This window comes from Streptococcus orisasini (assembly GCF_001431045.1).
In the GTDB taxonomy this organism is placed as follows: Bacteria; Bacillota; Bacilli; order Lactobacillales; family Streptococcaceae; genus Streptococcus; species Streptococcus orisasini.
In genome coordinates this window covers 1-57,611 of the sequence record NZ_BCLE01000035.1, presented here as the reverse complement: position 1 = coordinate 57,611, position 57,611 = coordinate 1, and the positions used below count along the sequence as shown (strand labels likewise).

The 57,611-nt window shown below is 40.7% G+C and carries 48 protein-coding genes and 3 pseudogenes; 42 read left to right on the top strand and 9 right to left on the bottom strand.

Annotated elements, in window-relative coordinates; translation table 11 throughout:
• The 6 genes and pseudogenes from SCSH_RS11385 to SCSH_RS07945 all read left to right on the top strand — a co-directional run.
• Positions 1 to 189 (top strand): annotated as a pseudogene (locus SCSH_RS11385) (hypothetical protein); the annotation flags it as partial.
• On the top strand, positions 101 to 718 hold the full coding sequence (locus tag SCSH_RS07965; protein ID WP_238581382.1) for a putative ABC transporter permease: 618 nt from the start codon (positions 101 to 103) through the stop codon (positions 716 to 718). The pseudogene SCSH_RS11385 and the gene SCSH_RS07965, both read left to right, overlap by 89 nt.
• Positions 719 to 1,004: 286 nt before the next feature.
• Complete coding sequence (locus SCSH_RS07960; protein WP_003089104.1) at positions 1,005 to 1,268, top strand: phosphocarrier protein HPr; 264 nt, start codon at positions 1,005 to 1,007, stop codon at positions 1,266 to 1,268.
• Between the two features lie 4 nt (positions 1,269 to 1,272).
• Positions 1,273 to 3,006 (top strand): phosphoenolpyruvate--protein phosphotransferase, encoded by a 1,734-nt coding sequence (ptsP, locus tag SCSH_RS07955; RefSeq protein WP_057491354.1) that lies wholly within the window; start codon positions 1,273 to 1,275, stop codon positions 3,004 to 3,006.
• A gap of 182 nt (positions 3,007 to 3,188) precedes the next feature.
• Positions 3,189 to 4,616, top strand: a complete 1,428-nt coding sequence (locus tag SCSH_RS07950; protein ID WP_057491353.1) for an NADP-dependent glyceraldehyde-3-phosphate dehydrogenase — start codon at positions 3,189 to 3,191, stop codon at positions 4,614 to 4,616.
• A 113-nt stretch (positions 4,617 to 4,729) separates the two neighbouring features.
• Positions 4,730 to 6,370, top strand: coding sequence for a phosphoenolpyruvate carboxykinase (ATP) (locus SCSH_RS07945; protein WP_057491352.1), 1,641 nt, complete (start codon positions 4,730 to 4,732; stop codon positions 6,368 to 6,370).
• A 216-nt stretch (positions 6,371 to 6,586) separates the two neighbouring features.
• Here the strand turns inward: SCSH_RS07945 and SCSH_RS07940 are convergent, their stop codons facing one another.
• A complete protein-coding gene (locus tag SCSH_RS07940; protein WP_057491351.1) occupies positions 6,587 to 7,669 on the bottom strand; it encodes a DEAD/DEAH box helicase in 1,083 nt (360 codons plus the stop codon).
• Entirely contained in the window at positions 7,669 to 8,646 is a 978-nt protein-coding gene (locus SCSH_RS07935) for a Gfo/Idh/MocA family protein (protein WP_057491350.1), read from the bottom strand. The genes SCSH_RS07940 and SCSH_RS07935 overlap by 1 nt, the downstream gene beginning before the upstream one ends.
• Before the next feature lie 223 nt (positions 8,647 to 8,869).
• On the opposite strand from SCSH_RS07935, the gene udk reads away from it, so the two are divergent.
• The 13 genes and pseudogenes from udk to SCSH_RS07875 all read left to right on the top strand — a co-directional run bounded on the left by udk (position 8,870) and on the right by SCSH_RS07875 (position 19,938).
• Positions 8,870 to 9,499 (top strand): uridine kinase, encoded by a 630-nt coding sequence (gene udk / locus SCSH_RS07930; RefSeq protein ID WP_057491349.1) that lies wholly within the window; start codon positions 8,870 to 8,872, stop codon positions 9,497 to 9,499.
• A gap of 385 nt (positions 9,500 to 9,884) precedes the next feature.
• Positions 9,885 to 11,450, top strand: coding sequence for a 2-isopropylmalate synthase (locus SCSH_RS07925; protein ID WP_057491348.1), 1,566 nt, complete (start codon positions 9,885 to 9,887; stop codon positions 11,448 to 11,450).
• A gap of 15 nt (positions 11,451 to 11,465) precedes the next feature.
• Complete coding sequence (gene leuB, locus SCSH_RS07920; protein WP_057491347.1) at positions 11,466 to 12,500, top strand: 3-isopropylmalate dehydrogenase; 1,035 nt, start codon at positions 11,466 to 11,468, stop codon at positions 12,498 to 12,500.
• Positions 12,497 to 12,769 carry a DUF1294 domain-containing protein gene (locus SCSH_RS07915; RefSeq protein ID WP_057491346.1) on the top strand — a complete coding sequence of 91 codons (273 nt, stop codon included), beginning with the start codon at positions 12,497 to 12,499 and terminating at the stop codon, positions 12,767 to 12,769. Before leuB ends, SCSH_RS07915 begins: the two co-directional genes overlap by 4 nt.
• Before the next feature lies 1 nt (position 12,770).
• Positions 12,771 to 14,159, top strand: coding sequence for a 3-isopropylmalate dehydratase large subunit (gene leuC / locus SCSH_RS07910; RefSeq protein ID WP_057491345.1), 1,389 nt, complete (start codon positions 12,771 to 12,773; stop codon positions 14,157 to 14,159).
• A gap of 22 nt (positions 14,160 to 14,181) precedes the next feature.
• Positions 14,182 to 14,775, top strand: a complete 594-nt coding sequence (gene leuD / locus SCSH_RS07905; RefSeq protein ID WP_057491344.1) for a 3-isopropylmalate dehydratase small subunit — start codon at positions 14,182 to 14,184, stop codon at positions 14,773 to 14,775.
• Positions 14,776 to 14,875: 100 nt separating this feature from the next.
• Positions 14,876 to 15,661, top strand: a complete 786-nt coding sequence (locus SCSH_RS07900) for an L-threonylcarbamoyladenylate synthase (RefSeq protein ID WP_057491343.1) — start codon at positions 14,876 to 14,878, stop codon at positions 15,659 to 15,661.
• A 111-nt stretch (positions 15,662 to 15,772) separates the two neighbouring features.
• Positions 15,773 to 15,925, top strand: a pseudogene (locus SCSH_RS10940) (GrpB family protein); the annotation flags it as partial.
• Complete coding sequence (locus SCSH_RS07895; protein ID WP_057491342.1) at positions 15,925 to 16,551, top strand: class I SAM-dependent methyltransferase; 627 nt, start codon at positions 15,925 to 15,927, stop codon at positions 16,549 to 16,551. The pseudogene SCSH_RS10940 and the gene SCSH_RS07895, both read left to right, overlap by 1 nt.
• Positions 16,552 to 16,578: 27 nt before the next feature.
• Positions 16,579 to 17,199 carry a Type 1 glutamine amidotransferase-like domain-containing protein gene (locus SCSH_RS07890; RefSeq protein ID WP_057491341.1) on the top strand — a complete coding sequence of 207 codons (621 nt, stop codon included), beginning with the start codon at positions 16,579 to 16,581 and terminating at the stop codon, positions 17,197 to 17,199.
• Positions 17,200 to 17,400: 201 nt separating this feature from the next.
• Positions 17,401 to 17,898, top strand: coding sequence for a free L-methionine (R)-S-oxide reductase MsrC (gene msrC, locus SCSH_RS07885; protein WP_057491356.1), 498 nt, complete (start codon positions 17,401 to 17,403; stop codon positions 17,896 to 17,898).
• The gene (gene dnaX / locus SCSH_RS07880; RefSeq protein WP_057491340.1) at positions 17,898 to 19,571 is read left to right on the top strand and encodes a DNA polymerase III subunit gamma/tau; all 1,674 of its coding nucleotides are present in this window, start codon (positions 17,898 to 17,900) and stop codon (positions 19,569 to 19,571) included. Before msrC ends, dnaX begins: the two co-directional genes overlap by 1 nt.
• A 172-nt stretch (positions 19,572 to 19,743) precedes the next feature.
• Complete coding sequence (locus SCSH_RS07875; protein ID WP_057491339.1) at positions 19,744 to 19,938, top strand: DUF3272 family protein; 195 nt, start codon at positions 19,744 to 19,746, stop codon at positions 19,936 to 19,938.
• Here the strand turns inward: SCSH_RS07875 and birA are convergent.
• Positions 19,919 to 20,854: a bifunctional biotin--[acetyl-CoA-carboxylase] ligase/biotin operon repressor BirA gene (gene birA, locus SCSH_RS07870; RefSeq protein WP_057491338.1), complete on the bottom strand. Its 936-nt coding sequence runs from the start codon at positions 20,852 to 20,854 to the stop codon at positions 19,919 to 19,921. The two genes, SCSH_RS07875 and birA, sit on opposite strands and share 20 nt — an antisense overlap.
• A gap of 249 nt (positions 20,855 to 21,103) precedes the next feature.
• On the opposite strand from birA, the gene SCSH_RS07865 reads away from it, so the two are divergent.
• From SCSH_RS07865 to murA, 3 genes are all read left to right on the top strand, one after another.
• Positions 21,104 to 22,303, top strand: a complete 1,200-nt coding sequence (locus SCSH_RS07865; RefSeq protein ID WP_057491337.1) for an NADH-dependent flavin oxidoreductase — start codon at positions 21,104 to 21,106, stop codon at positions 22,301 to 22,303.
• A 566-nt stretch (positions 22,304 to 22,869) separates the two neighbouring features.
• On the top strand, positions 22,870 to 24,063 hold the full coding sequence (gene metK, locus SCSH_RS07860; RefSeq protein WP_057491336.1) for a methionine adenosyltransferase: 1,194 nt from the start codon (positions 22,870 to 22,872) through the stop codon (positions 24,061 to 24,063).
• A gap of 433 nt (positions 24,064 to 24,496) precedes the next feature.
• Positions 24,497 to 25,756 carry a UDP-N-acetylglucosamine 1-carboxyvinyltransferase gene (gene murA / locus SCSH_RS07855; RefSeq protein ID WP_057491335.1) on the top strand — a complete coding sequence of 420 codons (1,260 nt, stop codon included), beginning with the start codon at positions 24,497 to 24,499 and terminating at the stop codon, positions 25,754 to 25,756.
• Positions 25,757 to 26,076: 320 nt separating this feature from the next.
• Here murA and SCSH_RS07850 read toward each other — a convergent pair whose 3' ends face one another.
• The 4 genes and pseudogenes from SCSH_RS07850 to SCSH_RS07835 form a co-directional block, all read right to left on the bottom strand.
• Entirely contained in the window at positions 26,077 to 27,210 is a 1,134-nt protein-coding gene (locus SCSH_RS07850; RefSeq protein WP_057491334.1) for an ABC transporter ATP-binding protein, read from the bottom strand.
• A 26-nt stretch (positions 27,211 to 27,236) separates the two neighbouring features.
• Entirely contained in the window at positions 27,237 to 28,073 is an 837-nt protein-coding gene (locus tag SCSH_RS07845) for a sugar ABC transporter permease (protein WP_057491333.1), read from the bottom strand.
• A pseudogene (locus SCSH_RS07840) lies at positions 28,073 to 29,433 on the bottom strand (carbohydrate ABC transporter permease). The gene SCSH_RS07845 and the pseudogene SCSH_RS07840 overlap by 1 nt, the downstream one beginning before the upstream one ends.
• A gap of 64 nt (positions 29,434 to 29,497) precedes the next feature.
• Positions 29,498 to 30,745 (bottom strand): extracellular solute-binding protein, encoded by a 1,248-nt coding sequence (locus tag SCSH_RS07835; RefSeq protein ID WP_057491332.1) that lies wholly within the window; start codon positions 30,743 to 30,745, stop codon positions 29,498 to 29,500.
• Between the two features lie 320 nt (positions 30,746 to 31,065).
• Here SCSH_RS07835 and SCSH_RS07830 point away from each other — a divergent pair, with 320 nt between their 5' ends.
• The 7 genes from SCSH_RS07830 (at position 31,066) to SCSH_RS07800 (ending at position 41,006) form a co-directional block, all read left to right on the top strand.
• The gene (locus SCSH_RS07830; RefSeq protein WP_057491331.1) at positions 31,066 to 32,088 is read left to right on the top strand and encodes a LacI family DNA-binding transcriptional regulator; all 1,023 of its coding nucleotides are present in this window, start codon (positions 31,066 to 31,068) and stop codon (positions 32,086 to 32,088) included.
• 824 nt (positions 32,089 to 32,912) lie between these two features.
• Entirely contained in the window at positions 32,913 to 34,472 is a 1,560-nt protein-coding gene (gene malQ / locus SCSH_RS07825; protein ID WP_057491330.1) for a 4-alpha-glucanotransferase, read from the top strand.
• Positions 34,444 to 36,720 (top strand): glycogen/starch/alpha-glucan family phosphorylase, encoded by a 2,277-nt coding sequence (gene glgP, locus SCSH_RS07820; protein ID WP_057491355.1) that lies wholly within the window; start codon positions 34,444 to 34,446, stop codon positions 36,718 to 36,720. The genes malQ and glgP overlap by 29 nt, the downstream gene beginning before the upstream one ends.
• 141 nt (positions 36,721 to 36,861) lie before the next feature.
• On the top strand, positions 36,862 to 37,323 hold the full coding sequence (locus tag SCSH_RS07815; protein WP_057491329.1) for a flavodoxin: 462 nt from the start codon (positions 36,862 to 36,864) through the stop codon (positions 37,321 to 37,323).
• 18 nt (positions 37,324 to 37,341) lie between these two features.
• On the top strand, positions 37,342 to 38,139 hold the full coding sequence (locus SCSH_RS07810) for an aldo/keto reductase (RefSeq protein WP_057491328.1): 798 nt from the start codon (positions 37,342 to 37,344) through the stop codon (positions 38,137 to 38,139).
• A gap of 36 nt (positions 38,140 to 38,175) precedes the next feature.
• The gene (locus tag SCSH_RS07805; protein WP_057491327.1) at positions 38,176 to 39,162 is read left to right on the top strand and encodes an aldo/keto reductase; all 987 of its coding nucleotides are present in this window, start codon (positions 38,176 to 38,178) and stop codon (positions 39,160 to 39,162) included.
• Between the two features lie 83 nt (positions 39,163 to 39,245).
• Positions 39,246 to 41,006: a 1-deoxy-D-xylulose-5-phosphate synthase gene (locus tag SCSH_RS07800; protein WP_057491326.1), complete on the top strand. Its 1,761-nt coding sequence runs from the start codon at positions 39,246 to 39,248 to the stop codon at positions 41,004 to 41,006.
• A gap of 1,130 nt (positions 41,007 to 42,136) precedes the next feature.
• Here the strand turns inward: SCSH_RS07800 and SCSH_RS07795 are convergent.
• Both SCSH_RS07795 and SCSH_RS07790 read right to left on the bottom strand, forming a co-directional pair.
• Complete coding sequence (locus SCSH_RS07795; protein ID WP_082581964.1) at positions 42,137 to 43,984, bottom strand: beta-glucoside-specific PTS transporter subunit IIABC; 1,848 nt, start codon at positions 43,982 to 43,984, stop codon at positions 42,137 to 42,139.
• Positions 43,985 to 44,512: 528 nt separating this feature from the next.
• Complete coding sequence (locus tag SCSH_RS07790; protein WP_082581963.1) at positions 44,513 to 45,379, bottom strand: MurR/RpiR family transcriptional regulator; 867 nt, start codon at positions 45,377 to 45,379, stop codon at positions 44,513 to 44,515.
• A gap of 155 nt (positions 45,380 to 45,534) precedes the next feature.
• On the opposite strand from SCSH_RS07790, the gene SCSH_RS07785 reads away from it, so the two are divergent.
• The 13 genes from SCSH_RS07785 (at position 45,535) to SCSH_RS07725 (ending at position 57,560) form a co-directional block, all read left to right on the top strand.
• Complete coding sequence (locus tag SCSH_RS07785; RefSeq protein ID WP_057491325.1) at positions 45,535 to 46,956, top strand: 6-phospho-beta-glucosidase; 1,422 nt, start codon at positions 45,535 to 45,537, stop codon at positions 46,954 to 46,956.
• A gap of 34 nt (positions 46,957 to 46,990) precedes the next feature.
• Complete coding sequence (locus SCSH_RS07780) at positions 46,991 to 48,190, top strand: MFS transporter (RefSeq protein WP_057491324.1); 1,200 nt, start codon at positions 46,991 to 46,993, stop codon at positions 48,188 to 48,190.
• A gap of 49 nt (positions 48,191 to 48,239) precedes the next feature.
• Complete coding sequence (locus tag SCSH_RS07775; protein WP_057491323.1) at positions 48,240 to 49,064, top strand: MBL fold metallo-hydrolase; 825 nt, start codon at positions 48,240 to 48,242, stop codon at positions 49,062 to 49,064.
• Positions 49,065 to 49,297: 233 nt separating this feature from the next.
• Positions 49,298 to 49,852: a GNAT family N-acetyltransferase gene (locus tag SCSH_RS07770; protein WP_057491322.1), complete on the top strand. Its 555-nt coding sequence runs from the start codon at positions 49,298 to 49,300 to the stop codon at positions 49,850 to 49,852.
• A complete protein-coding gene (spxR, locus tag SCSH_RS07765; protein WP_057491321.1) occupies positions 49,845 to 51,128 on the top strand; it encodes a CBS-HotDog domain-containing transcription factor SpxR in 1,284 nt (427 codons plus the stop codon). Before SCSH_RS07770 ends, spxR begins: the two co-directional genes overlap by 8 nt.
• A 21-nt stretch (positions 51,129 to 51,149) precedes the next feature.
• Positions 51,150 to 52,010: a methionyl aminopeptidase gene (locus tag SCSH_RS07760; protein ID WP_057491320.1), complete on the top strand. Its 861-nt coding sequence runs from the start codon at positions 51,150 to 51,152 to the stop codon at positions 52,008 to 52,010.
• An 11-nt stretch (positions 52,011 to 52,021) separates the two neighbouring features.
• On the top strand, positions 52,022 to 52,954 hold the full coding sequence (locus SCSH_RS07755) for a YihY/virulence factor BrkB family protein (protein WP_057491319.1): 933 nt from the start codon (positions 52,022 to 52,024) through the stop codon (positions 52,952 to 52,954).
• A 361-nt stretch (positions 52,955 to 53,315) separates the two neighbouring features.
• Positions 53,316 to 53,513: a hypothetical protein gene (locus SCSH_RS07750; RefSeq protein WP_057491318.1), complete on the top strand. Its 198-nt coding sequence runs from the start codon at positions 53,316 to 53,318 to the stop codon at positions 53,511 to 53,513.
• A 51-nt stretch (positions 53,514 to 53,564) separates the two neighbouring features.
• Positions 53,565 to 53,930, top strand: coding sequence for an EXLDI protein (locus SCSH_RS07745; protein ID WP_057491317.1), 366 nt, complete (start codon positions 53,565 to 53,567; stop codon positions 53,928 to 53,930).
• Positions 53,931 to 54,234: 304 nt separating this feature from the next.
• Positions 54,235 to 55,131: an ABC transporter ATP-binding protein gene (locus SCSH_RS07740; protein WP_057491316.1), complete on the top strand. Its 897-nt coding sequence runs from the start codon at positions 54,235 to 54,237 to the stop codon at positions 55,129 to 55,131.
• Positions 55,118 to 55,864 (top strand): ABC transporter permease, encoded by a 747-nt coding sequence (locus SCSH_RS07735; RefSeq protein WP_057491315.1) that lies wholly within the window; start codon positions 55,118 to 55,120, stop codon positions 55,862 to 55,864. The genes SCSH_RS07740 and SCSH_RS07735 overlap by 14 nt, the downstream gene beginning before the upstream one ends.
• Entirely contained in the window at positions 55,864 to 56,964 is a 1,101-nt protein-coding gene (locus SCSH_RS07730; RefSeq protein ID WP_057491314.1) for a sensor histidine kinase, read from the top strand. Before SCSH_RS07735 ends, SCSH_RS07730 begins: the two co-directional genes overlap by 1 nt.
• On the top strand, positions 56,961 to 57,560 hold the full coding sequence (locus SCSH_RS07725; RefSeq protein ID WP_057491313.1) for a response regulator transcription factor: 600 nt from the start codon (positions 56,961 to 56,963) through the stop codon (positions 57,558 to 57,560). The genes SCSH_RS07730 and SCSH_RS07725 overlap by 4 nt, the downstream gene beginning before the upstream one ends.
• Positions 57,561 to 57,611 lie beyond the last annotated feature (51 nt).

The window sequence follows — 57,611 nt, the reverse complement described above, 5'->3', positions numbered from 1 at the left end:
CCTTACTGTCCGGTCTATGGTTTTGCAGTAACTACTGTTTTGATTTTTACCAAACCTTTTCAAAATCATCTGCTTGGTCTTTTTTTTGAGCGGCATCGTCATTGCGACAGCTTTCGAGTATTTTGCCGGCTGGTTTTTAGAGACTTTCTTTCACATGAAATTGTGGGATTACAGTCAGGAGTTTGGTAACTTGAAAGGAAGGATTGCTCCTGCGATTTCTCTTTTTTGGGGAGTTGAGATTTTAATTCTGGTTCGCCTGATTCAGCCGAGCGTCATGGCAATTGTGCTTAGAATCCATGCTTGGTGGGCTGCCTTGATTGTCTTTCTAATGCTACTTGATTTTATTTGGACAGTAGCAGATACTGTCCAATTTCATAAGGCTGCCCTTGTTTTAGAAGAACATCTTCGAAAAGAGCGTGAAAACTTAAAAGAATCTGTCAAGCAAGAAGTAGATGATTTAGCGCAGCAAGCAGAGCTGTTTAGCCAGCGTTTGGCAGCATTTCACCTACATCTGAATGACTTTTTGCACGCCAAGAATATTCGGCCTTTTCGTTTTAATCAGCGCCGTCTTTTGAAAAATTACAGCAAGTTTAAAGAAATTGATGCTCCGTTCGTCACTGAGATCCGTAAGCAGGCCGCGTCATTTAAAAACAAGATAAAGAAAAATAGCTTGCTAGAATTGAGTAAGAAAAATTTAGAATCCATTTCAATACATTAGAGGTAGCGGTTATCGTGACATTTGTCACCACTTTGGTTTCTTTCTTAATGGTGAGTCAGGCAAAATTCTTTCAAAAAAGCAGTGCAGATTCTTTTCTTAAGAGCTCTGATGGCAAGTAGTAACCCCTGCTAAAAAGTTCTGTAAATTATTGAAAATGATTTGCATTATTCTTCCAATTTGTAACTTTAGTTCTTGAAAATCGAATTTCAATATGCTATAATCTAGAATTGTAAGGGTTATCATTAGGATAATTCAAAAAAACACATATTAAAAGGAGAACCATACTATGGCTTCAAAAGATTTTCACATTGTTGCAGAAACAGGAATTCACGCACGCCCAGCTACTTTGCTTGTGCAAACAGCAAGTAAATTCGCTTCAGATATTACACTTGATTACAAAGGAAAAGCTGTAAACCTCAAATCAATCATGGGCGTTATGAGCCTTGGTGTTGGTCAAGGTGCAGATGTTACAATCACTGCTGAAGGTGCAGATGCAGACGATGCAATTGCAGCTATTGATGAAACAATGACTAAAGAAGGATTGGCATAAAGATATGACAGAAATGCTTAAAGGAATTGCAGCATCTGACGGTGTTGCCGTTGCTAAGGCATATCTACTTGTCCAGCCGGATTTGTCCTTTGAGACAGTTTCTGTCGACGATACAAAGGCAGAAGAAGCTCGTTTGGATGCAGCTCTAGAAGCTTCTCAAAACGAGCTTTCTCTTATCCGCGCAAAGGCAGTAGATACCCTTGGTGAAGAAGCCGCAGCTGTATTTGACGCTCATTTGATGGTTCTTGCAGATCCGGAAATGATTGGTCAAATCAAAGAAACTATCCGTGCAAAACAAGTTAACGCTGAAAGTGCTCTTAAAGAAGTGACAGACATGTTTGTTACCTTGTTTGAAAACATGGAAGATAATCCTTATATGCAGGAACGTGCGGCAGACATTCGTGACGTTGCTAAGCGGGTTTTGGCTCATCTTTTGGGAGTTGAGCTGCCAAATCCGGCAACTATCAGTGAAGAATCAATTGTGATTGCACATGACTTGACTCCGTCTGACACTGCTCAGCTGGATGCTAATTTTGTTAAAGCTTTCGTAACTAATATTGGCGGCCGTACCAGCCACTCAGCTATTATGGCAAGAACACTTGAAATTGCTGCTGTGCTTGGTACAAATGACATCACTGAACGTGTTAAAAACGGAGATACTGTTGCTGTCAACGGTATCACTGGTCAGGTTATTATCAATCCAACTGATGAACAAATTGCAGAATTTAAAGCAGCTGGCGAAGCTTATGCTAAACAAAAGGCTGAATGGGCTCTACTTAAAGATGCTGAAACAGTAACTGCTGATGGTAAACATTTTGAATTAGCTGCTAATATCGGTACTCCTAAAGATGTTGAAGGAGTTAACAACAACGGTGCTGAAGCCGTAGGTCTCTATCGTACAGAGTTCCTTTACATGGATTCTCAAGACTTCCCAACAGAAGATGAACAGTATGAAGCTTATAAAGCTGTTCTTGAAGGGATGAACGGTAAACCAGTTGTCGTTCGTACTATGGATATTGGCGGAGATAAGGAACTGCCTTATTTCGATTTACCAAAAGAAATGAATCCTTTCCTTGGATTCCGTGCGCTTCGTATTTCTATTTCAGAAACAGGCAATCAAATGTTCCGTACACAGTTGCGCGCTCTTCTTCGTGCATCAGTGCATGGTCAATTGCGCATCATGTTCCCAATGGTGGCTCTTTTGACAGAATTCCGCAAAGCCAAAGGTATTCTTGAAGAAGAAAAAGCTAAATTGCTTGCTGAGGGTGTTGAAGTTGCTGATAACATTGAAGTTGGTATCATGATTGAAATTCCAGCAGCAGCTATGCTGGCTGATCAATTTGCCAAAGAAGTTGATTTCTTCTCTATCGGTACAAACGACCTCATCCAATACACTATGGCAGCTGACCGTATGAACGAACAAGTTTCATACCTTTATCAGCCATATAACCCATCTATCCTTCGCCTGGTTGACCGTGTTGTTAAAGCGGCACATGCTGAAGGCAAATGGGCTGGTATGTGCGGTGAAATGGCTGGTGACCAAACTGCTGTTCCATTGCTTGTGGGTATCGGACTTGATGAGTTCTCAATGAGTGCCACTTCAGTTCTGCGCACCCGCAGTCTCATGAAGAGACTTGACACCAAGAAGATGGAAGAACTTGCACAGCGCGCTCTTACAGAATGTGCTACTATGGAAGAAGTTCTTGAACTTGAAAAAGAATATATTGATTTTGATTAATCAAGACAAAAGATCGGGAAATATAATTTCCGGTCTTTTTTGCTTCTTAGTCAATAAGTTTCTAGGTAGATAAGGGGGAAGGACAGTTTTGTCTTAATTTTCTGAATTTTATCGTAACAAAAGATTGAAAAAAATCAAAAAAATGATAAAATAAGGATATTATAGTAAAAAGGAGATATACTTTGACAAAACAATACAAGAATTATGTCAACGGTGAGTGGAAACTCTCCCAAGATGAGATTAAAATTTACGCTCCTGCTTCGGGTGAAGAACTTGGTTCTGTTCCTGCTATGAGCACTGATGAAGTAGACTATGTCTATGCTTCAGCTAAGGCTGCCTTCCCAGCTTGGCGTGCACTTTCTTATGTGGAGCGTGCTAACTATATCCGCAAAGCGGCTGATATTTTGCAAAGCAAAGCAGAAGCAATCGGTTCTGTCCTTTCCAAAGAAATTGCTAAAGGACTTAAATCATCTGTAGGTGAAGTTACACGTACAGTAGAAATCATGGAATTTGCGGCTGCTGAAGGAGTTCGTACACAAGGTGAAGTTCTTGAAGGCGGAAGTTTTGAAGCTGCCAGCAAGAGAAAAATTGCTGTGGTTCGCCGTGAGCCAGTGGGTCTTGTTTTAGCAATTTCACCTTTTAACTATCCAGTGAATCTTGCCGGCTCAAAAATTGCTCCGGCGCTGATCACAGGAAATGTTGTTGCCTTTAAACCACCAACGCAAGGTTCTATTTCAGGCCTTCTGTTGGCAGAAGCCTTTGCAGAAGCCGGACTTCCAGCTGGTGTCTTTAATACTATTACCGGCCGTGGTTCTGTTATCGGTGATTACATTGTTGAGCATAAAGCTGTTGATTTTATCAACTTTACGGGTTCAACACCGGTTGGTGAAAATATCGGCCGTTTGGCAGGTATGCGTCCAATTATGCTTGAACTTGGCGGTAAGGATGCAGCAATCGTGCTTGAAGACGCAGATCTCGAACTGACAGCTAAAAATATCGTTGATGGTGCTTTTGGCTACTCAGGCCAACGTTGTACAGCTGTTAAGCGTGTGCTTGTGATGGACAGTATTGCAGATAAATTGGCTGAGCTTATTGTTGAACGGGTTTCTAATTTAACTATCGGTTTACCGGAAGATAATACTGATATCACGCCATTGATTGATACAAAGGCTGCTGATTATGTGGAAGGTCTTATCCTTGATGCCAAAGAACAAGGAGCAACAGCTCTTACAGATATTAAGCGTGAGGGTAATACAATCTATCCAACAGTCTTTGACCATGTCACTACAGATATGCGTTTGGCTTGGGAAGAGCCATTTGGTCCAGTACTGCCGATTATTCGTGTCCATTCAGCTGAAGAAGCTGTTCACATTGCTAATCAATCTGAATTTGGTTTGCAAAGTGCTGTTTTCACCAATGATTATCCATTGGCTTTCAAAATTGCAGAACAGCTTGAAGTCGGTACGGTTCATATCAATAATAAGACGCAGCGCGGTACAGATAACTTCCCATTCTTGGGTGCTAAAAAATCAGGTGTCAATACCCAAGGCGTTAAGTACTCTATCGAAGCTATGACTAGAATTAAATCAGTTGTATTTGATATCAAATAGATACTTATGAAACTCAGTTTTTGCTGAGTTTCATTTAATTTTCAAAAAAATGATAACGTTTACATATAAATGTGGTATAATAGTAAAGGATAATATTTTGAGGAGGAATAGTAATGGTCACACGACAACATTTTTCAGAAGAATCCATGCGTAAAAATAATCCTTATTTTTCAGCATTAAAGACAACTATCGAAACTGCTTTTTATGAAAATCATGTAGTTTCTCTAAAAGGTTTGGCAGAGGCTTACCGCTTAGCTGCTAAAGCTCCTAACACCATCGTTTTAGATACGCCTGTTGCTCACGCCGAAGATTTGGGTCTGCCACGGGATGCTAAAATCTTGTTGGAAAATTCAGGAGGTATTGTTGGCCGGACTGCTAAAGCTCGTCGGATTTTTGGACGTGATAGTGCAGAAGATGCTAAAATTTTGCAAATTGTGCGTGAAGCGATTTTCCAAGCTAGACACCGCACTTTTTATCGGGCAGATACCATCGTAGGTCTTGATGAAGCTTTCATGCTCCGTGCTCATTTGATGGTTCCGCAGGATGATATTAATAATCTTTATTCATGGCTGACAAACTTTCAAATGCTAAACGATACCTACCGTGCGCGTTTGAAAAACTCCAAACGCTATGAAGAAACGGATATTTATATCTTCTCAGATCCGGAATGGAGCCATCCAGACTATCCGGATGGATTGGTTTACTTTGACACCAACCACAACTGTGCAGCTATTTTGGGTCTTCACTATTTTGGTGAATTGAAGAAAGCTACGCTGACCTTGGCTTGGGGTACTGCTAATCGGAACAAGTTTGTTGCCTGCCACGGCGGTCTGAAAATTTTTGAAAAAGAAGGACTGAAACCGCATGTAGCTTCATTCTTTGGCCTGTCTGGCTCTGGTAAATCAACATTGACGCATGCAAAGCATGATGGTAAATACAATATTAATGTGCTGCATGACGATGCTTTTGTCATTTCAGAAGAGGATGGCTCAACAATCGCTCTCGAACCATCTTATTTTGATAAGACCAGTGATTATCCGGCAGGACACAGAGAACAAAAATATTTTGTAACCGTTCAAAACTGCGGTGCTGCTTTAGATAAGGAAGGCCATCTTCGTCTGGTAACAGAAGACGTCCGCAATGGTAATGGTCGGACAATCAAATCGCGTTTCTCAACACCAAACCGTGTTGACCGCATTAATGATCCTATCCAATCGATCTTTTGGATTATGAAGGATGACTCTCTGCCACCGCTCATCAGAATTACTGACCCTGTCATGGCTTCAACGATGGGCTGTACTCTGATTACGACACGTTCAACGGCTGAAAATACTTCAGACAGTCTGGATACCTTGATTATCGAACCTTATGCCAACCCATTCCGTGTTTATCCGCTAGTGGAAGATTATCTGAAATTCCAGCATCTGTTTGAATCAGGCGTTCAGTGTTATATTATCAATACAGGTTCTTACTTAGGTCAAAAAATTCCTAAAGAAACTTCTTTAGGCGTGATTGAACAGGTTGTAGATGGTACGGCAGAATTTAAGCCATTCGGTGCTGTCAAAGGCTTTGAATATCTGGCTTCGTCTGACTACAAAGTTCCTAATTTTGATCAGGCTTATGTCAAAATTATTCGTCAGCGGATGAAAGTACGCCTACAGTATTTGGAATCATTCAATCAAAAGAATCCAAAATCTGCCTTACCTGCAGAAGCTATCTCTCATTTGCAGGATGTCATTGATAATTTGAGTTAAGCATTTTTCGGTGAATGAATGCACAGAAATAATAAGAATGTGGGACAAGCGGCAACGGCCGCTTGTTTCTTTTTAAGGTTTATCCGCTAAGTAAAGGCTGCAACCAGAATCGCCGGTCGATTCAATTTTCAATCACTGTATAAAAGAGAAGAATTGGCCAAACAACCATCGTGATTGTTTGGCCAATTCTCCTTACATGTATGATTATTATCTGCTTTATTTCACCTGCAAGATTTGATTTTTTAAGAAAATTTCTGAAACATCGGCAAATTTTTTCAATTTTTTCAGTTCTTCCTTATGACTGACAAAGGTGATAACTACACCTGTTTTTCCCATGCGACCTGTGCGTCCGGCACGGTGGGTATAGGATTCTTCGTCACGTGCCAGATCAAAATTAATAACATACTTTAGATCATCAATATCAATGCCGCGTGCAACTAGGTCAGTTGCTAAAAGCAAGGACAGTTCGTGCTCTTTAAATTTTTCAAGAATGACCTTGCGGAATTTTACATTGATGTCACTGGCCAGTGAGACAGCAGGGACATTTCTGTATTGCAGGCGTTCTTCGCTGGCTCCCAGATCAGATAGGTTGTTGAAAAAGACCAGTGCACGAAAATCAGGAATATTAGACAGCTTACGCAGGAGTTCTGCGCGCTCCCGTTTGTCAACAGTGATGTAATAGTGAGAAATGCTGTCCAATTTTTGATCGGATAGATCAACTGTAAGGGTGCCTTCTGCCAGAACTTCTTGATTGAGCTTGTTGGTAGCGCTCATGTAAATCATTTGGTGACTGCGTGGGACACGATTGATAATTTGTTTCACAAACTGGTATTGAGAATCCTTTAAAAGAGCATCAAATTCATCAAGAATGATGGTATTGACAGCCATCATTTTGATTTTTTTTAGTCTGACTAATTCAAAAATACGGCCAGGGGTTCCGATAAGAATCTCAGGCCCTTTTTTCAAACGCTCAATTTGCCGTTTCTGGCTGGAACCAGACAGAAAAAGCTGGGCAGTTAAGCCAAGAGGCTCAGCCCATGTTTTGCTAGTATCAAAGATTTGTCCTGCTAATTCGCTGTTGGGTGCTAAAATCAGCAGCTGCTGTGCTTTTTTTGCCTGAAGATTTAACAGACTAGGCCAAAGGTAAGCTAGTGTTTTTCCGGTTCCTGTAGGGCTGATGCCCAGAAAGTTTTGGCCATTTTTAATGGGCTCAAAGGCTTCCTCTTGAATCTGGGTAAAGTCTGTAAAATGGAGTTGCTGGAGTTTATCCTGCCAGCTTGTTGGAAAGTGTGTTTTCATTATTTGTCCGCCTCAAATACAATACCTGCGCTCTGGCGCATTTGGTAAAGAATCTGACTGGCAGATTTAGCATCTTCCAGCCAAGTTTGGTAAAGTGTTTCATCTGGATTAGTCATCATTTGGGCAAAATGGCTGGCTTCTTCCAGCATCAAATGATCAATCTCAGGAAGAGCTAGTTTTTCGCGGCTGCCATCGTGTTTTTGGAAAATAGCAGAGCTGATGCCTTGAATATGATTGAGCCGTAGAGTACCTTCTGCTGTATAGATTTCAGCATATTCCAAGGTGTTATAATTTTTTCCAGCTCTAATGGAAACATGGAAATTAGGATAAATCAGATTGCCATTGCCGTTTAAATCAACCGTGTTTTCCAGCTGGGTCGCAGTATAGTTGACACTCTTTGGTTTGCCGAACAGTTTCAAGGCAGCATAGATAGGGTAAATTCCCAAGTCAACAAGAGCACCGCCTGAAAATTTGGCTGAAAAGACATTGGGCGTTTTCCCATCAAGCAGATCCTTCATTCTGGAAGAGTATTTAGCATAGGAAAAATCTGCACCAATGACCTGTTTATGAGCCAGAAAACTTTTAATAATTTCTAAAGATTCTTCGTGATAATTTCTGGCCGCTTCAAAGAAAAAGCGCTGTTTGTCAGCTGCTAGCTGAATAATATCAGCTAATTCTTCCGGTCTTGAAAAGGCTGGCTTTTCAACGATAATATGTTTACCGGCTTCCAAGGCTGCTTTGGCGTGTTCAAAGTGGAGAGCATTTGGGCTGGCAATATAAAGGACATCAAAATCGTGTTTGAAAAAGTCAGCCATATTCTCATAACAGGAAACATCATGATAGCGGGCAGAAAAGTTTTGAGCTGTTTCCAGCCTGCGTGAGTAAACAGCAGTCAGCTGATAATTTTGCGACAGCTCAGCTGCTTCGATAAACTGATGGGAAATGAATCCAGTTCCAATAATACCAAGTTTAAGCATAGGATTGCCTCCAGCTCTGTAAATTTTTATTTCATTATATCATGATTTGGTGTAAAATAGATAGGAAAGATTATTCAAGAGAAGCAAAAGAAAGGAATGAAAAAGGACAAAATCTCATTGGTGATGGTCTGATGCAGCGGGCAAACGGCTTAGTGCTGTTTGCTGGGCTTTTCTAGACTGTTGCTGTTGAAATTGAGCTGTTTTAGCGTCCTTCTTGTTTGTTATGCGAAAGAAACCGATTATTATTGGTGTCACAGGTGGTTCTGGCGGTGGAAAGACCAGTGTTTCACGGGAAATTTTATCCCATTTTCCCAGTGCTAAGATTGCTATGATTGAACACGATTCTTATTATAAGGATCAAAGTCATCTGACCTTTGAAGAGCGTGTTACGACCAATTACGACCATCCTCTGGCTTTTGATACGGATTTGATGATTGAACACATCAAAGAGCTGCAGGCAGGGCGTCCGGTGGATATTCCTATTTACGATTATACTCAGCACACGCGCAGTGATAAAACTTATCGGCAGGAGCCGCAGGATGTTTTCATTGTTGAGGGGATTTTGGTTCTGGAAGATGAGCGCCTGCGCGATCTGATGGATATCAAACTTTTTGTGGACACTGATGATGATATTCGCATTATCCGGCGTATCAAACGCGATATGGAAGAGCGCGGCAGAAGTCTGGACAGTATTATTGAGCAGTATATAGAGGTCGTAAAACCCATGTACCATCAGTTCATCGAGCCGACCAAGCGCTACGCTGATATTGTTATCCCGGAAGGCGTATCCAATGTCGTAGCTATTGATCTGATCAATACCAAAATTGCCAGTATTCTAAAGGATTCTTATTAAAAGCACAAGGGGCAGTTTTTCGAGGAAGGAACTTAATGACCAGCTGTCTCAAGTAGCCATAAAATCGTTTTGAATTTTTTCCATATTGTCTGGCTAATTTCATTTTGGAACTTTCCCTTGAAAAGTCATTATTTGATTTTTCAGAAAATTCCTTAATTTATATTGACAATCATTCTAAAAAAAGGTATGATATTAACAAGTTACATCTGAAAGGAAAAAAGTCAAATGTTTACACGAAATGACGCTTTGTTGTTGAGGTGTGAGGGCTAGTGCAAAAGCATTAGTCCTGTTTGGCTTACCAAGCGGGATAAAAAAACATCTCGCTTGGGTTTTCCGAGTGAGATGTTTTTTTATTTTAATTTTCCAAATTAGAAGGTGGTATCTTATGCATAAGGTTGAATTTCTTGACACGACCCTGCGCGATGGGGAACAAACGCCTGGCGTTAATTTTTCGGTAAAAGAAAAGGTTGCTATTGCTAAACAGCTGGAAAAATGGGGTGTTTCTTCCATTGAAGCAGGCTTTCCGGCAGCCAGTCCAGATTCATTTGAAGCCGTTAAGCAAATTGCAGCAGCAATGACAAGGACAGCAGTATCTGGTTTGGCTCGTTCAGTTAAATCTGATATTGATGCCTGCTACGAAGCGCTCAAGGATGCCAAATTTCCTCAGTGTCATGTCTTTATTGCAACCAGCCCTATTCACCGTGAATTTAAGCTCAAAAAATCCAAGGAAGAAATTTTAGAGGCGATTAAAGAACATGTAACCTATGCTCGCTCTAAATTTGATGTTGTAGAATTTTCACCGGAAGATGCAACACGGACAGAGCTTGATTTCCTGCTTGAAGTGGTTCAAACGGCTGTGGATGCAGGAGCGACTTACATTAATATTCCTGATACTGTCGGCTTTACAACACCAGCAGAATTTGGTCATATTTTTGGATACTTGATTGAAAATGTTACATCTGACCGCGAAATTATCTTTAGTCCTCACTGCCATGATGATCTGGGTATGGCTACAGCTAATACTTTGGCAGCCATCAAAGCAGGTGCCGGGCGTATTGAGGGAACTGTTAACGGCATTGGCGAACGTGCCGGAAATGTAGCTCTTGAAGAGGTAGCAGTAGCACTCAACATTCGTGAAGATTATTATGAAGCTACTTCAGATATTGTGCTCAATGAAACGGTTAACACTTCTGAATTAGTATCACGTTTTTCAGGTATTCCTATTCCTAAAAATAAGGCTGTTGTCGGTGGCAATGCCTTCTCACATGAGTCTGGCATTCATCAGGACGGTGTTCTTAAGAATCCTCTAACTTACGAAATTATCACGCCTGAATTGGTCGGTGTTAAGAAAAATTCACTGCCGCTTGGAAAATTATCTGGCCGCCATGCTTTCGTTGAAAAATTAAAAGAGCTGGCTCTGGACTTTGAAGAGTCTGAAATCGCGGCTCTTTTTGCCAAATTTAAATCCTTGGCTGATAAAAAACACGATATCACTGATGCCGATATCAGAGCCTTGGTAGCAGGAACCAGCGTTGAAAATCCTGAAGGCTTCCACTTCAAGGATTTGAGGTTGACTTCAAATGAAGATGATACCATCACAGCACAGGTTATCATGATTAATGGAGATGAGGAAGAAGTCGAAATTATTGCTAATGGTAAGGGTTCTGTTGAAGCGATCTTCAATGCCATTGACAAATTCTTCAATCAAACAGTTAAGCTGGACAGTTACAATATCGAGGCTGTTACAGACGGTATCGATGCTCAGGCACGTGTTCTGGTTTCCGTCGAAAATGTTGATACGGATACAATTTTCAATGCTTCTGGTCTTGACTTCGATGTCCTGAAGGCCAGTGCCATTGCCTATATTAATGCCAATACTTTCGTTCAAAAGGAAAACGCTGGTGAAATTGGTCATAGAGTTTCAGAACGTGATTACCCAAGTAACAACTAGGAGAAGTTTGAAAGAATGAAAAAAATTGTAACACTGGCAGGAGACGGAATCGGTCCAGAAATTATGGCGGCAGGTCTAGAAGTTCTCGACGCTGTTGCTCAAAAGATTGGTTTTGATTATGAAACGACAGCTAAGGCTTTCGGCGGTGCAGGAATTGATGAAGCTGGTCATCCACTGCCCGAGGACACCTTGGATGCTGCAAAATCCGCAGATGCTATTTTGCTGGCAGCTATTGGCAGTCCTCAGTATGATAAGGCGCCTGTTCGTCCCGAACAAGGTCTCTTGGCTATTCGTAAGGAACTTAACCTTTTTGCCAATATCCGTCCCGTACGCATCTTTGATGCCCTCAAACATTTGTCACCTTTGAAATCTGAGCGTATTGCAGATGTTGACTTTGTGGTTGTGCGTGAGTTGACTGGCGGTATCTATTTTGGAGAACATACTTTGAATGACGATTCAGCCCGCGATGTCAATGATTATTCTGCTGATGAAATTCGCCGTATTATGCGCAAGGCCTTTGAAATTGCGCGTGGACGCGGTAAGAAAGTAACCAGCATTGACAAGCAAAATGTCTTGGCAACGTCAAAACTCTGGCGTAAAGTAGCAGATGAAGTAGCCGAAGAATATCCAGATGTCACTTTGGAACATCAGTTGGTGGACAGCGCAGCCATGATTATGATTACTAATCCAGCGCGCTTTGATGTGGTTGTGACTGAAAATCTTTTCGGTGATATCCTGTCAGATGAGTCTTCTGTTCTGCCTGGTACGCTTGGTGTTATGCCATCTGCCAGCCACTCTGAAGGCGGTCCAAGTCTTTATGAACCGATTCATGGCTCAGCTCCAGACATTGCTGGGCAAGGAATTGCCAATCCGATTTCCATGATTTTGTCGGTTGCCATGATGCTGCGTGATTCTTTTGGAGAAATTACTGGCGCTGAAATGATTGAAAATGCTGTTGATAAGACGCTGACGCAGGGTGTTCTAACACGCGACTTGGGCGGCTCAGCTAATACCGCTGAAATGACAGCAGCCATTATTGCTAATCTATGAGCATTAAAACAGTCATTTATTTGGCTTTGCTTGTTTGGAATTTATCAGTTTTGATTACTTACGGTATAGACAAAAGCAAGGCCAAGCGCGGTGCTTGGAGAATTCCAGAGAAAATCTTGTTGCTGGAAAGCTTCTTCTTAGGTGGGTTTGGAGCTCTCTTGGCAGGGCAACTTTTTCACCATAAAACCAGAAAATGGTATTTTCACTTGGTTTGGTACTTGGGAGTTGTTATTGCTTGCAGCGTGATTTATTTAGTTTGGAGAATGTAATATGAGTGGAAAATCAATATTTGATAAAGTGTGGGAGCGCCACGTTATTACAGGGCATGAAGGTGAGCCACAGCTCATGTATGTGGATCAGCATTATATTCATGAAGTAACTAGCCCTCAGGCCTTTGATGGTTTACGTGAGTCTGGCCGTCAAGTACGTCGGCCAGACTTGACCTTCGGTACTTTTGATCATAATGTTCCAACGGTTAATATCTACGATATTCGTGATGTTATTTCTAAGGCTCAGATGGACGCTTTAGCTCGAAATGTTAAAGAATTCGGAGTAGCTCATGCTTCTCACGGATCTGAAAATCAAGGAATTGTGCATATGGTTGGCCCTGAAACAGGTCGAACACAGCCAGGGAAATTTATTGTCTGCGGCGACAGCCATACGGCCACTCACGGCGCTTTTGGAGCTATCGGTTTTGGTATCGGAACGACAGAAGTGGAGCATGTTTTTGCAACTCAGACTATCTGGCAAGTAAAGCCTAAGAAACTCTTGGTACGCTTTATCGGAAAGCCGCAAAAGGGTGTTTATTCAAAAGATTATGTCCTAGCCCTCATTGCCCAATATGGAGTATCTGTTGGTGTTGGTCATGTCGTTGAGTATGTTGGAGAAGCCGTAGAAGCTTTGAGCATGGAAGAGCGTATGACTATCTGCAATATGTCTATTGAATTTGGCTCTAAAATGGGAATCATGAACCCAGATCAAACCACTTTTGATTATGTCAAAGGCCGCCCAGAAGCGCCTCAAGGCGAAGATTTTGAAGCGGCGGTAGCGGATTGGAAGACCTTGGTGTCAGATCCTGATGCTGAGTATGACAAGATTATTGAGATAGATGTCTCAGACCTTGCTCCTATGGTAACCTGGGGAACCAATCCATCCATGGGTGTGGCTTATGATAAACCTTTCCCAGAAATCCGTGACATGAATGATGAGCGTGCCTATAACTATATGGATCTTAAGCCTGGTGAAAAAGTTGAAGATATTGAAATTGGTTATGTTTTCTTAGGATCTTGTACCAATGCACGGCTCAGCGATCTCAAGGTAGCAGCAGCTTTTGTTAAGGGGAAACATATTGCTCCGAACCTGACAGCTATTGTTGTTCCAGGATCAAGGCCGGTTAAGCGAGCAGCAGAAGCTTTGGGATTGGATAAAATTTTTATGGATGCTGGTTTTGAATGGCGCGATCCAGGTTGCTCTATGTGTTTGGGAATGAACCCTGATAAGGTTCCGCCTGGTGTTCATGCGGCTTCTACAAGCAATCGTAACTTTGAGGATCGCCAAGGCGTCGGAGCCAGAACTCATCTCTGCAGTCCGGCTATGGCTGCGGCTGCAGCAATCGCTGGTCATTTCGTTGATGTCCGTCAATTACCTGAAGCACAGTAAACATAGACGAGAATAGTAACTTATGGAAAAATTTACAGTATATACAGGAACAACAGTTCCTTTAATGAACGACAATATTGATACGGATCAAATCCTGCCCAAACAGTTTCTTAAGCTGATTGATAAGAAAGGATTTGGCAAGTACCTGATGTACGAGTGGCGCTATCTTGACGATGATTATACAGAAAACCCTGATTTTGTCTTTAACACAGCCCCTTATCGCAAGGCAACTATTTTGATTACAGGTGATAACTTTGGTGCTGGATCATCGCGTGAACACGCAGCCTGGGCCTTGGCGGACTATGGTTTTAAGGTTATCATTGCAGGCTCATTTGGAGATATTCACTATAATAATGATCTCAATAATGGAATTTTACCGATTGTCCAACCCTCGGAAGTCCGACAGAAGCTAGCAGCTCTTGATCCAAGGGATGAAATAACGGTTGACCTCTATGAGCAAAAGATCATCTCACCGGTTGGTGAGTTTGGCTTTGAAATTGATGGGGATTGGAAGCATAAACTCTTGAATGGCCTGGATGATATCGGCATCACTCTTCAGTATGAAGACTTAATTGCTGAGTATGAAAAAAATCGTCCAAGTTATTGGCAAAAGTAAAATTTGCTTGAGTTTGAAAATTCAGAAAATTACTTGAAAAACTGCTTATTTCATGCTAAAATAAGCAGGTCAACAATTGATTAGATGGAGAAATTATTTTATGACTAAACACGTTCAATGGGATGGAAAACTTAATCAAGAAGGGCTTGAAATTCTTAAAGGTGATGGTGGCTGTATCGTCACTCCGACCAAGGTTGGCTACATCATTATGACCAGTGATAAGGCTGGTTTGGAGCGCAAGTTTGAAGCTAAGAACCGTAACCGTAATAAGCCAGGGGTTGTCCTTTGCGGCAGCATGGACGAGCTTCGTGCCCTCGCTCAGCTGACACCAGAAATTGAAGCTTTCTATCAAAAACATTGGGATGAAGATATCCTTCTTGGCTGTATCCTTCCATGGCGAGAAGATGCTTACGCTAAGCTCCAAGCCTTTGGTGATGGGCGTGAAGAGTTAATGACTGATGGCCGTAAAACTTCATGTTTCGTTATTAAGTTTGGTGTTGCCGGTGAGCAAATTGCCAAAGAAATGTGGGAAAAAGAAGGTAAGATGGTTTACGCCTCATCTGCTAACCCATCAGGTAAGGGTAACCGTGGTAAAGTTGAAGGAATTGGTGAGCGGATCGAGTCTGCAGTGGACCTTGTTATTGAAGCTGATGATTATGTAGCGTCTATCCAACCTGATAAGACGATTGAAACACGCTATGAACAAGGTGTCATGGTTTCTATGGTTGATAAAGACGGAAAACTTATTCCTGAACAAGGTGAAGGCAGCCGCTCAATCGACAACTGTCCAGTTGTCATCCGCAAAGGATTAGACATTGACAAGATTATGATGAACCTCTCAGATGTCTTCAATTCATGGAATTACCGTCAGGGTGAATATTATTAAGATCAAAAAATAGCTATCACAGTGTCTGATTACTCCCAACATAGTGGATAATGAAAAACAAAAATTTTACTAGAAACTATGAGGGGAGTTTTTTTATGACGACACAAAGCAGAACACTCGAAAATTGTTAAAGCATATGAAAGCTTAAAATTGTCCTTATGGAAAGCGTATGAGCATGATCGTGATGCCTACACGGATGCTAAAGCGGACTTTATTAGAAAATGCACGCAGCAAGCCAAGAAAGACTATAAGGAGAGCTACTGATGCTAAAAATGATTCTTATTCTTTTTGTTTTAGCAGTAGTAATTTATATTCTAATTAAGTATCTCATTAACCAATCTAAACATCCGTCGGGTTTTATTGGTAGAATCATGATGAGGATTTGGAATAAAGCATACTTACCGATGGCACAATGGGCTTTGTCTGTGCTTCCTAAAAAATCTTATGAGAATATTTTGGATATTGGGATTGGCAATGGAGCGTCGACTGCCTACCTTGGCCAACTTTTTCCAAATAGCCAAGTCAGGGGTCTGGACATTTCTACGGAGGCTATTTCTCAAGCTCAGCAGCGTTACCAGCAAGAAAATATTACTTTTGAGGTCATGGATGTCAGTCAGCTGGCTTATCCTGATAATTCCTTTGATCTTGTCTGTGCCTTTCAGACGCATTTTCATTGGCCAGATTTGGAGCAGGCAATGCTTGAAATCAAGCGCGTGCTGACAAATGATGGGCTCTTCATCATAGCTTGCGAGCAAAGCAAAATCAATTATTATTTGTCAGATTTGAAAGAAAGAGACGCTTTTGCCAATTATTTGAATAAAATAGGCCTGCGTTTGCTGGATTCTCAAAGACAGGCAGTCTGGGTTTACTATATGGTTGTCAAACAGTAGGTGCTAGTAGAAGAAGGGAGATAATTCATGAAGACATTATTCCTATGCTCTTATTTTGCAAAAGTGCAGCCTTTATTTGCAGATTTTGTCGTTCAGCACAAACTGGAAAAGAAAGTGCTTTTCATTCCCACGGCTGGAAATGTAGAAGAGTACACGGATTATATTGATGAAGGCAAGGCAGTTTTTGCAGATTTGCAATTTGACATTGACCTGCTGGATATAGCAGAAGCAACAGAGGCTGAGGTGCGGGAAAAGATTGCACAAACGCCCTGTCTTTATATTTCAGGTGGTAATACCTTTTATCTCTTGCAGGAATTAAAAAGAAAGAATTTACTGCCTCTGATTCGTGAACGAATTGACCGAGGGCTGGTTTATATCAGCGAATCAGCTGGTGCCATCATTGCTTCAAAAGATATTTTCTACAGTCATATCATGGATGATAAGGAGCTGGCACCTGATTTGACGGATTATGCTGCCTTGGGTCTAGTTGATTTTTCTGTTTTGCCGCATTGGGGTGAATTTCCTTTTGAAGAGGTCAGCAAGCAGACGGCAGAAATTTACGGCGGACAGTTAAACCTTCTTAAGTTGACCAACAGTCAAGTTGTGCTGGTGAAAAATGGGCAATATAGGATTGAAACTGCTGACTAAACGTGTTTTTTAATATAAATCAGGATTGGAGAAAAAGGCCAATCCTCTTTTTGTAGTTGTTTAAGCAGTTAAGACATCCTCAAAAGTTCATCTTCTGCTGGCTTTAACCTTACAGGACAGCTAGTGAAAAATGATTTCTTTTATCTAATCAAAGTTTTCTTAGTATTCGCCCTCAAAGCTGTTTTTTGTTATAATAGTTTTATGCAAAATCAAGAAAAACTTTCAAATTATCAAATTCTTTTAGCACAGGCAGAGGCTATGTTTGACAAAGAAAATAATGCACTTGCTAATTTGTCTAATGCTTCGGCTATGCTCAACATGGCTTTACCTCAGTCGGTTTTTACCGGTTTTTATCTGTTTGATGGGACTGAGCTGATTTTGGGGCCTTTTCAGGGTAACGTTTCCTGTGTCCGAATTGCTCTGGGTAAAGGCGTCTGTGGGGAATCTGCTCAGAAAAAGCAAACCCTGATTGTGGAAGATGTGAGCAGGCATGCTAATTACATTTCCTGTGATGCTGCTGCGAAATCTGAGATTGTAGTGCCTATGTATCAAGGAGAGCGTCTGCTTGGTGTGCTGGATTTAGACTCATCCTTGGTAGGAGACTACAATACTGTTGATCAAGAGTATCTGGAGAAGTTTGTGGCTGTTTTAGTAGAGAAAACCAAGTGGGATTTTGGAATGTTTGGAGTGACTAACTGATGTATCAAGCGCTTTATCGGAAATACCGAAGCCAAACCTTTGATGAAATGGTCGGTCAGGAAGTTGTTGCAACCACCTTAAAACAAGCGGTTGCTTCAGGCAAGATTAGCCATGCTTATCTTTTTTCAGGACCGCGCGGAACGGGAAAGACCAGTGCTGCCAAGATTTTTGCCAAAGCTATGAATTGTCCTAATCAAGTAAATGGTGAACCTTGCAATCACTGTGATATTTGCCGCGACATCACCAATGGCAGTCTTGAGGATGTCATCGAAATTGATGCGGCTTCAAACAACGGTGTGGACGAAATCCGGGAAATCCGCGATAAGTCAACCTATGCGCCTAGCCGAGCCACTTACAAAGTTTATATTATTGATGAAGTGCATATGCTTTCAACTGGAGCTTTCAATGCACTTTTGAAGACCTTGGAAGAGCCGACAGAGAATGTCGTGTTTATTCTGGCGACTACGGAATTGCACAAGATTCCTGCCACTATTTTGTCACGGGTACAGCGTTTTGAATTTAAGACCATTAAAACCAAGGCCATCCGAAACCATCTGGCAGAAATCCTTCAAAAAGAAGAAGTTACCTTTGATGAGGAGGCTCTGGCTTTAATTGCCAAGCGGGCTGAAGGTGGAATGCGGGATGCTCTTTCTATCTTGGATCAAGCCCTTAGCCTGACCAATGACAAGCATGTCTCACTAGAGATAGCTGAAGAAATTACCGGCAGCATTAGTCTAAGTGCTCTGGATCATTATGTGGCAGATCTTTTGGCTCATCAGACCAGTCAAGCTTTGAATGATTTGGAGATTATCTTTGACAGCGGCAAGAGCATGAGCCGTTTTGCGACAGATTTGCTCAATTATCTTAGAGATATTTTAGTGGTCCAGTCAGGCGGTGAAAACACGCATCAAGGTGAGGCTTTTCAGGAAAATTTATCTCTGCCTCAAGATGATGTTTTCCGGATGATTGATATCGTGACCAAGAGTCTGCCGGAAATAAAAAATGGGACTCATCCCAAGATTTATGCAGAAATGATGACCATCCGCCTGAGTGAAAAGGTGCAGAAATCTAGCCAAGCACAAGAACTGCCTGATAATGTCACGCAGGAAATTCAAGAATTGAAAACACAGATTCAGGAACTGCAGCAGGCTTTACAGTCTGTGAAAAAAGCAGACCTTGCCAAGGAACCCCAAGTACGAAAGACCAAGACCTTCCGCTACAAGGTGGATAAGGACAAGGTTATGACTATTATGCGGGAAACCGTGGCTGACAGTCAGAAGTCTCGTCAATATTTGGATGCTCTTAAGAGTTCCTGGAATGAGATTTTAAATAATATTTCAATACAAGACCGAGCTCTTTTGATGGGGTCTGAACCTGTCCTTGCTAACAGTGAAAATGCAATTTTGGCTTTTGATGCCGCTTTTAATGCCGAGCAGGTCATGAAGCGTTCCAATCTTAATGATATATTTGGTAATATTATGAGTCAGGCGTCTGGTTTTTCACCTAAGATTATGGCTGTCCCGCGGGCTGATTTCAATGCTATCCGTAGTGAATTTGCTAACAGCTTGAAAACAGGCAAGGATAATAGCCAGGAAGAAATTCAAGAGAAGCAGGATTTTATTCCCGAAGGTTTTGACTTCTTGGCGGATAAAATTACACTTGAAAAAGAATAAAAATGGCTTGAAATGCTTTCTTGGAAGCAGGATTTCAAGTTGTTGATGAATGAAAAAAGGAGTGGGACAGGCGGCATTATTGCTGTCTGTCCCACCCTCTTTATAAAATTTCAGAAACTGCTTATCCTAAAAAATTTAACAAGGATGTTTATTTTTTTGGTACAATAGAAATATGCTAAAACGAGATTTCATGATCATGCTGATAACGACCGTGATTGAAACAATTTTTTTGAATAATGCTGTTTTGGACGGTCAGTATTTCTGGGCTGGCTTTTGGGGGTTTTTACTGTTTCGCAGTTTACGTAAAACCTATCTTATCACCAAGTTCACCAAGGCAGTGCTGGCGGCTACCAAGAAGAAAGACTGATTTCTCCGCTGTTAAGGCTCTTTTCTTCTCCATTTTCCAGCTGGACAATAAGCTGTCCAGTATCAGTAATATCTACAGCTGTTCCTTTGTAAGCAATATTATTTTCGACAAAGCTCACTTGTCTGTCTAGGACAAGTGATTTTTCTTTGTAAACTTTAATTAGATCAGCCTTAGGAATATTGAAGAAAATATTCCAGATTTCAGAGATGAGTTCATTGCGCGTGATGGTGGGCTTTTCTGAAAAAAGACTAGCTGCCTTGCTTTGCAGCTCCTCAGGAAAATCAGTAACATGAAAATTGATGCCCATTCCGATGATGACATCGGTAATGAGCCCAGTTTCAATGGAAGAGACAGCTTCAGTCAAAATTCCGGCAATTTTTTTACCATTTAAATAAATGTCATTAACCCATTTAATTTCAGGATCAATGCCGGTCAGTCTTGAAATGGCCTTTACAAGGCTGGAAGCTACCATGAGCGTATAGGCAGGCAGTTGCTTAAAAGGTAATTCTGGATGCAGGTGTAGGGACATGTAGATTCCCCCCCTTTCTGGCGTAAAAAACTGCCGGCTAAAACGCCCTTTGGCTGCTTTTTGGCTGGGAGCCAGATAAAGAGCTGGCACAGGATCACCTTTTTCCATTCCAGCTTTAGCGTCTAACTGGGTAGAGGTGCTTTTTTCATTGAAAAAGACCTTAATGCCAGTTGCTTTTTCGATTTCATCCGGCAAAAAAAGATCACCCGAAAGCAGCCGATAGCCGCGGTTCTTAACAGATTCAATGACAAGTCCCTTGCCCTCTAAAGTCTGAATGGCCTTCCAAACAGCTGTCCGAGAAATATTAAGCTCCTTTCCCAAAGTCTCCCCTGTTACAAAGCTGTCTGTTTGCGCTAGTAATTGATAAATTTTTTCATATGTTTTCATAGTTCATCCTCTGTTAACAACCGTCTTTTATTATATTGTAGCATAAATAGACAGTTGTGGGGAAAGGTCATTATTTTTTGTTCTAATAAGATATAAAAAAACAGTTATTTTCATTGTATCACCTCCTTAGACCAACCTCTTTAACAGACCGAAATAATTTTGCTTTGCACTTGTTTTTACCCGTCTTTTTTCTTCTTTAGTGCTATAATGAAAGTGGTAAAACGTTTTCACAATAAGGAGGTGGAAAAAATGGTTCATAAACTTACAGATAAAGTGATTTTTCGTCATGGTGCAAAAGTACACAATCGTATCGTTCTGCCGCCCATGCTGACTTTCTCAGGCAAGGAAGGCGGTTTTGCGTCTGAGGATACGCTGGACTATTATGGTGCACGTTCGCAGGCCGGAGGGCTCTTGATTTCTGAGTATCACTATGTCAGCGAAACCGGCGGGCCATGTACGCCGGCTGGTGTTCCGGAGCAGCTGGGGATCTATGATGATGCACACTTTGAGTCTATCAAATCCATTGCGCAGGCCTTGAAGAAAGATGGCAATAAGGCTATATTGCAGATTCATCACGGCGGTCGTGAAGCTATGGGACGTGCTGCTAAGGGCAAAGAAGTTTTGGCACCGTCAGCCATGGACTTTTCATTCTTGTCCTATCCTGTTCGTGAAATGACAGGGGAAGAAATTGAAGAAATTATCAAAGATTTTGGCCGTGCTGCCAAGCGGGCTATTGATGCCGGTTTTGATGGTGTAGAAATCCATGGGGCTAACCACTATGGTATCCAGCAGTTCTTCTCAGCCTTTTCAAATCGCCGAACGGATAAGTGGGGCGGTTCTTTGGAAAAACGGATGGCTTTTCCGCTGGCGGTTGTTCACGAAGTTAAGCGCGTGGTTGCCCAGTATGCACCCGATGATTTCATCGTCGGTTATCGCATCAGCCCGGAAGAAATTCACGGGGATACCATCGGCTATACCTATAAGGATGCACTGGCTCTTATCAAGGAAGTCATCAAAAACGATCTTGACTACATTCATCTTTCCCTGTGGAATGGCTACGCTTCTAAGCCGCAAGGCGCTGAACGTTCTTTTGCGGAATACTTCAAGGAAATCTTGGATGATCAGACCAAGCTGATTGTTGTCGGCGGTGTTTTCTCAGAAGAAGCTGCCAGAGATGCTGTTGAGAATTACACAGATTTGATTGCAGTTGGCCGCGGTACGATTGTAGATCCTCTGTTTGGTAAGAAGATTGATGATGGTCAAGGTGACACCATTGCTCACGAAATATCTCCTGAGCAGCTGGAAAAAGCACATTGGACACCTGGTTTATTGCAGGCCTTTACAACAGAAGGATCCTTTGGTTTGCCGCCTATTCCGGGCAGTGATTCTATCAAGCACCTTAACAAGGGAACGCCGGAAGGTTTCAAAGGCTTCTCAAACGCTAATTAGACATTAAAAAGAGTGAGCAAAATTTAGAAAAATGATACTTCTGAGTTCTTGCCCCTCTTTTTTATTAGTCTTATTTATACCCTGCTATTGTGAAAAAATATAGGATTTTTCAAATTATTGCATCAAAACGTGGTACAATAGAAAAGTTAATAAGTCCCGAAAAGGTGATTTGTGCGGCATGTCAGATATTGAGGATAGCTAATCCGACCTCCTCAGGCATTTATCGGTGCCGCAAATCAGTGCTTTGTAACTTTTTAACTCGCTAAGTTTTATGGCAAGTCAACTTGCTCATAAAACTACGGAAAATCCTATGGAACTTTTCTTAAGCGACTTACTAGCCTCAAACCAACATTAAAATCGAATTTTGGCTTGTTTTGGTTTGTGACGTCGTAACTCATTGGGATCAACTAACATGGGTTTTCTTGCGATATCATTAAGAGAAATGAAAAAATCTTCTTTATTTCTCTGTAAAAGTAATGGAATCAAGAAGATAGCAGTTTTGTTTTTACAATTAAGTTATCAACATGATTCATTACAATTATTTTTATTAAAAGGGGGACATTTTTATGTCAGAACGTAAACTTTTCACGTCTGAATCAGTATCTGAGGGGCATCCCGATAAGATTGCCGATCAGATTTCAGACGCTATTTTAGATGCTACCTTAGCACAGGATCCCGATGCCCATGTGGCTGCTGAAACGGTTGTTTATACGGGTTCTGTCCATGTTTTTGGTGAAATTTCGACCAAAGCCTATGTGGACATTAATCGTATAGTACGTGATACCATTGCTGAGATTGGTTATACAGATACCGACTACGGTTTCTCAGCTGAAACGGTTGGGGTGCATCCGTCATTGGTAGAGCAGTCGCCAGATATTGCTCAGGGAGTCAATGAAGCGCTTGAGGTACGCGGCCATGATGAGCAAGATGCACTTGATTTGATTGGTGCTGGTGACCAAGGGCTTATGTTTGGTTTCGCTGTTGATGAGACACCGGAGCTTATGCCCTTGCCGATTTCTTTGGCTCACCGATTGGTTAGAAAATTGGCAGAGCTGAGAAAATCAGGAGAGATTGCTTATCTGCGGCCCGATGCCAAGAGTCAGGTGACGGTTGAATATGATGAAAATAACAAACCTGTCCGTGTGGACACTGTTGTTATTTCTACGCAGCATGATCCCGAAGCCAGCAATGAAGACATTCACAGAGATGTCATTGACAAGGTTATCAAGGCTGTTATTCCCGCTGAATATCTTGATGACAAAACCAAGTATCTCATCAATCCGACAGGCCGTTTTGTTATCGGGGGTCCTCAAGGAGATTCTGGTTTGACAGGTCGTAAGATTATTGTGGATACTTATGGCGGTTATGCTCGTCATGGCGGTGGAGCCTTTTCCGGCAAGGATGCCACGAAAGTTGACCGCTCAGCATCTTATGCGGCGCGCTACATCGCTAAAAATATTGTGGCAGCAGGTCTTGCAAAGAAGGCAGAAGTACAGTTGGCTTATGCTATTGGTGTTGCCCAGCCTGTTTCTGTTCGTGTCGATACTTTTGGAACTGGAACAGTTCCTGAAAGCCGGCTGGAAGAAGCTGTGCGTCAGATTTTTGACTTGCGTCCGGCGGGGATTATCAAAATGCTTGATCTCAAGCGGCCAATTTATCGTCAGACAGCAGCTTATGGACATGTTGGGCGAACGGATATTGATTTGCCTTGGGAAAGAGTAGATAAAGTAGATAAACTCAAGCAGGCCCTTCATAATTGAGATTGAAAAGCAGGACTCCCTGTTTCAGACTGTAGACAAATCTCTAATTGCCTACCTTAATCAGCAAAAAAGTCTGCAGACTACCATATAAGTTTCCACGAACGCAAACGAGTTAGATAAAGGATACTTCCGCCGTGATGAAAGTGTCAGAAATGATGAATTTTAGCCAATTCTGACACTCGGAAACTTTGAGACCGTGGCTCAAAGTTTAGGTATGGAATTCTCTAGGAAGTCGCTGCCGTCCGACATCACCTAAGGAAGTATCAAACTTTTTCTTTAAGCTAAAGCAGGAGTCCCTGCTTTTTTATCTGTGAAAAAGTTTTCATTTATTTTTAATCGTTTTTAATTATTCAGTTAGTTTGAAATGTGACTTAAGATGTGATAAAATGGTTTAGTTGAATTCTAGTTGAAGATTAAAGAAAGTTTTGATTGTATGCGGAAAATTATTATTAATGGCGGTAATCCTTTGAGAGGAGAAGTGGCTGTATCTGGAGCAAAAAACAGCGTTGTTGCTTTGATCCCAGCCATTATTTTAGCAGATGATATTGTAACTTTGGACGGGGTTCCAGCCATCAGTGATGTTGACAGTTTGATTGACATCATGACTTTAATGGGAGCAAGTATTGAGCGTGAGGGAGACAGTCTTAGGATTGACCCTCGCGGGGTCAAGGACATTCCTATGCCTTATGGGAAGATTAATAGTTTGCGGGCCTCTTATTATTTTTATGGGGGCTTGTTGGGCCGTTTTGGTCAGGCTGTTGTCGGTCTGCCAGGAGGCTGTGATTTGGGACCTCGGCCTATTGATTTGCATTTGAAAGCCTTTGAAGCCATGGGAGCAACGGTTTCCTATGAAGGAGAAGCTATGCGGCTTTCCACCGAAGGCAAGGCGCTTACCGGAGCTCATATTTATATGGATACGGTTAGTGTTGGAGCAACCATTAATACTATGATTGCGGCCAGTAAAGCAAAAGGTCGTACAGTTATTGAAAATGCTGCACGAGAACCAGAAATTATTGATATTGCGACTCTTTTAAACAATATGGGAGCCCATATTCGTGGTGCGGGAACTGATATTATTACCATTGAAGGCGTTGAAAGACTGCACGGCACCCGTCATCAGGTTATTCCTGATCGGATTGAAGCAGGAACTTATATTGCTATGGCGGCTGCCATTGGAGAAGGTGTCAGAATCACCAATGTCTTGTACGAACACTTGGAGAGTTTTATTTCAAAGCTGGAAGAAATGGGCGTACATATGACCATTGAAGAAGACAGTATTTTTGTTGAAAAGCAAGGAAATCTAAAAGCTGTTTCTCTTAAAACGTCTCCTTATCCTGGTTTTGCAACAGATTTGCAGCAGCCTATTACGCCGCTCTTATTAAAGACTCACGGTCGCGGCAAAATTCGTGATACCATCTATGAAAAACGTGTCAATCATGTTGCTGAATTAGCACGAATGGGAGCTCATATTTCTGTCTTGGGCGGCCAGATTGTCTATGAAGGCCCTAATGAGCTGACAGGTGCTCCGGTTAAGGCGACTGATCTGCGTGCAGGTGCTGCTTTGGTGACAGCCGGTCTTATTGCCAAGGGACAGACAGTGATTTCCAATATTGAATTTATTCTGAGGGGCTATTCTGATATTATTGAAAAATTAACCAATCTGGGAGCAGACATTAAAATTATAGAAGATTAAAATATCAACTTTATTGGTGGCAGCGCTAAGAGTATATAATAAAAATAAGGATTAGATGCAAAGTTAATAGCCAAAGAAAATCAAAATCAGACTAGGTGACAAGCTGCAGACAGTACTAAAGTAGGACAAGGCGGAGTCAACAAGGTTTGGTTTTGATTTTTAAAGCGTGTAAGATATCTATTCCTTGTTTTTTAATACCCTGAATGGGGTCAAGTTAAGTGTATCAAAAAAGCAGGACTAAGCTCCGACTGTAAGGTTAGGGAGGCTTATCCTGCTTTTTATATTAAGGTTTTATTAGAATATGTGATGGTATCTTTTAATCAATGGATACGCTTAGTCGTTTCTGTATCAAAGAAGTGTCCTTTAGCGACATTAAAGGTCAAGGTCACCTTGTCCCCGGGATTATGGTAATCACGAGCATCAACACGGGAAGTAAACTCAGTATTGCCAAACTTAACGTAAAGCATGGTTTCACTTCCTAGGAGCTCTGATACCAGAACTTCAGCTGTTACCTGAGCATTTGGGAAGGTTTCGTGTACAATCTGATTGCTGGAGATGTCTTCTGGCCGAATACCAAAAATGACCTTCTTGCCAAGATAGCCCTGACTTTCAAGAATTTTTTCCTGACCTTGCGGAAGTGCCAGACTGAGGCCGTCTTGACTGACCAGCCGATCTTTTTCAACAGTTACTTCAAAGAAATTCATGGCTGGACTGCCAATGAAGCCAGCAACAAATTTATTGGCAGGTTCGTTGTAGAGTTCCTGCGGGGTTCCGATTTGTTCGATTCGGCCAATAGAGCCGCTCTTATCGGGATTAGGAGTGGCGCTCATGATGACGATGCGATCTGCCAGAGTCATAGCTTCGGTCTGGTCATGGGTTACGTAGATGGTTGTAGCGCCGATACGTTGGTGAATTTTAGCAATTTCTGCTCTCATAGAAACCCGCAGTTTAGCATCGAGGTTGCTGAGCGGTTCATCCATCAAAAAAACTTTGGCATCGCGAACAATTGCCCGCCCCATGGCTACCCGCTGACGCTGCCCGCCCGAGAGATCGGCAGGTTTGCGGTCAAGAAATTCACTTAGTCCAAGAATTTGAGCAGCTTCGCGCACGCGCTTATCAATCTCATCTTTTTTGTATTTGCGCAATTTCAGTCCAAAGGCCATATTTTCATAAACTGTCATATGAGGATAAAGGGCATAATTTTGGAAAACCATGGCAATATCACGGTCTTTAGGCGCCTCATCATTCATGAGTTTATCATCAATATAGAACTTTCCTTCTGTGATGTCTTCAAGACCTGCAATCATACGGAGGGTTGTTGACTTACCGCAGCCCGAAGGACCGACAAAGACGATGAATTCCTTGTCTTTAATGTCAATACTGAAGTCTTCGACTGAATAATGACTGCTGTTGGGATACTTTTTATAAATCTTATCAAGTTTCAAAGTTGTCATAACAATATTTCCTTACCTTACTAATTCTATTTGACTGATCCGCCAGTGATACCTTCAACATAGTATTTTTGCATGAAGATAAAGAGCAGGGTGATTGGAATGGCGATTAAAACAGAGCCTGCCGCAAAGGTCATAAACCAGTTGTTGATAGTGTCTGCTTGCAGCATAGAGAAGAGTCCGATAGCTACCGTGTATTTGCTTGTAGCATCTCCTAAAATCACCTGAGCAAAGATAAAGTCAATCCAAGGACCAATGAAGGCCAGAAGTGCTGTATAGACGATGATTGGTTTAGAGAGTGGCAGGGTAATTTTGAAGAAAATATCCATGCGCGTTGCTCCGTCAATCATAGCAGATTCATCAAGTGAGTAGGGAATCGTATCAAAGAAACCTTTAGCAATATAAAAGGTCAAGGCAGCTCCGGCTGAATAGACAAGAACAAGAGAAGTCAAGGTTTGTGTCAGATTGAGAGCCTTTAGGATATAGTAAATGGCAATCATGCTCATAAAGCCAGGAAACATATTGAGAATGAGGGCTAACTTTAATAAGCCGTTGCGGTGTTTAAATTTAATGCGGCTGAGGGAATAAGCCATGGCGACCGTAATAAACGTTGACAAAATACAAGAAGCAACAGCTACGGCAAGTGTATTTAAAAACCAGCGGCCGTAAGGGAAGGAAGAATTGGTAAAGAGTTTAATATAATTATCAAGAGTCCATGTTTTTGGAATAAAGTAAGTTACATAGGCTGTTCCTTCACCGCGAAAACTGGTAAGAATCACCCAGGCAATGGGGAGAAGCCAGATGAACGATAATATGATGAGCAAAATATAGGTGAGTCCCAGTTGGAGTCGTCTTTTCCTTTTCATTATTTAATTGCTCCTTCCTTATAAGATGCTGAGTGTGTATAAGCCAAGAGGCTGAAGACCGCTGAGATGACAAAGATGACAATGCCAATAACAGAAGCCAAATTGTAATCTGCTGCGCTTACAGTCAGCTTATACAGCCAGGTAACCAGCAAATCGGTGCTGCCAGCCTGATAAAACTGAGAATTAGTAGGCCCGCCGCCGGTAAGCAGATAGATAACATTGAAATTATTAATATTACCGATAAACTGTTGAATTAAAGACGGCATCATGATAAGAAGAATCTGCGGGAAAGTAATTGATTTGAAAATCTGGAATTTACTTGCGCCATCAATTTCAGCGGCTTCAATCTGCTCACTAGGCAAATTCATAATGATACCAGTTGCAATTAGCATGGTAAAGGGAATACCAACCCACATATGACAAAGATAATAGATACTTTTGCCCACAAAGGATCTGATAAAAAGGGCAGAGGATGCGAAATCAATCCAATTTTTTCCAAAAGAGCGTTAAAAGGTCCTTGGTCATTGAGGAAATTCCGCATTAGCAGCAGTGAAATAAATTGCGGCACAGCAATAGTGATAACAAAAACTGTCCGCCACAGTTTCTTTAATCTAAGACCTTTGGCATTGATAATGAGGGCCAAAATAACACCGAAAATAAAGTTGGTCACTGTTGCAAAAACGGCCCAAATCAGTGTCCAAGATAAAACAGGGAAAAAGGTTCCTGCCATCCGACCGTTTAAAACATTGCCAAAGTTAGCTAGGCCTACCCAATCAAAGAGTGATTTAGGCGGTAAGTGATTGTGGTCATAGTTGGTAAAGGCCAGACAAATCATATAAACCAGCGGCAAAATAGTAAAGAGCAAAACTCCGATTAAAGGAACTGCCATCAAGGTCATATGGAAGCGTCCGTTTGCCAGGGTCATAAAATCTTCCTTGAAAGAAGGAACCTTGGCTCCAGTCTTTTTAATGACATAGAGATTTCGGGCGCTTTTTAAATTGCACCAATAAATATAGGCGAAAACCAAGCAAAAAATCAGTGATGCTAAGCCGAAAATCAGCATAAGCATGGAATTATCCCCTTCAACGGCGACTTGCAGCTTAACTCCGTCAACCACCTTTTCTTTCATCCCCTGTGTTTGGCTGCCCAGTGTTATTAAGCCCTGAAAGGATGGAATAACTTGGGTTACAAAAGCGATTAAAAAGGCAATTTCACTTATAAGAAAAAGGAAACCCTTGATAAACTGCTTATTGACTAGGTTGGCAAATCCCATAATGAAAAAGGATAATTTGATGTCTATACTGCCTTTTTTAAAGGCCTCTGGCACAGACACCTGATCATATAAAGATGAATTAGCCATGTATATCTCCTTTGTTTATCCGATTAACAAAAGTGAGGAGATGTGACTCCCCTCACTATGATATTTATTTAGCAGCTGCTAAATCTTTATCAAATTGTTTCAATTTAGCAAGGTAATTACTTTCTTTTATCTTACCATTATAAGTATCACTGAGAATAGCAGCACTTTCATTCCAGAATGTTGTCATTTGGCTTAGTTTAGGCATAACCATTGTGTAATCTGAAGATGAGCCCATTTTAATAACAGCCTGCGCTAATTCATTGTTTTGAACAGCTGCAGAATTTTGAACGGTCTTGTTAGACGGAATGATATTGCGTCCCTTATCCTTGAATTGATTTTCCTGACTTTCGGCACTGGTGAGATAAGATGCTAATTTATAGCTGGCAGCGATACGTTTTGTATTGCCTTTAGACGGTGCTTGATTGACAGCATAAAGTTTGACCCCTAAAAAGGCTTTTTGCTGAACAACTTTACCATCAATATTGATAGTTGGATAAACTGTAACAGCAAGATTTTCTTTGCCGATAGCTTTTTGTGCAGCTTCATAGTCCCAAGGTCCTGACTCAAAAGCAGCTACAGCGCCGTCACCAAATTTGGACATGACATTATTATCATCGAGGTTAACAAAGCCTTTGTTTGTTTTTTGGCTGGCAATCCATTTGAGAACAGACACACCGGCCTCATTGCCCCAATTTGTACCATCAACGTCTTCACCGTTTTCTCCGAAGATTTTATCACCGACGGATAAAAAGAGAGGTGCAGTAGCATAGGCATTAACTTGTTTTAGTTTTGCCCCGAAGGCTGCCTTGCTGGTAATGGTTTCATAGGATGTAACATCTTCAGCTGACAATTTAGATTTATTGTAGTAGAGGACTTGAGATTCAATACCAAATGGGAAGGCATAAGTTTTGCCCTTGTATTTGGCACCAGCACTAGCTTGCTCTGTTTCGTTTTTAGCGATTTCGTTAGTATACTTTTCTGGAATTTCCTGAATAACACCAGCCTCAACCAACTGACCTAATTGATCGTGCGGCAGAGAAAAGACGTCTGCTGCAGTACTAGGGTCCTTTTTAATCTTTTCTTGAGCTTTTGGATCCTCAGATTCGATGACTTTAACCTTGTAGTTGGAATCTTTTTCGAATTTTTTCACAATGTTTTCATAAGATTTTTTAGCTCCTGTTGGAACCCAAAGTTTAATGGTTTTGGGATCTGCTGAGCTGGATTTGGACTCCTTTGACCCGCAGGCAACAAGGATGCTGCTTGCAAGAGCAAGACTCGCACCGCCAATAAGTAATTTTTGCCATGTTTTCATAGCTTTGTTCCTCCTGAAAGTTTTTATCAAAAATACATCTTTTATTATGCAACCGTTTGCAAAAAAAGTCAAGTCTTTTTTAAAAAATATTTTAAAAAATAGATATTACCTGCTTTTAACGAATAACAAAGTCATGCAAACGCTTGTTTTAATAAGCTTTTAAGCGGATAAATAAAGTAAAAACTAATACGTCAAACTGCCATATCTTAAATAATTAAATGAGACAGAACTTTTTGGCCACTCTCTTAATTTTCTAATAATCTTGTAAGTCAGGAAAATCTGTTGTAAAATAGAATTCAGCAAAAACAAAGGAAAATGATATGGTTACCATTAAAGATGTAGCAAAAAAGGCTGGTGTCAATCCCTCCACTGTCAGCCGGGCTCTAAAAAACAGTTCATCAATTTCTCAGAAAACTAAAGACCGTGTCAAAAGAGCCATGAATGACTTGGGTTATGTTCCAAATCTGGCAGCCCAAATGCTAGCCAGTGGTCTAACTTATTGTGTAGGTGTGGTTTTACCTCCTCTGTCTGGTCCGGATCGGCTGAGTGAGCCCTTTTTTATGGAAATTTTAACAGCAATCAATGGTGAAGCAACCATCAATAATTTTACGGTTTCCATTGCTACCAGCGACACCCTGTCAGATTTGGAAAGTCAGGTTCAGCTCATGTATCGCCAAAAGCGAGTCGATGGATTTATTGTCCTTTATTCGGAAGAAAAGGATCCTGTCTGTCAGTTTCTTATGAAATACAAGATTCCTTTTGTTATTATAGGAGCGCCGGTAGACTACGAAAATGAAACCACATATGTTGACAATGATAACCAGCTGATGGCCAAAACAGCAGTTAACTATCTCAACCAAAGAGGGCATCAAAAGATTTTGTTTGTCACCAATGATCAAAAGAGTGAAATCTATCTTGAACGCTACATTGGTTACCAAAAAGGAATGATGAAATTAGGATTAAAGTCTTATAACAGTGCTTTGTTTGATTCCAAACGGCCGGAGCTGCTAGAAGCTTTTATTGAGACAATTCAAAGGGAAAAAATAAGTGCTTTGATGATTATTGGGGATGTTTTGTCTATTAAAATCATACAGTTTCTGTCTTATTACGGCTTTACTGTGCCAGATGACATATCAATTGTTTCTTTTAACAATTCCAGTTATGCAACTATTTTGCATCCTTATTTGACTACCTTTGATATTAATGTCAGTAGTCTAGGAAGACTGAGTCTGCATAGATTGATAGAGAAGATTAAAGACAGTCAAACACAAAATGAAAAAGTGATTGTTCCTTTTACCTTAGAGGAACGCGAGAGTGTTCGCAATCTCAAAAAGAGAAACTAAATTTTTTACTAAAAAGAGCGGAAGAAGTGAGCTTTGATATGATTTCATGGCATTCTTACCGTTCTTTTTTATTTTTTTCTAAAAATTCTTGACTTACGCAAACGCTTGCGTTATAATTCTCTTATCTTAGCAAATAATAGAACACGGCTACGACACTGTGCAAAAAGATAGCTTCTCCCAGAGTCCTTTGACTCTTGGTTTTAAATTCGTCGTAGACGTCTGAACTCTCTGAGCCTTGCAGGCGTTGAGAGTTCTAGTCGTCCTGACGAGGGTGAGTCAACGAAATCTCAGATTTCTGACTTACCGCTTATTTTGCTTTGTGTCGCTCACGCCTTTTGCGACACTTCGTTTGGTTAGTCGATTTTACTAAGCAAACGAAGTTAATGGGAGAGGCAGCCAATTCACTATGGTGATTGGCGTTTGTTATCAAGTGCAGAGCACTTAGATAACAAGCCTCTGCCGTATCTTATGTAACTGAACACGAGCTGCGAGCTGTGTCAAAAAGATAGCTTCTCCTAGAGTCCCTTGACTCTTCGTCGAACCTCCTATTTTGACTTTGCTCGCTAACGCTCTTTGTATCTTGTTAATTGAACACGAGCTGCGAGCTGTGTCAAAAAGATAGCTTCTCCTAGAGTCCTGTGACTCTTCGTCGAACCTCCTATTTTGACTTTGCTCGCTAACGCTCTTTGTATCTTGTTAATTGAACACGGGCTAAAATCCTAGTAAAAAAATAAACGTCCTTGTGTCTTAGCGACACAGCGTCCGTTTCCTATTTTTATACGGATTTCTTAACGCCCTTAGTATCTTAATTAAAGGAGAAAAGTATGGAAACACGTGCAAGTGGTGTTTTGCTGCATATCAGCTCTCTTCCTGGAAAGTTTGGTATTGGCACCTTTGGTCAGGAAGCCTACCGTTTTGTTGATTTTCTTAAAGAAACCAATCAAACCTACTGGCAGCTATTGCCTTTGACATCAACAAGTTATGGAGACTCTCCTTATCAATCTTTTTCTGCAGTTGCCGGCAATGTTAATTTTATTGACTTTGATTTACTGCGAGAAAAAGGGCTGCTTCAGGAAGCAGATTATGCGACGGTCTCCTTTGGAGATGATGAAGAAGCTGTTGATTATGCCCTTTTGTTTAAAGTTCGCAGGCCAATTTTAGAAAAGGCTGTTGCCAACTTTTTGACAGCTGAAAAAAATCGTGAAAAATTAAAAGTTTTTGAAGAGCAAAATGAGACTTGGCTTGATGATTATGCTGAGTTTATGGCCATAAAAGAACATTTTGGCCACAAGGCCCTGCAGGAATGGGGAGATAAAAAGGCTATCCAACGTGATGAAGAGCGACTGGTTCATTATCGGCGTCTCCTAGCTGATGAGATTAATTATTACAAGGTTACTCAGTATTTCTTTTTTGAACAATGGCTGGCGCTTAAAGCATATGCCAATAAGAAGCATATCAAAATTATTGGCGATATGCCTATCTATGTTGCCAAGGACAGCGTTGAAGTCTGGACCATGCCTGAGCTCTTTAAAATGGATGAAAATTTGGAGCCTTTATCGGTTGCTGGCTGTCCACCAGATGAATTCAGTGACGAAGGACAGCTCTGGGGAAATCCTATCTATGACTGGAAAAAGCATAGGGAAACAGGTTTTGCCTGGTGGATTTACCGTATTCAAGAAAGCTTCAAAATTTATGATATTCTGCGGATCGATCATTTTAAAGGTTTTTCAGACTACTGGGAAATTGAAGGAGACTCAAAAACAGCTAGGAAAGGCTGCTGGCAGCCGGGCCCTGGCATAGCACTTTTTAGAGCTGTTCAAAATGTTTTGGGGGATCTACCGATTGTTGCTGAGGATCTGGGTTATGTTGATGACAGAGCAAGGCAGCTTTTAAAAGATACTGGCTTTCCTGGCATGAAAATTTTAGAATTTGGTTTTTATGATTTAACTGGACACAGTATTGATATTCCGCATCATTACACCCCCAATAGTGTTGCTTATATCGGAACTCATGATAATGAAGTTGTCAACGGTTGGTATGACAGCCTTAGCGTAGAACAAGAAGAATTTGTTGATGCCTATACCCACCGAAAACCGATTGAGCCGGTTAATCAGGCCATGCTGCGGCTGCTTTTCTCAACCGTCAGCAATACAGTGATTTTGACCATGCAGGATCTGCTCAATAAACCTGCCAGCTCACGCATGAACACACCATCTACCATTGGTGGTAACTGGCAGTGGCGCATGCGGGCCAAAGATCTGACTCAAGACAAAAAAGACTTTTTAATTGCATTAACTAAACTATATCAAAGAGGAAATGAAGAAAATGACATCAAAGAAAGAGGAAATGAAGAAAATGACACAAAACATAAAACAGTTCAGTAGTTATGTTCAGGAAAAAACTGGTCAAGACCTGTCACAATTAAACAATGCAGAGATTTACCTTCAACTGCTGCACTTTGTTAAAGAAGCTGCTGAAGGTATGCCAAAAAACACATCAAAACGTAAGGTTTACTACATTTCTGCTGAATTCCTCATTGGGAAGCTGCTGTCCAATAATTTGATCAATCTTGGTCTTTATAAGACTGTTAAAGACGAGCTAACTGCTGCTGGTAAGTCCATGGCTGAAGTTGAAGATATTGAATTGGAACCATCGCTTGGAAATGGTGGTTTGGGGCGCTTAGCTTCTTGTTTTATCGATTCTATGTCAACGCTGGGCATTAATGGTGAAGGTGTCGGTCTCAATTATCACTGCGGTCTGTTCAAGCAGGTTTTCCGTAACAATCAGCAGGAGGCCAAAGCTGATTACTGGATTGAAGATGATTCGTGGCTGGTTTCGACTGACATTTCCTACGATGTGCCTTTCCGTGACTTTACCCTTAAATCTGCATTAAAACGTATTGATATTTTGGGTTATCACAAGGACAGCAAGAATTATCTTAATTTGTTTGATATTGATGGGATTGATTACGGTCTGATCAAGGATGGTATTACCTTTGATAAGACAGAAATCAAGAAAAATCTAACTCTTTTCCTCTATCCGGATGATTCTGATAAAAATGGGGAATTGCTGCGTATTTATCAGCAGTACTTCATGGTTTCAAATGCGGCTCAGCTCTTAATTGACGAAGCTTTGGAACGCGGCTCAAACCTGCATGATTTAGCGGATTATGCCTACGTGCAAATCAATGACACGCATCCGTCCATGGTTATTCCAGAACTCATCCGTCTTTTGAACGAAAAACATGGTCTTGACTTTCATGAAGCAGTTGATATTGTCAAAAATATGGTCGGATACACTAACCATACTATCTTAGCAGAAGCCCTTGAAAAATGGCCTCTGGATTATTTGGAAGAGGTTGTACCGCATCTAGTTGTCATTATTAAAAAATTGGATGAGCTGATTCGTGCTGAATATGCCGATGAAACAGTACAAATTATCGATAAGTCTGATCGCGTTCATATGGCACACATGGATATTCACTTTTCAACCAGTGTCAACGGAGTAGCTGCTCTGCATACTGAGATTCTTAAAAATAGTGAGCTCAAGCCTTTCTATGATATTTATCCTGAAAAATTTAATAATAAAACCAACGGGATTACCTTCCGTCGCTGGCTGGAATTTGCCAACCAAGAATTGGCGGCTTATATCAAAGAATTGATTGGCGACGGTTATCTTGAAGATGCGACAGAGCTAGAAAAATTAGATGCTTTGGCAGCAGATGAAGCAGTCCATGAGAAACTGTCACAAATTAAATATGACAACAAGCTGGCTCTCAAACGTTACTTAAAAGCTAATAAAGGTATTGATTTGGATGAAAATTCGATCATTGATACACAAATCAAGCGTTTCCATGAATACAAACGTCAGCAGATGAATGTCCTCTACATTATCCATAAATATTTGGATATTAAAAAAGGGAATCTGCCAAAACGCAAGATTACACTGATCTTTGGCGGTAAGGCAGCTCCTGCTTATATCATTGCTCAGGATATTATTCACCTGATTCTCAGCCTTTCAGAATTGATTAATAAGGATCCTGATGTCAGCCCTTATCTGAATGTTTTCCTTGTTGAGAACTATAATGTCACTGTGGCTGAGCACTTGATTCCGGCTTCTGATATTTCAGAGCAAATCTCACTGGCATCTAAAGAAGCTTCCGGCACTGGTAACATGAAATTCATGTTAAATGGCGCTCTGACGCTAGGAACCATGGACGGTGCCAATGTTGAAATTGCTGAGCTTGTTGGTCAGGAAAATATCTATACCTTTGGTAAGGATTCAGATACCATTATCGATATGTATGACAAGGCTTCTTATGTGTCTCGTGATTATTATGAAGGCGATGAAGATATTAAAGAAGCGGTGGACTTCATTGTCAGTGATGAATTGCTTAAAGTCGGTAATAAAGAGCGTTTAGAACGCCTTTACAATGAACTGATTAACAAAGACTGGTTCATGACTCTCATTGATTTAAAAGAATACATTGCTAAGAAAGAAGAAGTTTACGCGGACTATGAAGACCGTAATGCTTGGAACACCAAAGTCGTTCATAACATTGCTAAAGCTGGTTTCTTCTCATCAGACAGGACCATTGAACAATACGACAAGGATATCTGGCATAGTTTGTAAAAAGATGTAAAATCTGGGATTGTTTCTGATTCCAGATTTTTTTCATATTTGTCTTGAAAGTTTAACTATTTATTTTTACTTGACTTGGAGTTGACTTTAAGGTTTATAATGAAAGCAGCTTAATTAAAGGAGGAAAAAGCTATGACAAAAACGCTTGTTCTCTATTTTTCAAATACTGGAAACACAAAAAGAGCTGCTGAAACTATAGCTCAGGAATTGGGTGCTGATCTCTATCGCATTCTGCCTGAAAATGCTTATACGACAGAAGATTTGACATGGACTAATGCAAGCTGTCGGGCGAATCAAGAACAAAATGATGAAGACAGCCGTCCTGCTTACCGCGGAACTCTGCCAGATTTGACTCCTTATAATCAGGTAATTATTGGCCATCCGATTTGGTGGGGAATCCCTCCTAAAATTATCCGTACAGTTCTTGAAAATCTTGATCTGACAGGGAAAAAAGTAGCTGCTTTTGCAACTTCAGGCGGCTCTACTTATCATGATGCGCAAAAGGTGATGGAGCAGTGGACTGGTCTTAATCTGCCGCAGGGCCGGATTTTATCAAGTCCATCCAGTATTAAAAACTGGCTAAAAACGATTTAGTCCAAGAAAGAAGTTTATATGGAATATGTTACTTTAAATACAGGCAATAAGATGCCAATCCTAGGACTGGGTGTTTATCAAATTCCTGAAAAAGACACGCAGCGAGCTGTCAGCGATGCTATTACTCTTGGTTATCGGCATTTTGATACTGCTCAGTACTACGGCAATGAAGCGGGAGTAGGGCAGGCAATGAAAAAATCAGGTTTTGCCCGAAAAGAGTTTTTCATCACCACAAAATTAGCTACCTCTGGTTATAAAAGGACTAAGAAGCAAATTGCGCATGCTCTTAAGGCATTGCAAACTGATTATATTGATCTTATGCTTATTCATTGGGTAGTAAGAGATTATCAAGGAACTTATCGTGCTCTTGAAGAAGCTTATCAGGAAGGAAGATTAAAAGCAATCGGACTTTCTAATTTTCAGCCTGATCTTATAGAGAATCTCTTAGAAACATGTGATGTCAAACCGGCGGTTTTGCAAAATGAGATGCATATTTTGCAGCAACAGGTGGTGACACGGCAGTTCACACAAAACAAAGGCATTCAGTTTGAATCTTGGGCTCCTTTTGGTGAGGGAAGACAGGACATATTCAAGCATCCGCTTCTGCAGGAAATTGCTCAGAAACATGCTAAAACAGTTGCTCAGGTGATTCTGCGTTTCATCACTCAGGAAGGGGTTGTGGCTATTCCTAAAACGATTCACAAGGAACGCATGGCAGAAAATATTGCTATCTTTGATTTTCAGCTATCAAATAATGAAATGGATGCAATCAGAAACCTTGATCAGAAAAAAAGCCTTTTTGGCTGGAACGGCTGAATCATAAAAATTACTATAACAACAAAGGAGACGATTATGGAATACACAAAATTAGGTAGAACAGGGCTTGAGGTATCTAAGATTTGCTTGGGCTGTATGAGCTTTGGCGATGCTAGTAAAGGATTTCACTCAGGGTGGCTTTTGGATGAGGAAAAAAGCAGAGTTATTATTAAAAAAGCATTGGACTTGGGAGTCAATTTCTTTGATACGGCTAATGTTTATGGTGCTGGCAGCAGTGAAGAGTACCTGGGCCGTGCCATTCGGGATTTTGCAGATCGTGAGGAAATTATTATTGCTACGAAACTTTTCTTTGGTGATGGTCAGCATGAAGGGCGCAATACAACCGGACTTTCACGCAAGGCGATTTTTAATCAGGTCAATGCCAGTCTCAAGCGTCTAGGAACGGATTATATTGATGTGCTTTACATTCATCGTTGGGACTATAATACGCCGATTGAAGAAACCATGTCAGCTCTTAATGATTTGGTCCGTTCTGGTAAAGTACATTATTTAGGAGCATCAGCCATGTATGCTTGGCAATTCCAGAAAGCTCAGTATACAGCTGAAAAGAATGGCTGGACCAAATTTTCTGTTATGCAAAATCATTACAATATGCTCTATCGTGAAGATGAACGCGAAATGATTCCATTTTGTAAAGATTCAGGTGTTGGCTTAGCACCTTACAGTCCCTTCGCAGCAGGCCGTGTTATCCGTGATTGGACAGCTGATACGGCTAGAAGCAGGACTGATGAAACAGCAAAATCCAAATATGACAGCACAGAAGAACAAGATATGGCTATCGTCAAGCGTGTCGCTGAACTGGCTGAAAAATATAATCATTCTCGTGCTCAGATTGCCCTTGCTTGGCTGTGGCAAAAGGGGATTGATGCTCCAATTATTGGTGTCACCAAGGAAAAATATCTAGACGATTTTATGGGTGCATTCGATCTAAAACTGACTGATGAAGATATAGCTTACCTAGATGAGAAATATCTGCCTCATAAGGTTGTAGGCGCTCTTTAATAAAAAACAGGAAAAGCCTTGACTTAGAGCGGACTTCAAGGTGTAGAATAATTACAATTGCTAATGGAGGGATTTTACACAATATGCTATTAGAAACGATTCAATCGCCGCAGGATTTAAAAGCTTTATCAATTGATGATTTGCATAAGGTTGCTGATGAAGCTAGGCAGGCTTTACTGGAAAAACTCAGTCATCATGGTGGGCACAATGGTCCCAATCTTGGTATGGTTGAAATGACTGTGGCTCTTCACTACGTTTTCAACTCACCAATTGATAAATTTATTTTTGATGTGTCTCATCAGTCTTACATTCATAAGATGCTAACTGGACGGGTGCAAGCATTTATCGATCCAGCCCATTATGATGATGTGTCAGGTTACACCAATCCTAAAGAAAGTGAACATGATTTATTCACTGTAGGTCATACGTCTACCTCTTTAGCCTTGGCTTCAGGAGTTGCCAAAGCGCGTGATTTGAAAGGGGAAATCTACAATGTGCTTGCTATCATTGGTGATGGTTCCCTTTCAGGCGGTCAAGCCTACGAAGGCCTCAATCAAATTGCTACAACAGGCAGCAATACGCTTGTTATTGTTAATGATAATGACCAGTCTATTGCGACCAATCCAAAGGGCGGTATTTACACAGCCTTGCGTAATTTACGTGAGAGCAAGGGTCAAGCAGCAGATAATTTTTTCAAAGCTTTAGGTTATGACTATCACTATCTTGATGAAGGTAACGATTTAAATAGTCTGATTGAGCTCTTCCAAGAAGTCAAAAATGCTAATCATCCTGTACTTTTGCACATTCATACCATCAAAGGTAAAGGATTTAAGCCTGCTGAAGCAAATCGCGAAGCATTTCACGCTGGCGGTCCCTTTAACCTTGAAACAGGTCAGTATCTTTCATCTGGTAATAGCGGAGCAACTTACAACAGCGTAACAGCAGATCTCATTATGGACAAGATGAAAAAAGATTCAACTGTGATTGCCATTAATGCTGGGACACCTATGCTTTTATTTAATCAAGAACAACGTCAAAAAGCTGGCAATCAATTTGTGGATGTGGGAATTGCTGAGCAGGAAGCTGCAACCATGACAACTGGTCTGGCTAAGAACGGTGCCAAGCCTGTTTGGGCTGTTTTCTCAACCTTTATGCAGCGTACTTATGATCAATTATCTCATGATATGGCTCTCAATAATCAAGCAGGAACTGTTCTTGTTTATGGGGCTTCTGTCAGCAGTATGAATGACGAGAGTCACTTAGGTTTCTTTGATATTCCTTTCTTATCACATATTCCCAATCTTGTTTATTTGGCGCCAACCAATAAAGAAGAACATTTGGCAATGCTTGACTGGGCGATTGAGCAAAAAGACCATCCGGTCGCTATCCGCGTTCCGGTTGGTCCACTGAGAGAAACAGGACTTGATGATGAGACAGATTATTCGATTCTCAATAAAAACCAAGTTACTCAAAAGGGTAGTCAGGTTGCACTCTTTGGCTTGGGCAATTTCTACGCTTTGGCTGAAAAGGTTGCTAAAGAATTAGCAGACAAGCATGGCATCACAGCAACAGTGGTTAATCCCAAATTTATTACCGGACTGGATACTGAATTGTTGGATTCACTGGCAGAAAATCATAAGGTGGTGGTGACCTTGGAAGACGGTATCCTAGAGGGCGGCTATGGTCAGACAGTTGCCAGCTACCTTGGCAACTCTAATCTGAAAGTACAAAACTACGGTATTGCTAAAGAGTTCCACGACCGCTACAATGCAGACGAACTTCTTGCTGAAAATGGTATCACTATAACTAATATCGTGAATCGTATTCTGGAAGAATTATCCTAAAACATCATTACTCATAGGCTTCTTACTCTTGATTAGGAAGCTCAGACTGAAGAAAAAGTCTATTTTCTCAAAAAATAATATTTTGTTATGATACTTTCCTTAGGTAGCACGGACGGCAAAACCAAACGCCAAGGCTATAGCTCTTGACTAGGTTTTGCATTAGATTGCCGTTAGAAATAATATCGATTTCTAGCGGCAATCGTCATAGCGACTTCCTTCGGAATTCCATATCTAAGTTCAAGATACAAAGGGCGTCTGCGGATAAAGGCAAAATAGGGAGTTCGACGCGGAATCATTAAGATTCTAGGCGGACTCATCTTTTTGCCACAATCCGCAGCCCGTGTTCAATTAAGATTTTGAGCCTAGGTCTCAAAATCTCCGAGAGGCGGAAACTCGATGTTTCTGCCTCTTTTGCTACATAGGAAAGTATCGGGTTAGGCTTTGATCATTTCTATATCATTTTATAAAAATGGAAAGTGATACTATTTTATAATGAAACTTTAGAGAGAATTTAGTTTTGGGAGTTTGTCTACACCTACTCTTGACTAGGAAGCTTTTTCTTGTTCATGCAAAGAACTTGATGATTTACCGCATGCAAATTAGTGCTAATTCAGAATTGGACTTGAGACTTTACTTAGTTTATTCTCCCTACACTGATATTTTCTTGCTTTTTTGGCTTTGCAACAACAATGAAGGTGATTTTTGTAAAATTTGATATCAAGCACCTTTGAATATAAAAAGAGAGTGGGACCAAAAATCGGTAAATCGTGATTTTATCACGATTTACCGATTTTACCGTCCCACCTCTGCATAATTGATTAGGGATTGACATGAACTAACGTTCATAGAATTGGATATCCTCCAACAGTTTTCCAAACTGTTGGAGCTATCACTTGCCTAGTACTTAAACAGTCCAGTGGACTGTTTAAGGCGGACACCTGAAAATTAAAAGGTGTCCAGACAAAGACCACCAATCAGCAGTGGTTCATTGGTGCTAAAGCACCTAATGAACTGTGCAGGGGTAAGACTTCTTGACCTAGCCAACAAGTCTTACTCCCAACCACTGCGTCAAAGACTTACTCCAAAAAATACTGAACGAGTTTCTGCCCATCCTCTTTTTGGCAATGATATTATTTATTCAGCTCTAAGATTAAATCACCTGCCTTGTTAAATTGGTTGTTTCTAGCATAAATTGCTGAGTAATTCTTGCTGTTTGTAACGATGACCATAACTTGACTTGAAAAACCAGCGTCTTCGATGACTTGCTTGTCAAAAGAAATTAATTTTTGTCCTTGATTAACATGTTCACCTTGTTTAACAAAGCTCTCAAAACCCTTACCAGCAAGATCAACAGTATTAATTCCGATATGAATAAGCAGCTCAGCTCCGTTGTCTGAAATTAAACCAATAGCATGTTTAGTTGGAAATAATGTTGCTACGGTTCCAGCGAAAGGAGCTAGAATATCGGTTGTTTGTGGAAGTATGACAACCCCTTCTCCCATAATTTTTGAGGCAAAAACCTCATCGTCAGATTTTTCAATTGGAAGAACTTCACCCGAAAGTGGGGCAACAACTTCTTGATTGGTAAAAATATCAGGTATTGTTTGTTCAGCAGGAGTATCTTTTTCAAAATGTTTGGCCAAGAAGAAAGTGATAATAGCAGTTGAAACAATTGAAATCAAGATAGCGATAATAATATTGTAAAAGAAGGTCATACTGTTATCTCCAATGTAGAGGAGAACAGCTGGAAGACCTGATGAACCGGTTGCAAAGCGATGCGTATGTGTTAAACCTGCATAGAGTCCGCCAAGTCCTCCACCAATCATAGAGGCAATTAGAGGATAGCGCTTAGGAAGATTGACTCCGTAAAGAAGAGGTTCAGTAATTCCCATGTAAGCCGTGATAAAACCTGGAATAGCAGTTTCTTTTGTTTTCTTATCTTTGATGACGAAAGCTACAACAGCACCAGCAGTGGCTTGTGCCATGTTAGAGCAGACACAGCCAGGTCCGAAGATAGAGTCATAACCTAACTGAGACATTTGCATGATGCCAAGAGGAGCAACACCATTGTGTATACCAAACATAACCATGATAGGTAAGAATGCTCCGATTAATAAGGCTGGTGCCCAGCTGGCATTATCAGCAAGAAATGTAAAGAATGTTGCAAGGTAACCACCAAGAATGGCTCCAATTGGACCGAGAACTGAGAAGGCTAGTGTTCCCATGATAAGGAAGGTCAGCATAGGAACAAAAACGAGATTGATAGACTTTGGAACATATTTATTAAGAAATCTTTCAACATAAGACTGAACAAAAATAATCAAAATAATTGGAATGACACTCGAACTATAATTTGCTAAAGTAAAGGGAATGATGTCAAAAAAGTGTACGGGTTTAGCTGCTGTTACCAGAGCAGTCCAATTAGGATGCAGCATCATAGCAGCGACACCGACTGCCAGAATTGGATTACATTTTAATTTTTGCGCTTCAGTAAAGGCAATGATGATAGGTAAGAAATAGAAGACACCATCTGAAAATAAGTTAAGCAGATAGTAGGTCTGTGAATCTGTGGTGAAAATATGGAAAACCACAAGGAGAGCCAGAACTGCTTTAACCATACCTGCACCAGAGAGGGCTGGAATAATCGGTTGGAAAGTACCTGCCACAAAATCAATAATGGTATTTAAAACACCTTTTTTCTCTTCTGTTGTCGAGGTGTCAGGTGAAATATCAACGAGTTTTTCAATCTCTTCAAAAACATCAGCAACATGAGTACCAATAACAATTTGATACTGACCGCCATTGATAATAACCTTGGTGACTCCATCAATATTCTCAACAGTTTCAGTGTTGGCTTTTAAGTTATCGGCCAGTGTGAAGCGCAATCGCGTCTGGCAGTGATAAACATTGATAACATTATTTTTGCCGCCAATTGCTTTAATGATTTGAGCTGCCAAATTTTGATATTCTTTTGTCATAGCACAAACTCCTGTCAAATTTTTATTTGCTGAGCTAATCTTAGCACAGCAAAAAAGCCCTTTCAAGGGCTTGAAAATGGGTTGGCATAAGGTTTCATTTTAGAAAATAGCAGAGCTAAAAAAATGATATTTTGTTTCAAAATAACTTTTATTCAAGACAGGTTGTAGACAAACTCTCAAACTGAATTCTCTCTAAAGTTTCATCATAGAATAGTATCACTTTTCGTTTTTGTAAGATGATATAGAAATAAGCGAAGCCTAATCTGATACTTTCTGATGTAGCAAAAGAGGCAGAAACATTGAGTTTCTGCCTCTCGGAGATTTTGAGACCTAGGCTCAAAATCTAGGTATGGAATTCCGGAGGAAGTCGCTATGACGACTGCCGTTAGAAATCGATACTATTTCTAACGGCAATCTAATGCAAAACCTAGTCAAGAGCTATAGCCTTGGCGTTTGGTTTTGCCGTCCGTGCTACCTAAGGAAAGTATCATAACAAAATGTTACTTTTTGAGAAAATAGACTTTTTCTTCAGTCTGATTCAAGACGTCCTTTTTCCAATAATTCAGCGGTTTTTTGCTTATAAGTCATATTTTTTTCATAATCTAAAGAAAAATAGGTAGCATATAGAATGTTTAGGAGGAAAATAATTGATTCCTCTGAAGCAAAACTGGAAATTTTTCCAACCACCTGCTCATGGGCAGATACCATCAAAACAATATCAGCAATTTCTGCTAGCGGAGAATGAGGATCGCTAGTGATAGCAAGTGTTGTGACAGCTTGCTTGTTTAAAATATCAACAAGGCCGGATGAAAATTGATGGAGATGCCCAGAATAAGAAATAATAAGTGCTAAGTCGTCTTCGGTAAGTTCTAAGGAAGCTAACCCCATTTCATCATGATGGGGAACGGTAATGATTTTACCAATAGCAGCCATCCGCCGCCTAAATACTTGAGCCAAAATATTATTGGGGCTGATTCCGAACACCACAACCCGCTTTGCCTTTTTCAAAGAGTAGGCGGCTTGTATCAAAACCTTTTCATCTAGAAAATTCAAGCTATCTTCAATGCTTGCAATCTGTAATTGAGCGATTTTGGCAGCGATGGTCAGATTGGAGTCTTCTTTGGTAAAGGGGATATCAGGATCAATGTGAGCAAATACGACATTTTCCCTGTGGATTTCTTCTACTAAGGGTACCAGAAATTCTTTCCAACCTGAAAAGCCTAAGGCTTTTGCAAAGCGGACCAGAGAAGATTTGGAAATAAAGGCTCGCTCTTGAATATCGTCTAAGGTCAGGTGAGCGATTTCTGTTTTGTTCTCTAAAATAAAATTGGCGATATCTTTTTTAGAGTCTTTTTTAGTAGCTGCTAAATGTTTAATATCTTTTAATAGTGCCATGGATAGCTTCCTTTCTTGAAATTTTATTTCAAATTTTTGTATGAATAATTTTTAAAATGGAACCTTTTGCCAAGTTGTTATGGAAATCTTGCGGGTTAGTGATGAGCATGCTAAAGTGTAATCAAGACCATTATAACACTGAAAGGACAATTCTTATGACTTTACCAGACAATTTTTTGTGGGGCGGAGCAACCGCTGCTAACCAAGTCGAGGGTGGCATTTTAGAGGGAGGCCGTGGCTTATCCAATATCGATCTCCTGCCAACAGGACCAGACCGCGCAGCTATTTCCAGCGGTATGATGGAACTTTTGGACTGGGATGAAAAACATTTTTATCCTGCTAAAGAAGCGATTGATATGTACCATCATTATAAAGATGATATCAAACTTTTTGCAGAGATGGGCTTCAAGGTTTATCGTATGTCCATCTCTTGGACAAGAATTTTCCCAAATGGAGATGACAAAGAGCCTAATCAGAAAGGACTAGACTTTTATCGAGATATTTTTGAGGAATTGCGGAGCTATCAAATTGAACCTCTAGTGACCTTAGCGCATTTTGATGTGCCAGTCTCAATGATCAAACGCTTTGGTGGCTGGCGTGATAGAAAATTAGTAGATGCCTATGTCCGCTATGCTGAAACTGTTATGACTGCTTTTAAGGGTTTGGTCAAATACTGGCTGACTTTTAATGAAATCAATATTCTCATTCACAGTCCCTTTGTCGGTGGTGGTTTGGTTTTTAAAGCTGGTGATAATAAACAGCAGTTGATATATCAAGCAGCCCACCATCAATTAGTTGCTTCAAGCCGTGTTACCAAACTAGCTCATGTTATTGACCCTGATAATAAGATTGGCTGTATGCTGGCTGGCGGTATGCATTACCCTTATACTTGCAGACCTGAAGATTACAAGCAAGCCATTGACAGTGACCGCGAAAATTATTTCTTCATTGATGTGCAGGCAAGAGGTTATTATCCTAATTATGCTAGGAAAATGTTTGAACGTGAGGGCATTAACCTAGTTATGGCAGATGGAGATTTGGAAATGCTCAAAAATACAGTTGATTTTGTTTCCTTCTCTTATTATTCTTCTCGGACAGTTTCAGGTTTTGAAGAAGATTATGAAACCACGACTGGAAATCTTTTTCGTTCCATTAAAAATCCTCATCTAAAATCAACTGAATGGGGATGGCAGATTGATCCGCTAGGTTTGCGAAATGCTCTCAATCAGCTTTACGATCGCTATCAGAAACCACTTTTTATCGTTGAAAATGGCCTTGGTGCCAAGGATATTCCAGATGAAAATGGTTATGTAGAAGATGACTATCGTATTGATTACATGCGTCAGCATATCGCAGCTTTTAAAGATGCTGTTGAGATTGATGGTGTTGATCTGCTGGGTTATACTAGCTGGGGATGTATTGATTTGATTTCTGCAAGTACCGGACAGATGAGCAAACGCTATGGATTTATCTACGTGGATCGTGATGATGATGGAGTTGGCAGCTTTAAACGCAGCAAGAAAAAATCCTTTGCTTGGTACAAGCAAGTCATTGCTTCAAATGGTGAGCAACTTTGATAGTTGGGGTTATCTATAATAAAAAGGAGGAATAATGGCAAACCTTCATAAGACTTGGAAAGTTCTAGCTGTCCTTTGCGGGCTGTCAGCTGCTGCCATAGGTATTTCCGTTAACACTTCTGGAGTGTTTTATACGGTTGTTTCTGAGGATTTGGGAATCTTGCGTGGATCTTTTTCTTTTCACATGACCATATTTTCCTTAGTGACAGCTGTCAGCGCTTTAGTTGCACCAAAGTTATTGCAAAAAATTCCTTTTAAAACTCTGCTTACAACAGCTGTTTTAGTTGCAACTGTTGGAACTGCTCTGATGGCAGCTTCTACCCAACTTTGGCAGTTTTATTTACTGGGAGCCATTCGTGGCTTTAGTACGGGGCTCTTCTCCATTGTAACCATTACCTTGATTATTAACCATTGGTTTATGACTAAAAATGGCTTGGCAACCAGTATTGCACTAGGTTTTTCAGGACTTATGGGAGCAGCATTCTCACCTATTTTCTCAAAAATAATCGCTTTGGTTAATTGGCAGGGTGCTTACATTGCTGAAGCTATCTTATTATTTATTTTATGCTTGCCAGCACTCTTATATCCTTTTGCTATTAGACCAGAAGATGATGGATTAAAGGCCTATGGAGAAGAAAAAGTTCAGCATCAGGGTCAGTCGTTTTCAGCATATAAAATTGCCTTACCTGCTTTTATTGCAATGATTGCTTTGGGGGTGATGGTTAGCTTTATTTCTAGTATCACACAACATTTACCTGGTTATGCAGCAACTCTGGGCTTATCAACAACTGTAGGTGCAAGTTTATTGTCCATGGGAATGGTGGGAAATATTATTTCTAAATTGGTTGTGGGTGCTCTTAGTGATAAGTTGGGTGCGATGAAAGCGACTTTGGTTCTTTTAATCGCTAATCTTGTTGGTGTTCTTTTGCTTTTGTTTGGTAGGCCAGCATTTCTGATGTTAGTAGCAGCGTTCCTTTTTGGCTCCTGCTACGGCTTAGGAGCAGTATCGGTGCCGCTCGTTGTACGTGAAGTTTTTGGAACTGCTAATTACGGAAAGGCTTTTCCTGTCATTTCTTTTGCGGGCAATATTGGCGCTGCTGTCGCCTTTTCAGCGGTGGGTTATATCTATGATTTCACAGGCAGTTATGTACCAGCTCTTCTTTTGGTAGTAGTTTTATTAGCTTTAAGTGCTGTGTCACTGTTTGTTGCCAAACGTTTTAAAAGGGTAAGCTAAGGGACATCTACAAAGAATACATAAATTAAAAATAGAAAGGCAAAATATCATGAAATTATCTTTTAGTAAAAATGGGCAGGCTATGCCTGAAAAAACAGTTGAACTTCCTCAATCTGCCTTTGAAAAGATTGAAGGAACGGAAGTTTATTGGCTTGGAAACGCCAGTATTCTTATCAACAGCCGCGGGACGATTATCCTGATTGATCCGATTTTGGATAGTTTTGACATGCCGCTTTTAATTGACATGCCAATTAAGTCAACAGAAATTCCTAAGGTGGATGCTCTGCTGATTTCTCATATTGATAATGACCACCTTAGCTTTGAAACACTTAACAACATCAAAGCTGTGACACAGGAATTTCATGCACCGGCTCATGTGGCTGATGTCATGATCGAAGAGGGATTTGATACTCAGGAACATGCCGTTGGAAACGTTTTTAAAGTGAACGATATTACCATTAAAACAACGCCTACCCGTCATAATTGGCAAAACCAAATGCCTAAGTACCAATACCGTGAGTGGAAGGAAGAAGAGTATGTAGGTTACTGGCTTGAGACACCTGATGGCAGCATTTGGCTACCGAGTGACAGTCAGCTTTTGCAGTCACACTTGGAAATGCCGCAGCCAGATATGATTCTCTTTGATTTTAGTGATAATGATTGGCATATTACTTACGAGGGTGCCATAAAAGAAGCAAACACTTATCCTGAGGCTGATTTGCTTTGTATTCATTGGGGATCAATTGATGCAGCTACTTGGAATACTTTTAATGGCAATCCAGCAGATCTTGTCAATGATGTAGTCAATCCGGAACGTGTGCATGCCCTTAACGTTGGCGGCAGTTTAACTTTAAAACGAAAGCAACAAAACTAAAAAATAGATTTCCATTTTTTCTTTGACTTATAAATAAAAAAGAGAATAAGAACGGTAGCTTGGGTTAAAAATCCGCCTACTTCTTATTCTTTTTTATTTTTCTCATTGGCTGTAAGTGTGTTAAGTTAAAGATAAAAGACCGCCTTTATTAAAATAAATTGTATCGGCAGCTGATTATTGAAATATAGAGACTTTTCTTTGACTCTTAGCCTAAAAAACTGTATTATAACAATATGGATATATGGACACAGTTAGGACGTTTTTCAGAATTTGAAACGCAGCGTCTTTTTATGCGCCCTTTTGCCTTTAAGGATCATAAGGATTTTTATGAAATAGCGAGTGATGCGCAGAATTTGGAATTTATTTTCCCTCATCAGGCCAGCCTTGCTGAGAGTGATTTTTTGCTGGTTCATTATTTTATGAAAACCCCGTTAGGTGTCTGGGCTCTTGAGCACAAGGAAAATCATAAAATGATTGGTGCGATTCGCTTTGACAAACTGGATTTAACAGCTCAAACAGCTGAGATTGGCTATTTTTTGCATAAGGATTACTGGGGACAGGGCTTGACAACTGAGGCACTCAAAAATCTGGTTTTTCTGGCCTTTCAGGAATTTGATTTAAAGCTGCTGCAGATTATTGTTCATAAGGAAAATGCAGCCAGTGCCAGAGTAGCAGAAAAAGCCGGTTTTAATTTAGTGAGACAGTTCAAAGGGAGTGACCGGTACAGTCATAAGATACGTGATTATTTGAAATATGAATTAAGGATAGGTGACAGGACATATGAGTAAACATCAAGACATTTTAGAATATTTGGAAAATCTGGCGGTTGGCAAACGTGTCAGTGTCAGAAGCATTTCAAATCATTTGAAAGTCAGTGACGGAACGGCCTACCGAGCTATTAAAGAGGCGGAAAACCGCGGAATTGTTGAGACTCGGCCGCGCAGCGGAACGATTCGTGTTGAAAAAAAGGTGCGCGTGCGCCTAAACAAATTGACCTACAAAGAAATTGCCAATATCAGCGAGTCAGAAGTTATCTCTGGCGCATCTGGGCTCAGTCATGAATTTAGCAAGTTTTCTATCGGTGCCATGACCATTGATAATATTCACCGCTATCTGACCAAAGATGGCCTTTTGATTGTCGGAGACCGTGAAAATATTCAGCTTTTGGCTCTGCAAAATAAAAACGCCATCCTCGTAACAGGAGGATTTCCTGTATCTGAAAGGGTGCGTGAAACCTCCAATCAGCTGGGCATTCCCGTCATGGTAACTAACTATGATACCTTTACCGTTGCCACTCTCATCAATCAGGCTCTTTCAAATGTTCGCATTAAAACCGACATTAAGACGGTTGAGGAGGTTTATCAGGAAAAGGTTTATCATGGCTTTTTGCACGACACAGATACTGTCAAAGACTATAACAATCTGATTAAAAAGACTAACCATGTGCGCTATCCGGTCATTAACAGTCATAATATGGTTGTCGGCGTTATCAGCATGAGGGATGTGGCCGGCAAGGAACCTAACATGATTCTTAATCAACTAATGACTAAAAATCCGGTAGTTGCAAAACCGACGCTTAGTCTGGCCAATATCAGCCAAAAGATGATTTTTGAAGATTATGATATGCTGCCGGTGGTTAAGGAAGACTACAGTCTTTTGGGAGTTATCACGCGCAGGCAGGTGATGGAAAATCTGCAGAATTTTCAAAGGACCAGCACTCACACCTACAGCGAGCAGATTACTGCCAATCTGCAGGAAGAAAAAAACGGCTTTCAATTTGTTGTTGAGCCAGCCATGATTGATTCGGCAGGCAATCTGGCACACGGTGTTTTAACAGAATTTCTAAAAGATATTACCATGCGTGTCTTGACGCAAAAGCATAAAAAGAATATCATTATTGAGCAAATGATGTTATACTTTTTACAGGCCGTTCAAATTGATGATCTGCTAAAAATTCAGCCCAAGGTTATTACTGAAAACAGGCGGAGTGCGACGCTTGACTTTGAAATTTACCATGGCAGCCAAGTTGTTACCAAGGCTGTTGTTACAACGAAATTGAATTAGAACTAAGGAGTTAACTAAAACATGATTACATTAAAATCAGCGCGTGAAGTTGAAGCAATGGATGAGGCTGGCGATTTTTTAGCCAGCATTCATATCGGTTTGCGTGATTTGATTAAACCAGGACTGGACATGTGGGAAATTGAAGAGTATGTCCGCCGGCGCTGCAAGGAAGAAAATTTCCTGCCCTTACAAATTGGGGCAGACGGTCATTTCATGGACTACCCCTATGCGACCTGCTGCGGTTTAAATGATGAGGTGGCTCATGCTTTTCCGCGCCATTATACTTTGAAGGAGGGTGATCTTCTTAAAGTTGATATGGTAATAGGCGGTCCTATTGCCAAGGAAGACTTGGATGTGTCAAAATTGAATTTTGACAAGGTTGCTGAAGTCAAAAAACATACAGACAATTTCCGTGGCGGTATTGCTGATTCTTGCTGGGCCTATGCTGTTGGAAATGTTTCTGAAGAAGTCAAGAAGCTCATGGATGTCACCAAGGAATGCCTTTACAAGGGTATTGAAAAGGCTGTTATCGGCAACCGTATCGGGGATATTGGAGCTGCCATTCAGGAATATGCTGAAAGCTTTGGTTATGGTGTTGTCCGCGATTTAGTCGGCCACGGTGTCGGTCCTACCATGCATGAAGAGCCTAATGTTCCCCACTATGGCAGAGTCGGCCGCGGTCTGCGTTTGAAAGAAGGAATGGTGCTGACGATCGAACCGATGATTAATACGGGAACCTGGGAAATAGATACAGATATGCAAACAGGTTGGGCTCACAAAACACTTGATGGTGGCCTTTCCTGCCAATATGAACATCAGTTTGTTATTACAAAGGATGGCCCGCGCATTCTTACCAGTCAAGGAGAAGAAGGCACCTATTAATAGGAGTTGCAGTGAAAAAGTTTATTGAAAAGTTACAGGCAAGCCAATATGTACAGAATTTTTTAACCTACTATAAAAGCTCTGAAATGGATCTCTCCAGTATAGCAGTGGCCTACTATCTAATCCTGACTATTTTTCCCTTTTTAATCCTGCTTGCTAACTTGTTTCCTTATCTGGATATTGACACATCAGAACTTTTATCCTTCATGAAAAACAATCTGCCTGAGCAGCTCTATGAAAGCACCTCAGGTATTGTGATCGGGATTTTCAACAAGCCTTCTACCAGTCTCTTGTGGCTGGCAGTGCTCACTGGTTTGTGGACCATGTCAAAAAGTTTGACTTTTTTGCAGAAATCCATGAACAAATCCTATGGCATTCAGGTTCATCGTGACCTGATTTTAGGGCATATTGTCGGGATTTTTTCCAGCTTGCTGGTAATCTTCTTTTTGGCGCTGGCTATTATGCTGTCAACTTTTGGTAAGACAGTGCTGACGTTCTTGTATCATAATTCCTATCTCAATCAGGATTTGTATGATATTTTGATGAGTTTAACCCAGCCAGTAACTGCTACGATTTTCTTCGTTGCCTTAGCAATTCTCTATTATATTCTGCCCAATGTCCGAATCAGAAAAGTCCGCTATATTTTGCCGGGAACAATCTTTACCAGTATTCTCTTCTTTACGATGACCAGCTTGTTTGGGACTTATCTGAACTACGCCACCGCCAGCATGGAAAATCTTCGGATTTTTGGATCGGTGACCTTGTTTGCTTTAATGCTGTGGTTTATTGTCTTTGCCAGAATTTTGATTCTAGGGGCTGTTTTAAATGCCAGCTATCAGAAAAAATACGTTAAAGAATTTAGACCAAGACGCGGCAACATTATTACTATTATCCAGTCTAGGAGAGACTATATGGCTAAAAAAGGGGAAGAAGATAAAAAATAATCTTTACATAAGATCATCATTGTGAAAAAGACTTAGAGAAAGGGCTCTCGAGTCTTTTTTGTTTTGTATTATACTCAAAGAAAATCAGGCAAGGCGAAGTCAATAATGTATGATGAGAGTTTCAAAGAGTATAAGCTATGGGAGCAAGTCTTGTCTTGATCCAGAAATTTTGGGCTCTAGGAATTCCTAAATGAAAAAAAAACTGTGCTTGAAGACTTAATTAGTTGAGAAAATGGGAGTTAGGCAATCAAGGACTTCGAAACATGACAAAAGTCATATTATGTTATGACATTAGGTGCTGAAAAGCTTTGCTCTTTTTCGGTAAACTTAAACCAGAAAGAAAATAAAGCGAGAAAATATTATGAAAATCAAAGTATCTTATATTATTTATGCTCTTATTGGAACAGTTTTCGCGGTCTTGAGTGTTTTTACAACTGTTTTTGAACAGTTGAAGATTGAAACTATCTTTTCGCATTTTGGAGAGTTCATGGGCTTGTTAATTTCAGCAACTATTTTAATCAGTATTGTTAAATCTCTTATCAAAGAATTGGCTGATTAGGAAGAAAGAAAAGCTTTCTCCTACCTTAATAGTTACAAAGGAGGGACTAAAATGACCTATGAGGAGATCAAACTTAGACTTTTAGAAGATGGTATCCGCAGCTATAAAGTCTTTCAAGGTATTAAAATTTACTCTCACACTGTCAAAACTGAAGATGAACAAAAACAAATCTCAAAAAGAGTTTACCTGACAAAAAAGCAACACTATGTTTATTATGAACGAACAGATCCTAACTGGTATTACTGGAATAAAGACAGGGAAAACGCAAACTTTGATCCAAGTGATATTAATGAAAATACACTTTTTGAAGTGGTAAATGATTTGGAATCTTTAACAAAACATTTGGGAAAAGATATCATTCACAAATTAGCAGAAAAAGTTCATCATGGTGAAATCACCGAATACCTAGATATTTAGAAATCATTAAAACACACACAGTCTAAATAAACTGGCTTTAAAGGCTGTGTAAAAAAGGCAAGCTGTCTAGTTTGTGAAATTAGACTCACCTTCCTAGAATCTTTAGGGATTCTTTGTCAGGCTCTCTAAATTCCTTTGGAGTGCTTAACGGCTTAGCGACACGAAGTTTGGTTAGTCGATTTTACTAACCAAACGAAGTTAGTGGGAGAGGTAGCCAATTCACCATAGTGATTGGCGTTTGGTATCAAGTGCGGAGCACTTAGATAACAAGCCTCTACCGTATCTTAATAAAAGGAGTACAATGATGGTACATACGGTTATAAACGTTTCAAATTTATCCAAACAATTTAAATCGAAAAAGGTTCTTGAGGGCATTTCCTTTGAAGTTAAGGAGGGCGATTGTCTGGCCTTAATTGGACCTAATGGTTCAGGCAAAACAACACTCTTTAATTGCCTGTTGGGAGACTATGCTCCGACAGAAGGAACAGTTACTGTTCTAAAGCAAAACGCTCAGTCTTCACAGCTTAAAGGAAAAGTAGGTATCCTTTTTCAGGAAAACCTGACAGAGCGAAAGATGACGGCTTCTGAACTTCTTAATTTTCAAAAAGCTATTTATCCTAAACCTCTGTCTGATAAAGCGATTGATAAGTTGCTGCAATTTTCTGATCAGCAAAAAAAGCAGTTTGCTGAAAAATTGTCTGGTGGTCAAAGACGGCTTCTGGCTTTTGTGCAAGTCTTGGTTGGCCAACCTGACATCATCTTCTTGGATGAGCCGACGGCTGGTATGGATACCAATACGCGCAAGCGTTTTTGGGAGATTGTTGCTGACTTGAAAAAGGCTGGCAAGACCATTATTTACTCCAGCCATTACATTGAAGAAGTAGAGCATACGGCGGATAGGATCTTGGTTTTGCACGAGGGAAAAATGCTGCGTGACACCACACCTTATCTGCTGCGCTCAGAAGAAAAAGAAAAGGTCTTTACGCTGCCAACTGATTATCTCTTTGCGGTTGAAGAAGAGGAGATTCAAAATTTGACCATCAAAGCAGATACCATTTCCTTTAGCAGCAAACAACCGCAGAGGATTTGGGATTTGCTGGTAGAAGTTAAATGTCCAATTGAAGACATCGAAATGACTAACCGTACGCTTTTAAATACCATTTTTGATATGGCAAAGGAGACTGACCATGAAAACGTTTAAAGCAATCCTGTATCAGGAGTACCTCATCAATAAACGATCTTTGTCTAACTTGATTATGGGAATCGGCATGCCACTTGCTTTCTTCTTACTCTTTACCAGTATTTGGGCCAGTGATGACAGTATGTCTAAAGAACAAGCGGCTTACTGGGTGCGCCAGTATATGATCCAAATGACTGCCTTTTCCAGTCTCAGTTTTGCCTTTTTCTCCTTGCCTTTTGCCTTTCAAGAAGACAGAAACGGCAACCGCCTCAGAAGTATTGAGCACAGTCCCATTCCTATCTGGCAATACTATATCAGTAAAATTTTAACGATTCTTGTTCACTTTGTCCTGGCAATTGTAACTGTTTTTGTCGCAGGACACTTCATCAAGAATGTTGATATGTCTGCTAAAGATTGGCTGATCAGTGCGGGTCTTTTATTTGCTGGAGCTGTCTGCTTTATGCCTTTTGGTGCACTTTTTGCTCATATCAAGTCTTCGCAGACGCTTTCTTTGATTGCCAATATTTTTTACATGGGCTTGGCAGTCTTGGGCGGCCTCTGGATGCCAGTGCAGACTTTCCCTGATTTTATGCAAAAACTAGCAAAATTTATGCCGACCTATCATCTTAACAACCTCTTTATTTCTTACTTCAAAGATGACTTTTCTCTTAAGTCCCTGTTAATTCTCGTGGGATATGCTATCATAGTCTTAGTGATTGCTCTGGCAGTCGGAAAAAAACTTGAGGTAAAATAATGTTTCGACCCTTTCAAAAAACAGACCCGCTCTACTATGTAGGGCTGGTCTTCATGATTTTTCCCCTAGGAGGGGTATTGTGGTTTGATTATCCTATGTGGACGCTGGGGCCGTCTGTTTTGTTCATGATAGCCTATATTTTGATTATTCACCTTCGTAATCAGTATCAAAGCATACTTGCTGTCCTTTGGTTCTATCTGCTTGGCTATATTCTTTGGATGGTCTTGGCTATTGAGCCCAATATGATGTGGTTTTTCTTCTATCTCGTGAATCTTTTGGTTTGGCGGTTTGAAGATGACACGCGAACGCGAAGCTACCGCACGATATCTTATATACTTGGTCTTTTGGTTGTTATGGTGTGGGGATTGTTTTTTGGACCAACAGTCATAGAAAAAGTAATGACAGTGCTGATTACCATCTTTATCATTGCTATGCACTATTTTCAGCGGCAGAATTATTTGGAAAATAAGGTTAAAGAAGAAATTTATCAAAAAAATAAGGAAATTAATCTCCTGACCGCTGAAAATGAACGCAACCGAATTGGCCGTGATTTGCACGATACGCTGGGACACACATTTGCCATGATGAGTTTGAAGACGGAGCTTGCGCTGCGGCAATTGGACAAGGATAATCTGCCTGCTGTCCGCAAGGAATTGACGGAGCTCAATCAAATCAGTAAAGAAACCATGAAAAATGTTCGTGAGCTGATTACCAATCTCAAATACCGCACGGTGACTGAAGAGTTGGATAATATCACCGAAATGTTTGCCATGTCTGAGATTGCCCTAACGATAGATAATCAGCTGGACTTGTCTGCGTTGTCGCCTGTCATTCAGTCCAGCATGACCATGATTTTACGCGAATTAACCACCAATATCATTAAGCACGCTGGAGCCAGTCAGTGTCATATCAAGCTCTACAGGGCTGACGGGCTGATAATTGAGGTCAGTGATAATGGGCGTGGTTTTAGCCAGCTGACTGGTGAGGAATTGCATTCTATCAAGGAACGTTTGCAGCTGGTCAAGGGTGAGGTTATGATTATATCCAGCCACAATCCGACCCTTATTCGTGTGATTTTAGAAGAAGGAGGCCGACAATGAAATTATTAGTCGCTGAAGACCAGTCCATGCTGCGTGATGCGCTCTGTCAGCTTTTACTTATGGAAGATGAGGTGGAAGAAATTTATCAGGCTGCTGATGGCGCCCAAGCCATAGATCTGCTGCAAAAACAGGACGTTGATGTGGCTGTTTTGGATGTTGAAATGCCCAAGAAAACAGGGCTTGATGTGCTGGAGTGGATTCGTGCCCATCGTCAGGCTACTAAGGTTATTATCGTGACAACCTTCAAACGCTCAGGCTACTTTAAACGTGCCTTAGCGGCTCATGTAGATGCTTATGTTTTAAAGGATCGTTCGGCTTCAGAGCTCATGCAGACTATCCATGCTGTTTTGGCTGGGCAAAGGGAGTATTCCCCTGAATTGATTGAGGAAGCCGCCTTTACCTCCAATCCTCTCAGTCAGCGCGAGCAGGAAATTTTGCTTCTGGTTGCCAGAGGTTTGTCCAATCAGGAAATATCTGAAAAGCTTTTCTTGTCCAACGGTACGGTTCGAAACTATATGACCAGTATCTTTAACAAGCTGTCTGCTGGCAATCGTACAGATGCTGTCCGAATTGCGCAGGAAAAGAATTGGATTTAAAGCGATAGAAATTTGTATCTAAAAAAGGCCATGATATCACATCATGAGCCT

Excerpts from the sequence above, each read along its gene's own strand:
- SCSH_RS07960 (WP_003089104.1), top strand. The coding sequence starts at position 1,005 with ATGGCTTCAAAAGATTTTCACATTGTTGCAGAAACAGGAATTCACGCA.
- ptsP (WP_057491354.1), top strand. The coding sequence starts at position 1,273 with ATGACAGAAATGCTTAAAGGAATTGCAGCATCTGACGGTGTTGCCGTT.
- SCSH_RS07945 (WP_057491352.1), top strand. The coding sequence starts at position 4,730 with ATGGTCACACGACAACATTTTTCAGAAGAATCCATGCGTAAAAATAAT.
- SCSH_RS07940 (WP_057491351.1), bottom strand. The coding sequence starts at position 7,669 with ATGAAAACACACTTTCCAACAAGCTGGCAGGATAAACTCCAGCAACTC.
- SCSH_RS07935 (WP_057491350.1), bottom strand. The coding sequence starts at position 8,646 with ATGCTTAAACTTGGTATTATTGGAACTGGATTCATTTCCCATCAGTTT.
- udk (WP_057491349.1), top strand. The coding sequence starts at position 8,870 with ATGCGAAAGAAACCGATTATTATTGGTGTCACAGGTGGTTCTGGCGGT.
- SCSH_RS07925 (WP_057491348.1), top strand. The coding sequence starts at position 9,885 with ATGCATAAGGTTGAATTTCTTGACACGACCCTGCGCGATGGGGAACAA.
- leuB (WP_057491347.1), top strand. The coding sequence starts at position 11,466 with ATGAAAAAAATTGTAACACTGGCAGGAGACGGAATCGGTCCAGAAATT.
- SCSH_RS07915 (WP_057491346.1), top strand. The coding sequence starts at position 12,497 with ATGAGCATTAAAACAGTCATTTATTTGGCTTTGCTTGTTTGGAATTTA.
- leuC (WP_057491345.1), top strand. The coding sequence starts at position 12,771 with ATGAGTGGAAAATCAATATTTGATAAAGTGTGGGAGCGCCACGTTATT.
- leuD (WP_057491344.1), top strand. The coding sequence starts at position 14,182 with ATGGAAAAATTTACAGTATATACAGGAACAACAGTTCCTTTAATGAAC.
- SCSH_RS07900 (WP_057491343.1), top strand. The coding sequence starts at position 14,876 with ATGACTAAACACGTTCAATGGGATGGAAAACTTAATCAAGAAGGGCTT.
- SCSH_RS07895 (WP_057491342.1), top strand. The coding sequence starts at position 15,925 with ATGCTAAAAATGATTCTTATTCTTTTTGTTTTAGCAGTAGTAATTTAT.
- SCSH_RS07890 (WP_057491341.1), top strand. The coding sequence starts at position 16,579 with ATGAAGACATTATTCCTATGCTCTTATTTTGCAAAAGTGCAGCCTTTA.
- msrC (WP_057491356.1), top strand. The coding sequence starts at position 17,401 with ATGCAAAATCAAGAAAAACTTTCAAATTATCAAATTCTTTTAGCACAG.
- dnaX (WP_057491340.1), top strand. The coding sequence starts at position 17,898 with ATGTATCAAGCGCTTTATCGGAAATACCGAAGCCAAACCTTTGATGAA.
- SCSH_RS07875 (WP_057491339.1), top strand. The coding sequence starts at position 19,744 with ATGCTAAAACGAGATTTCATGATCATGCTGATAACGACCGTGATTGAA.
- birA (WP_057491338.1), bottom strand. The coding sequence starts at position 20,854 with ATGAAAACATATGAAAAAATTTATCAATTACTAGCGCAAACAGACAGC.
- SCSH_RS07865 (WP_057491337.1), top strand. The coding sequence starts at position 21,104 with ATGGTTCATAAACTTACAGATAAAGTGATTTTTCGTCATGGTGCAAAA.
- metK (WP_057491336.1), top strand. The coding sequence starts at position 22,870 with ATGTCAGAACGTAAACTTTTCACGTCTGAATCAGTATCTGAGGGGCAT.
- murA (WP_057491335.1), top strand. The coding sequence starts at position 24,497 with ATGCGGAAAATTATTATTAATGGCGGTAATCCTTTGAGAGGAGAAGTG.
- SCSH_RS07850 (WP_057491334.1), bottom strand. The coding sequence starts at position 27,210 with ATGACAACTTTGAAACTTGATAAGATTTATAAAAAGTATCCCAACAGC.
- SCSH_RS07845 (WP_057491333.1), bottom strand. The coding sequence starts at position 28,073 with ATGAAAAGGAAAAGACGACTCCAACTGGGACTCACCTATATTTTGCTC.
- SCSH_RS07835 (WP_057491332.1), bottom strand. The coding sequence starts at position 30,745 with ATGAAAACATGGCAAAAATTACTTATTGGCGGTGCGAGTCTTGCTCTT.
- SCSH_RS07830 (WP_057491331.1), top strand. The coding sequence starts at position 31,066 with ATGGTTACCATTAAAGATGTAGCAAAAAAGGCTGGTGTCAATCCCTCC.
- malQ (WP_057491330.1), top strand. The coding sequence starts at position 32,913 with ATGGAAACACGTGCAAGTGGTGTTTTGCTGCATATCAGCTCTCTTCCT.
- glgP (WP_057491355.1), top strand. The coding sequence starts at position 34,444 with ATGACACAAAACATAAAACAGTTCAGTAGTTATGTTCAGGAAAAAACT.
- SCSH_RS07815 (WP_057491329.1), top strand. The coding sequence starts at position 36,862 with ATGACAAAAACGCTTGTTCTCTATTTTTCAAATACTGGAAACACAAAA.
- SCSH_RS07810 (WP_057491328.1), top strand. The coding sequence starts at position 37,342 with ATGGAATATGTTACTTTAAATACAGGCAATAAGATGCCAATCCTAGGA.
- SCSH_RS07805 (WP_057491327.1), top strand. The coding sequence starts at position 38,176 with ATGGAATACACAAAATTAGGTAGAACAGGGCTTGAGGTATCTAAGATT.
- SCSH_RS07800 (WP_057491326.1), top strand. The coding sequence starts at position 39,246 with ATGCTATTAGAAACGATTCAATCGCCGCAGGATTTAAAAGCTTTATCA.
- SCSH_RS07795 (WP_082581964.1), bottom strand. The coding sequence starts at position 43,984 with ATGACAAAAGAATATCAAAATTTGGCAGCTCAAATCATTAAAGCAATT.
- SCSH_RS07790 (WP_082581963.1), bottom strand. The coding sequence starts at position 45,379 with ATGGCACTATTAAAAGATATTAAACATTTAGCAGCTACTAAAAAAGAC.
- SCSH_RS07785 (WP_057491325.1), top strand. The coding sequence starts at position 45,535 with ATGACTTTACCAGACAATTTTTTGTGGGGCGGAGCAACCGCTGCTAAC.
- SCSH_RS07780 (WP_057491324.1), top strand. The coding sequence starts at position 46,991 with ATGGCAAACCTTCATAAGACTTGGAAAGTTCTAGCTGTCCTTTGCGGG.
- SCSH_RS07775 (WP_057491323.1), top strand. The coding sequence starts at position 48,240 with ATGAAATTATCTTTTAGTAAAAATGGGCAGGCTATGCCTGAAAAAACA.
- SCSH_RS07770 (WP_057491322.1), top strand. The coding sequence starts at position 49,298 with ATGGATATATGGACACAGTTAGGACGTTTTTCAGAATTTGAAACGCAG.
- spxR (WP_057491321.1), top strand. The coding sequence starts at position 49,845 with ATGAGTAAACATCAAGACATTTTAGAATATTTGGAAAATCTGGCGGTT.
- SCSH_RS07760 (WP_057491320.1), top strand. The coding sequence starts at position 51,150 with ATGATTACATTAAAATCAGCGCGTGAAGTTGAAGCAATGGATGAGGCT.
- SCSH_RS07750 (WP_057491318.1), top strand. The coding sequence starts at position 53,316 with ATGAAAATCAAAGTATCTTATATTATTTATGCTCTTATTGGAACAGTT.
- SCSH_RS07745 (WP_057491317.1), top strand. The coding sequence starts at position 53,565 with ATGACCTATGAGGAGATCAAACTTAGACTTTTAGAAGATGGTATCCGC.
- SCSH_RS07740 (WP_057491316.1), top strand. The coding sequence starts at position 54,235 with ATGGTACATACGGTTATAAACGTTTCAAATTTATCCAAACAATTTAAA.
- SCSH_RS07735 (WP_057491315.1), top strand. The coding sequence starts at position 55,118 with ATGAAAACGTTTAAAGCAATCCTGTATCAGGAGTACCTCATCAATAAA.
- SCSH_RS07730 (WP_057491314.1), top strand. The coding sequence starts at position 55,864 with ATGTTTCGACCCTTTCAAAAAACAGACCCGCTCTACTATGTAGGGCTG.
- SCSH_RS07725 (WP_057491313.1), top strand. The coding sequence starts at position 56,961 with ATGAAATTATTAGTCGCTGAAGACCAGTCCATGCTGCGTGATGCGCTC.